Genomic DNA, 57671 nt, shown 5'->3' with positions numbered 1-57671 from the left:
CGATCTGGGGCATATCGTCAAGGCCAGCGGCTGTGGGGCAAGAGTAGATGTTGATGCGCTGCCAAAATCCGATGCGATGATGCGCCATGTTGATGACGGGCAGGCGCTGCGTTGGGCGCTTTCCGGCGGCGAAGACTATGAGCTGTGCTTTACGGTGCCGGAACTGAATCGTGGCGCGCTGGATGTCGCCATTGGTCAACTGGGTGTTCCCTTTACCTGCATAGGTCAAATGAGCGCAGATATTGAAGGGCTGAATTTTGTACGTGACGGAATGCCTGTCACCTTTGACTGGAAAGGATATGACCATTTTGCCACGCCATAAAGATGTTGCGAAAAGCCGCCTGAATTTGCGCAATCCGTGGCATCTGCTCGCTACCGGCTTTGGCAGCGGGTTGAGCCCCGTGGTGCCGGGCACGATGGGCTCGCTGGCGGCGATCCCCTTCTGGTATTTGATGACGTTTCTGCCGTGGCAGCTTTATTCGCTGGTCGTGATGTTTGGGATCTGCATTGGCGTTTATCTTTGCCATCAGACGGCGAAAGATATGGGCGTACACGACCACGGCAGTATTGTCTGGGATGAATTTATCGGTATGTGGATAACGCTAATGGCGTTGCCGACGACGGACTGGCAGTGGGTGGCTGCCGGGTTCGTTATTTTCCGCATTCTGGATATGTGGAAACCCTGGCCGATCCGTTGGTTTGATCGCAACGTGCACGGCGGCATGGGAATTATGATCGATGATATCGTCGCCGGCGTGATATCCGCCGGCATACTGTATTTTATCGGTCATCACTGGCCGCTCGGTATTATTTAAAGGGTTTGCCGGATGGCGGCGTAAACGCCTTATCCGGCCTATCCCCGAACAATATGTCGATTTCGCAGGCCCGATAAGCGCCGCGCCATCGGGCAATGGCAGATTATTTAAATCCCACCACCGGATGCTGTTTGTACGGCGTTTCGAGTTCGGCAATCTGCTCCGGTTTGAGCGTTAAATCAACGGCATTCAGCAACTCATCTAACTGCTCTTCACGCGAAGCGCCGATAATCGGCGCGGCGACGCCTCGTTTACTGAGTAGCCAGGCCAGCGCGACCTGCGCTCGCGTTGCGCCAAGCGCCTCGCTGACGCCAGCCAGCCGTTCCGCTATTTGCGCATCATTTTTATCGCTTTCAGCGTATAAATTTTTACCCACGTCATCCGAGACCAGCCGGGCCGTGGTTTCTCCCCAGGGGCGAGTTAAGCGCCCGCGCGCCAGCGGACTCCACGGAATCACGGCGACGCCTTCCTGCCAGCACAGCGGTAGCATCTCACGCTCTTCCTCGCGGTAGATCAGGTTATAGTGATCCTGCATGGTGACAAACGGCGCCCAGCCGTGTTGTTTTTGTAGCGCCAGCGCCTGGGCAAATTGTGAGGCGTGCATTGAGGAAGCGCCGATATAGCGGGCTTTACCTGCCTTCACCACGTCGTTTAGCGCTTCCAGAGTTTCTTCTATTGGCGTGGTGTAATCCCAGCGGTGGATTTGCAGGATATCGACATACTCCATTCCCAGACGGGCGAGGCTATCGTCAATAGAGCGCAGGATTTGCGCGCGGGACAATCCTTCCGGCAGATCGCCGACGCGATGGAAGACTTTCGTCGCTACCACCACCTCGTCGCGCCGTGCGAAATCACGCAGCGCGCGACCGACAATCTCTTCGCTGCTGCCGTCGGAGTAGCTGTTGGCGGTATCAAAAAAGTTAATGCCGCCCTCAAGGGCGCGCTTGATGATGGGACGGCTGCTCTCTTCGGGAAGCGTCCAGGCGTGATTGCCGCGACTCGGCTCGCCGAATGTCATGCAGCCCAGACAAAGGCGGGATACCCGAAGATCTGTATTTCCTAACGTGTTGTATTGCATGACTCCGCTCCTGTTATACCCGTCACTCTTCAAGCATAGCAGGAGCAAAGAGGGGATTATGCCAGCCAGGCCTTGATTTTGGCTTCAATGCCTGCGGCGTCGAGCCCCAGTTCCGCGCGGGCTTCTTCCTGCGTTCCTTGCGGGATAAAGAAATCCGGAAGGCCGATATTCAGCACAGGTACAGGTTTACGATGGGCCATTAGCACTTCGTTTACGCCGCTGCCAGCGCCGCCCATAATGGCGTTTTCTTCCAGCGTCACCAGCGCGTCATGCTGCGCGGCCATCTCCAGAATTAGCGTGTCGTCCAGCGGTTTAACAAAGCGCATGTCGACCAGCGTGGCGTTCAGCGCTTCGGCGACTTTCGCCGCCTCAGGCATTAAGGTGCCAAAGTTCAGAATCGCCAGTTTTTCGCCATGACGCTTCACAAGGCCTTTACCAATAGGCAGTTTTTCCAGCGGGGTTAGCGCCACGCCCTGCGCATTACCGCGTGGATAACGTACTGCCGTCGGGCCGTCGTTATAGTGATACCCGGTAAATAACATCTGGCGACATTCGTTTTCGTCGCTTGGCGTCATGATCACCATATCCGGGATGCAGCGCAGATAGGAGAGATCGAACGCGCCCTGGTGTGTTTGTCCATCCGCGCCAACGATACCGGCGCGATCGATGGCGAACATGACCGGCAGTTTCTGGATAGCGACGTCATGGATGACCTGATCGTAGGCGCGTTGCAGGAAAGTAGAGTAGATCGCCACGACGGGCTTATAGCCGCCAATCGCCAGACCTGCGGCGAAGGTGACGGCATGCTGCTCGGCGATGGCGACGTCAAAATAGCGATCCGGGAATTTACGTGAAAATTCCACCATGCCGGAACCTTCGCGCATTGCTGGGGTGATCGCCATCAGCTTGCTGTCTTTGGCGGCGGTTTCACACAGCCAGTCACCGAAGATTTTTGAATAACCGGGCAGACCGCCGCTGCTTTTCGGCAAACATCCGCTGGAGGGATCAAATTTAGGCACCGCATGGAAAGTGATCGGATCTTTTTCCGCGGGCTCATAGCCGCGGCCTTTTTTGGTCATGATATGCAGGAACTGCGGGCCTTTCAGGTCGCGCATGTTCTTCAATGTGCTGATAAGCCCCATGACATCGTGACCATCGACCGGCCCGATGTAGTTAAAGCCCAGCTCTTCGAACAGGGTTCCCGGCACAACCATGCCTTTAATATGTTCTTCGGTACGCTTGAGCAGTTCTTTAATTGGCGGTACGCCGGAGAAGACCTTTTTTCCGCCTTCGCGCAGAGAAGAGTAAAGCTTACCGGAAAGTAGCTGCGCCAGATGGTTGTTGAGCGCGCCGACGTTTTCCGAAATTGACATTTCATTGTCGTTCAGAATGACCAGCATGTCGGGCCGGATATCGCCTGCGTGATTCATTGCTTCAAACGCCATACCGGCGGTGATGGCGCCGTCGCCAATCACACAGACGGTGCGGCGATCTTTGCCTTCTTTCTCCGCCGCCACGGCAATACCGATACCGGCGCTGATGGAGGTGGAGGAATGCCCAACGCTCAGCACATCGTATTCACTTTCTCCGCGCCACGGGAACGGATGCAGACCGCCTTTCTGGCGAATGGTGCCGATTTTGTCGCGACGACCGGTAAGGATTTTATGTGGATAAGCCTGGTGTCCAACATCCCAGATTAGCTGGTCAAACGGGGTGTTGTAGACATAATGTAGCGCCACGGTAAGTTCTACCGTGCCCAGCCCGGAAGCGAAGTGCCCGCTGGAACGGCTTACGCTGTCGAGTAAGTAGCGGCGTAGCTCGTCGCAGAGTTTCGGCAGACTCTCTTTCGGTAACAGTCGTAACTCCTGGGTGGAGTCGACCAATGCCAGGGTAGGGTATTTGGCTATATCAAAACTCATCGCAAGCTCATTGGATATGGGGTTTATTTATCACGCTGGATTATGTAGTTCGCTAGCGCTTCCAGTGCCGAGGTGTCCAGTGATTGCGCGGCCAGCTGATGTAACGACTGACGGGCGTCCTCTATCAGGTCCCGGGCTTTATTCCGGGCTTGCTCAAGACCCAGAAGTGCAGGGTAGGTACTTTTGCCAAGCTGCTGGTCTGCGCCCTGACGTTTACCTAACGTTGCAGTATCGCCCACCACATCCAGAATGTCATCCTGAACCTGGAAGGCAAGGCCGATACTCTCTGCATAGCGGTCAAGTATCGGCAGAGTATTCCGTCCTTTATCGCCCGCGCTCAACGCGCCAAGTCTAACGGCGGCGCGAATGAGCGCGCCGGTCTTATGGCGATGAATGCGTTCCAGCGCGTCCAGAGTGATCCGCTGGCCTTCTGCTGCCAGATCCAATGCCTGACCGCCGCACATACCGGCGATGCCGCTGGCGTTCGCCAGTTCGGCGATCATCGCGATACGATCGCGATCGGTGACTTCCGGCATCGGCGCGTCGCTGATAATGGCAAACGCCAGCGTCTGCAACGCGTCTCCCGCCAGGATTGCGTTGGCTTCGCCAAATTTAATATGGCAAGTCGGCAGGCCGCGACGCAAATCGTCATCGTCCATCGCTGGCAGGTCGTCATGGATCAGCGAATAGGCATGAATGCATTCGACCGCCGCAGCTGGCGCATCCAGCGTTGCCGTACTGACGCCAAACATTTGACCGGTGGCGTAAACCAGAAATGGCCGCAGGCGTTTACCGCCTAATAATGCGCCATACTGCATGGCTTCGACCACGGGAGTGTTCTGAAAGGGCAGTGGCGCGATAAAACGGCTCAGCGCCTGATTCGCTTGCGTTACGCAAGCCTGTAGCTGCTGCGTAAAGTCCATTTACTCATTATCCGCGATAAAAGGCTCAGGTGAAGCCTCTTCATTATCAGACAGCAAAATTTGCACGCGCTGTTCCGCCTGCTGCAGTTTTGCCTGCCCCTGACGCGCCAGTTGTACGCCGCGCTCGAATTCATTCAGCGCGTCTTCCAGCGGCAAATCGCCGCTTTCCAGGCGGGTAACAATATGTTCCAGCTCGCTCAGCGCAGTTTCAAAGCTGGCGGGCGCCTCATTTTTCTTCGGCATGATGACTGTTTGACTCTCTGTAATGGCAGCACAAGTCTATGGTAACGGACTCACACTGATAAGCAAATAACGCGCAATGGTAAGGGGAAATGCGCAAGATGTCCGTGATAGTGATATACTTCCGCGCCTGGATGCAGCCGTAGGTATGGGCTGCTGTACTATTTCTCCACGACAAGCCTTAGATAGCTTGCTAAAGAACCATTGCCGCCATGAAGTTTATCATTAAATTGTTCCCGGAAATCACTATCAAAAGCCAATCTGTGCGTTTGCGCTTTATAAAAATTTTAACCGGGAACATCCGTAACGTTTTAAAGCACTACGATGAGACCCTCGCGGTTGTCCGTCACTGGGATAACATTGAAGTTCGCGCCAAAGATGAAAACCAGCGTCTGGCGATTCGCGACGCGCTGACCCGCATTCCGGGGATCCACCATATTCTTGAAGTCGAAGATGTGCCGTTCACCGATATGCACGACATTTTCGAGAAAGCGTTGGCGCAGTATCGCGAGCAGCTTGAAGGCAAAACCTTCTGCGTGCGCGTAAAACGTCGCGGTAAGCATGAGTTTAGCTCCATTGAGGTGGAGCGCTATGTCGGCGGCGGATTAAATCAGCATATTGAATCGGCGCGCGTGAAGCTCACTAACCCGGATGTGACGGTGCATCTGGAAGTGGAAGATGATCGCCTGCTGTTGATCAAAGGGCGTTATGAAGGTATTGGCGGTTTCCCGATTGGCACCCAGGAAGATGTGCTGTCGCTGATCTCCGGCGGTTTTGACTCCGGCGTCTCCAGCTATATGCTGATGCGTCGCGGCTGCCGCGTACACTACTGCTTCTTTAACCTTGGCGGCGCGGCGCATGAAATCGGCGTTCGCCAGGTGGCGCATTACCTGTGGAACCGCTTTGGCAGCTCCCATCGCGTGCGTTTTGTGGCGATTAACTTCGAACCGGTGGTCGGCGAGATTCTGGAGAAAGTTGACGACGGCCAGATGGGCGTGGTGCTCAAACGTATGATGGTACGCGCGGCGTCGAAAGTGGCGGAACGTTACGGCGTACAGGCGCTGGTGACCGGCGAAGCGCTGGGCCAGGTGTCCAGCCAGACGCTAACCAACTTGCGCTTGATCGATAACGTGTCTGACACGCTGATCCTGCGCCCGCTGATCTCTTACGATAAAGAGCACATTATCAACCTGGCGCGCCAGATTGGTACGGAAGATTTTGCCCGTACGATGCCGGAATACTGTGGCGTGATTTCAAAAAGTCCGACGGTGAAAGCCATTAAAGCGAAAATTGAAGCCGAAGAAGAAAATTTCGACTTCAGTATTCTCGATAAGGTGGTAGAAGAAGCGAACAACGTCGATATTCGTGAAATCGCCCAGCAGACCCAGCAGGAGGTGGTGGAAGTTGAAACCGTGAGCGGTTTTGGCGCCAACGATGTGATTCTGGATATCCGTTCTGTCGATGAGCAGGATGACAAGCCGCTGAAAGTGGAAGGTGTGGACGTGGTTTCGCTGCCTTTCTACAAGCTGAGCACTAAATTTGGCGACCTCGATCAGAGCAAAACCTGGCTGCTATGGTGCGAACGCGGCGTAATGAGTCGCCTGCAGGCGCTCTATCTACGCGAGCAGGGGTTTGCCAATGTGAAGGTGTATCGCCCGTAATTCCTTTGCCGGGTGGCGGCTATGTCCTGCCCGGCCTACCGTTTTATTTCTGCCCCAACCGTTTTGCAATGCGCTCCAGCTTCATCATCAGCAGCAGCGTAATGGCCACCAGCACAATGGTCAGCGCCGCGCCGTCGGCGATATTTCCACGGTCGGTCAGGCTAAAGATAGCCACCGGCAGCGTCGTCCAGCCCGGCGGATAAATCATCATCGTCGCGCCCAACTCCCCCATGGAGAGCGATAAACTCAGCGCCAGCGCTGACATCATCCACGGCATCAATAACGGCAACGTCACGTGACGCAGACGATACCAGGGCGATGCCCCCAAACTCGACGCGACGTTTTCAATATCGGCGGAAATTCGCGCCAGTCCGGTCGACACGTTACTGAAGGTAAAGGCGGAAATCAGCACAAAGTGCGCTGTCAGCACAATCCATAGGGTGCCGTTCATTTGCAATGGCCCCTGGCTGAAAGCAACCAGAATGCCCAGGCCCACGGACACTGACGGAATCGCACTCGGCAGATAGAACACCATACTTAACCATTTCTGCGTTTTCACCCCATATTGACGCAGCGCCAGCGCCGCCCAAACGCCGCAAAGCAGCGCAAACAGGCTGGCGCAAAAGCCAATCGTGAGGCTGGCAAGTAGGGCATCCCATGCCGCACCGTGCAGAGCGTTAACAAAGTGGTTCAGCGTGAAGCCACTCGGCAGAATACCGTTCCACTGCTGGCTAAGGCTGGACATCAGAATCACCGCCAGCGGCAGGAAAAAGAACACGATAAACAGTACGCTAGCCACAACGCCCGCCGCTGCGCGTCCTTTAGATGACCAAATTAGCATGGCTAGCTCCTTACGCCGGTACGTGATGCCGCCAGGCGATAGAGGGAGAACAGCCCCAGCGACAAGACAATGTTAATCAACGCAATCATGCAGGCGACCGTATAGTCAGACTCCAGAATCGCTTTGCTGTAAACCATCATCGGCAGGGTGTTAACTCCTTTCGCGCCAATAAACAGTACGATGCCAAACTCGTTAGTGGTCAACAGCAGGCACAGGCTGCCACCAGCCATCAGCGCCGGTAGCGCCGCCGGGAAAATCACCTGCCCAATCACCCGTAACGGGTGCGCCCCCAGAATGCTGGCTGCCTCTAGCTGGCTTTTATCAATTTGCCGCAGCGCGGCCATCAGTGGCCGCATCACCAGCGGAGTGAACACCGTGATCTCCGCCAGAATGACGCCCTGCATCGAGTAGAGAAAATCTACCGGCGGTAGCTCAAAGGCAAACAGGCTCATCAGCGTACCGTTGAGCAGACCCGCTGACCCATAAATAAAGGTGAACGCCAGCGTAATCAGGAAGGTCGGCAGCGCAATAAAAGTATCGACGACCCGACCAATCAACTCGCTGCCGGGGAAAGGAATAAACACCAGAGTCAGCGACATCACGCTGCCCAGCAGCAGGCAACCAGCGGTGGCGAAAAAGGCGATTTGCAACGTGTTCAGCAACGCGCCGACAAAGCGTTTCGAGTCGACCACCTGGCGGAAGGTCTCGAGCCCGATCTCGCCATTGGCACCGCGTAGCGCCTGTTCAACGATGAGCGACAGAGGCCAGAAAAACAGCGTTGCCAGCACCAGCAACGGGAGCAGCAGCCACAGCAGCGGGCGTAGGTTAAGCGCCGGTTTTTCCAGAGGTAAAATGAGTGACATGGTTATACCTCAATCAGGACCGCATCATCCGGTTCGAACCACAGCGCCAGCTTGTCGCCCACGCGCGGCAGCGGATTGACATGCGTCAACACCATTCGCACCGTTTCGCCAGCAACGTCACACAACAGATGGGTTAAATCGCCCTGCCAGTGCACCGATTGCAGTGTGGCGTTGAAGCGGTTGCTGTCGGCCGAACGCGGCGTCAGGCTGAGGTGCTGAGGACGAATGCACAGCAGTTTGTTGTAACCGTGGTGGCTGCCCCGGCTGAACGCGCGAATCACCGCACCGCCGCAGCTGACGTCCACCAGCCCCGGAGCCTCCGTTATCCCCAGCGCGATGGCGGAGAGAATATTGGCGCGGCCTAAGAATTCGGCGGCAAAACGATTGGGCGGATGCTGATATAGCGCGCGGGTTTCGCCGTGAGCAATCAGCGAACCATCCTTCATAATGCCGATTTTATCGGCCAGAGTGAGCGCTTCCGTTTGATCGTGGGTGACGTAGAGAATAGTGAGTTCCGGCAGCTCACGGTGAAGACGGGCGATTTCTTCCACCATATTATGACGAATCTGTGCGTCCAGCGCTGACAGTGGTTCATCCAGCAACAGCACGCGCGGGCGCACGGCAATCGCGCGAGCGATGGCCACGCGTTGCTGCTGGCCGCCGGAAAGTTGATGCGGATAACGGGCGGCGTAATCACTCATGCCAACCGTTTTCAGCGCCTGCGTTACACGCTCATTAATTAGCGCCTTTGGCTGCTTCTGCGCACGCAGGCCAAAAGCGACGTTGTCTTCCACTTTCAGATGCGGGAACAAGGCGTAGTTCTGCACCACCATCGCCAACCCGCGTTTATAGGGTGGCAGATGGGTGACGTCCGTATCGCCAATCAGAATACGACCGCCTGCAGGTTGCACAAAGCCCGCAACCGCACGCAGCACCGTCGTTTTTCCAGATCCTGATGGGCCAATCAGCGCCAGCACTTCGCCAGGTTCAATCGTCAAAGAGAGCGGTTTAAGCACCACGTTGCCGTGATACGCAACGCGCAGCGAGTCGAGGACTATCCCCGATGTCCCCTGCGATGCAGGGGCGTGAACGGCGGTCGTTTTCATCAGCATCAGGCTTACTCGCTTTCGGTCACTTTGTGCCAACGGCTAATATCTGCCGACAGCGAAACGGCTACGTCATCCCAATTGGGCTGCCAGCTCTGCACGCCTTCTAACGCGGCAGTGGCGGCCTTGTAATGTTCGTCGCTCGGCGTCACGTCGCTGCGTACTGGCATTCCCCAGGAGAGTTCGCTGACGCGAGTCTGCGCTTCTTTACTCAGCAGGAAGTTAATCAGCTTTTTACCATTTTCACTCTGCGGCGCCCCCTGGACCAGGCCAATGACATAAGGGATGGCCAGCGCGCTGCGCTCGCCTTTGTCGTTGGCCGGCCAGAAGATTTTCACGTTCGGGTTACGTTCCATCTGCGCGAGGTTCATTTGCAGGTCGCCGTTAGCGACGTAGATTTCACCTTTATTAACCAGCGCGGTTAGCTTGCCGGTAGAGGCAGATGGCCCGACGTTATTGGCCTGCAGCTTGCCGAGATACGCAAAACCGGCATCTTTACTGCCGAAGCTGTGGAAAGCCTGCAGCATCACCGCCGTGCCGTCAGCGGCCTGGCCTGGCGTGGAATACTGGAGTTTATTTTTGAATTTACCGTCAAGCAGATCCTGCCAGCTCGCCGGGGCAGTTTTCAGCAGCTTGCTGTTGTAGATAAAGCTCAGATAATTCTTTACCAGCGGCGAATAAAGGTTGTTGGCATCGGGGATAGCCGATGCGGCGTCGGTGTTAAAGTTCGCCAGCAGCTTTTCGGCGGCGGCGCGCTGAATGAATGGCGGCGCGGTTACCAGCACGTCGGCCTGCGGATTCGTACGCTCTTTTGCCAGACGTTCCACTACCACGCCACCACCGCCTTCAACATAGCGTACGGTAATGCCGGTCGCTTTGGTGAATGCGTCAAACTGTACCTGGTACCAGCTGTTATCGCCATCATGCAGCCCGTCGATGGAGTACACCGTGACCACCGATTCCGCCCATGACGGGGCGCTGGCGAGAGCGAAGACAGACAGCAGAGCAAGTCGGGAAAGTTTCATCGTAATAGCCTCATAGCGTACGTTGCATTTTCTGGCCTATACCAGGTTTGCTTTTTACGCTAAACGGCTTATATGACAAAACGATGAAAGAGAAATAAATCAGTCCACGCCGGATGATGCTGCGCTTATCCGGATAGCCGTGAGACGATACGATTGACAGGCCGGATAAGTCCCGCAGCCAACATCCGGCGCATCCGCTAGTGGGTATCTACCTCAATACGCAGGCTGTCGTGACGCCAGTATTCGATATCCAGATCCAGCACTCGCCCGTGTTGATCGTAGTTCAGACGGCGCAGCAACAGCGCCGGGCGTCCTTCCATAACTCCCAGCGCCTGTGCGGCCTGCGCAGGCATGGCGGTGGGGTAGAACGACAGATGCATGCTGGTATAGACGAGGTTGTAGTGCGACTCGTATACCTCGGTCAGGCTGCCGTTGAGATCGTACTGCAGCAGCTCAGGCACGCGGGCGGGCAAACAATGGTTTTCGCAGTAGCACACGGCGCGGCCATCGGCGTAACGCAGACGGGTCAGCAGATAGATTTGATCAAACGGCTGGAGCTGGAGGGGCTCCATGACCTCGACAGGCACGGTGGTTAACACGCCGCTCAGTAGCGCGGTTTTTGGCTCCCGCCCCTGCTCGCGGCAAAGCTTATGGAAGTTGGTGTTCTGGGTCGGATCCAGCCACAGGCGTTCCGGCGTAACGAACCAGCCGCGACGATCGGCGCGCCAGATAAGCCCACTGGACTCCAGCTGCGCCAGACTTTCGCGAATAGTAATGCGCGTGGTGTTGAAGATCGCGCACAGTTCGCGTTCAGACGGCAGTTTATCACCGCTTTTCAACGCACCGCTCTGAATACGCGCCTGAAGCTGCGCCTTGATCAACAGGTACTGCGGGATATCGCCCGGGATAGATTTCATGCTTACTCGCTTCCGTTTTGCCTGCCGCCATTATACAAGCAGAGATGAATTTTTTGTTGCAGCGCGATTTTCTCTTTGACCCGTCGCGGCAAAGATCGTCATGATAAATGCAATCTGGTATAGACCAAAGGTAAATAACATGACTTCGCGTAACTATCTGCTGCTGACTCCTGGCCCGCTCACCACCTCTCGTACCGTGAAAGAAGCGATGTTGTTCGATAGCTGTACCTGGGATGATGATTACAATATCGGCGTGGTGGAACAGATCCGCCAGCAGCTGACCGCACTGGCAACGGCCTCCGAAGGCTACACCTCCGTACTGCTGCAAGGCAGCGGCAGCTATGCTGTGGAAGCCGTACTGGGCAGCGCATTGGGGCCGCAGGATAAGGTGCTGATCGTCAGCAACGGTGCATACGGCGCACGAATGGTCGAGATGGCTGGCCTTATGGGTATCGCCCATCACGCTTACGACTGCGGCGAAGTTGCGCGCCCGGACGTGCAGGCGATCGACGCGATCCTCAACGCCGACCCGACGATCAGCCATATCGCCATGGTGCATAGCGAAACGACCACCGGGATGCTCAACCCCATTGATGAGGTGGGCACTCTGGCGCATCGCTATGGCAAAACCTACATCGTTGACGCCATGAGCAGCTTCGGCGGCATCCCCATGGATATTGCAGCATTACACATCGACTATCTGATCAGCTCCGCCAATAAATGCATTCAGGGCGTGCCGGGTTTTGCCTTCGTGATTGCCCGCGAGCAAAAACTGGCCGCGTGCAAAGGGCGTTCCCGCTCGCTGTCGTTAGATCTCTACGCCCAGTGGCGCTGCATGGAGGATAACCACGGCAAATGGCGTTTTACTTCGCCCACTCATACCGTCCTGGCGTTTGCACAGGCGCTGAAAGAGCTGGCGAAAGAAGGTGGCGTAGCGGCACGTCATCAACGCTATCAGCAAAATCAGCGCAGCCTGGTGGCCGGAATGCGGGCGCTGGGCTTTAACACGCTGCTGGATGACGAACTTCACTCGCCCATTATCACCGCCTTTTATTCACCGGAAGACCCGCAGTATCGCTTTAGCGAATTTTATCGCCGCCTCAAAGAGCAGGGCTTTGTTATCTATCCTGGCAAAGTGTCGCAAAGCGACTGCTTTCGCATCGGCAACATTGGCGAAGTATATGCCGCCGATATCACTGCCCTGCTGACCGCCATTCGTACCGCCATGTACTGGACGAAATAAGGAACCATGATGAACCGTATTCACGCTGTTATTCTCGACTGGGCGGGCACCACCGTCGATTTTGGCTCCTTCGCGCCGACGCAAATTTTCGTCGAGGCGTTCCGTCAGGCATTTGATGTGGAGATCACCCTCGCCGAAGCACGCGTGCCAATGGGGCTGGGTAAATGGCAACACATTGAAGCGCTGGGAAAATTACCTGCTGTTGACGCGCGCTGGCAGGCAAAGTTTGGCCGCTCCATGAGCGCAGCAGATATTGATGCCATCTATGCCGCCTTCATGCCGTTACAGATTGCTAAAGTTGTCGATTTTTCTTCTCCTATTGCCGGAGTTATCGACACGATCGCGGCGCTACGAGCCGAGGGCATTAAGATCGGCTCCTGCTCCGGTTACCCACGAGCGGTGATGGAGCGTCTGGTCCCCGCCGCCGCCGGGCATGGTTATTGTCCGGATCATTGGGTGGCAACGGACGACCTGGCCGCGGGTGGTCGTCCGGGGCCGTGGATGGCGCTGCAAAACGTGATTGCGCTGGGCATTGATGCGGTCGCGCACTGTGTGAAGGTAGATGATGCCGCGCCGGGCATTAGCGAGGGGCTTAACGCGGGGATGTGGACGGTGGGGTTGGCGGTATCGGGTAACGAATTCGGCGCAACATGGGACGCCTATCAGACTATGTCGAAAGAGGACGTTGCGGTCCGCCGCGAGCACGCGGCCAGCAAGCTGTACGCCGCCGGGGCGCATTACGTGGTGGATTCACTGGCGGATTTACCTGGGGTGATTGCGCATATTAATGCGCGTCTGGCGCAGGGCGAACGCCCGTAAAATAACTGCCGGATGGCGCTGCCGCTTATTCGGCCTACAGACTGTACCGTTTTGTAGGCCGGATAAGGTGTTTACGCCGCCATCCGGCAATCATTCTTACTCGTAGTAGTTATAAATCCCCGCCGCCATCACCAGTTGCGAAGCCACTTCATGCGCTTTTTCACGACCAACCAACAGGTCGATGATTTTCAAGCCAAAATCGATAGCGGTGCCCGGTCCCTGGCTGGTTAATAATTTTACCCGCGCATCCCACACCACACGCTTGTCCTGCCACTGTTCGGCGGGGATTTTATCTTTCAGTGCCGGAAAACCGGTCATATTGCCGATAGGGAAGATATCGTGCGGCACGAGCACTGTGGCGGCTGCGGCGCAAATGGCTGCGACAATGCGCCCGGAGCGGTGAAACTGTTTTACGGTTTCGACCAGCAGCGGGCTGTCGCGAAAGCACTCGGCGCCTTTAATTCCGCCGGGCAACACGATGATGTCATAATCGCCGTCGGCAACTTCAACCAGCGGCGCATCCGCCAGCAGCTTCACGCCGCGCGAGCAGACAATCGTCAGGTTGCCATCGCTGGCGACGCTGGCGGTAGTGACGTGGATTCCGCCGCGAACCAGCAGATCGATAGTGGTGACCGCTTCGGTCTCTTCACTACCAGGGGCGAGGCATACCAGTGCCTGAGCGCTCATACTCACTCTCCTTTCGCTTTACCATTTCAAACAGGCGGCTATTTTCCGGAACGGCGAGACCGTGCACGCGGGCGCGCTTGAGTAAATAACCGGTGATGTAGTCAATTTCGGTATGGCGCATGGCGCGCACGTCCTGCAACATGGATGAGATGTTTTCTGCCGTACTGTCAATCACTTGCTCAACATAATAGCGTAAATCGTCTGCCGATGTGTGGTAGCCTTCACGTTCAATCACGGCGGCGACCTCTTCGCAAATCGCGTTGATTTCATCAGTATGATGGCGCAGCTCGCCGTTCGGGCAGTTCCAAAGCGCGGTGAGCGGGTTGATAACACAGTTGACCGCCAGTTTGCGCCACATCTCTGCGCGGATATTGTTATGCCAGGCGACATCGGGCAGTACCCCCTGCAGGATATCGGCGAGATAACTGTAATCGCCGTCTTGCTCGCGTGCCGGGCCAATATGCGTAGTACCGTTAGCGACATGAATAATGATATTACCGTCGCGGCGCGCAGCATGGGTGATAGTCCCCATCAACATCGGCTGTTGGATACTTTGCAGTTCTTCTATGGTTCCCATTCCATTATGAATGAGCAGAATAGGCGACGTCACCGGTAGGGTTGACGCCAGGGTTCGTACTGCGTCGGAAACCTGCCACGCTTTCAGCGTGACTAATAACAGTTCGCTCTTCGCCAAAAAATCCGGATCGTTTGCCGTCAGTGATTCGTTGAAAAAGGAACCATCGGTATCGATCAGATTTACGCTGCAATAAGGTTGTGGCACCCGTAGCCAGCCCTGTACGTCATGTCCGTGTTTGCACAGTGCCGAAAGCCAAAGTTGTCCTAAGGCTCCGCATCCCAGTACAGTAATTTTCATTGTTCCTCCTCACCTGCAACAGCGCCAGGTGTTATGGCGCTAATTATAGCGTCATCAGCTAAGCTTCTCGTTAAGCCTCGTTGCAGGTATTATGCAACGCAACGAAAATGAAGGGAGAAGAAAAGATGCCATCTTTCGATATTGTTTCTGAAGTTGATCTGCAGGAAGCGCGTAACGGCGTGGATAACGCGGTTCGCGAGGTTGAGTCTCGTTTTGACTTTCGTGGCGTAGAGGCGACTATTGAACTGAACGATGCCAATAAAACCATCAAGGTGCTGAGCGAGTCCGATTTCCAGGTCAATCAGTTGCTCGATATTCTGCGCGCCAAGCTGCTTAAACGCGGTATTGAAGGCGCTTCGCTGGATGTACCGGACGAGTTCGTGCATAGCGGTAAAACCTGGTATGTGGAAGCGAAGCTGAAGCAGGGCATTGAAAGCGCCGTGCAGAAGAAAATCGTCAAGCTGATTAAAGACAGCAAACTGAAGGTGCAGGCGCAAATTCAGGGGGAAGAGATTCGCGTGACGGGCAAATCACGTGACGATCTGCAATCGGTAATGGCGCTGGTTCGCGGCGGCGATTTGGGCCAGCCGTTCCAGTTCAAAAACTTCCGCGATTAAGTTGTTATGCCGGATAGAGCTTCGTCGCCATCCGGCAATGCTGCATTCATCCTTTGCTGATAAGCTGTTCAACTTCAAAGCGATTGGTCACTTTGCTGTCGATTTTGACGTAAGCGGAATGCTCTTCCGCCACGATCAGCGCTTCGCTTACGCCTTTCATTGCCAACAGTCGCTGTTTTAGCCTGTCGTCAGCAACGATATCCGCTGGAATTTCCACACGCAGGCTGCTGACATAGGGCGGCTCTTTCATGGTACTTGCCACCGCCAGCCATACCATCGCCAGTACGGCCCCGGCAAGAAAAACGGTTTGCCCATCAAACGTGCCGTCTATCCAGCCGCCCAGCGAGCCGCCAAGCGCCACGCCAAGAAACTGACTGGTAGAATAGACGCCCATCGCCGTTCCTTTATACCCCGCGGGCGACTCTTTGCTAATCAGCGAAGGCAGCAGCGCCTCCATCAAATTAAAGGCAAGGAAAAAGAGTTGTACGCCAATCACCAGCTCCCAGAAATGCTGGCCCGCTCCCCACAACACGATTTCCGCGACGATAATGAGCCCCACGCAGAACAGGAATACCTGCTTCATCCGCCGTTTGACTTCAGCATAGATAATAAAAGGCACGACGGCGGCAAAGGCGATCACCATGGTTGCCAGATACACCTTCCAGTGTTCGGCGGCAGGAAAACCGGCATCGGCAAGCTGGCCGGGCAGGGCGACAAAGGTGGACATCAATAAAATATGCAGACACATAATGCCGAAATTAAGCTTGAGCAGCCTCGGCTCCGCCAGCACTTTACTGAAGCTGCCTTTGACCATCCCGGATTCGCGATTCAGCACATGGTTGGTACTGTTGGGAACCACCCAGATCGTCAGAAGAATGCCCAGAGTGGCGAGGGCGGCGATCATCCAGAACAACGCGTTCAATCCCAGACTATGGGTAACGATCGGCCCTAATACCATCGCAATCGCGAAGGTGATACCAAAGCTGACGCCGATAAACGCCATCGCTTTGGTACGGTTTTGTTCTCGGGTGAGATCAGACAGGAGCGCCATGACGGCGGCGGCAATAGCGCCGGACCCCTGTAGCGCTCGCCCCAGAATAATGCCCCAGATTGAGTGAGAGAGCGCGGCAATGATGCTACCCGCGACAAATACCGCCAGTCCGCCGACAATCAGCGGCTTACGGCCAATGCGGTCGGACAGCAGCCCAAAGGGAATTTGAAAGATAGCCTGCGCCAGCCCGTAAATGCCGATCGCAATGCCGATTAATGCTTCGCTGGCGCCCTGTAGCGCCATACCGTATGTGGTCAGTACTGGTAGAACCATAAACATACCCAGCATACGCAACGAAAAGACGGTCCCTAAACCCCATGTGGCGCGCAGCTCCCCTGGCGTCATTTTATAATCGTTCATTGCCACCTCTGTATAAAAGCTGGGAGTAGTGTAGTGCGGGGAGTGTGTCGGGTAAATAGAGGGTTAATTAGCAAATATTATGTTTTTGAAACAGTTGAGCTAAAAAAGAGATAAATTGTTAACACGATAGGGACGATCGGGAGAGTCAGCATAGCCTTGTGCTCATTCATATTCCGATCTCCTTGAGCTGTAGTGGCTATCTGAGCCATATCAGTATAGTGTAGCGGTTAGCCACGGCCTTCAGGCTGTGTGCGCTGTTGCTCCATATAGCAATAGCAGAACTCGTCAAGCCAGACTGTCAGCGAACCGCGCTGCCTGAGTGTGGCTGGCCGGTGGGTGATTTTAAACTTTTGCTTTGCCATAGGAACCCGATTCTGAAACGACTGCGATGATCAGAACCGCCCATCTTCTGAAAATTTGATTTATTCAACAACGCCGAGACTGATAGCAAACTTTCTGCGTGATGGCGCGCGTTTATCAGGCAGAAGGTTCGTCAGCAGTCTCATTTATTATATTATTCAAGGAGTGAATTCGTTATGGAAATTAAATATTTATCATTATGTATTTTGGTGGGTGTTTTATTTGTTAGCCAGGTAAATGCATCAGAGAACAATGGTAAAGATGATGTAAAATATGCTGCGCTTACCCAGAAGGATCTTGATGCTTTGCCCGTAGAGAAAAGAGCTTCGGTTCTGGATGAACTGGGGTTTATCCATGAATACGGCCTTAATGTACCGATGAATCGCGAACAGGCGTTGCAGTATTACAAGCAGGCCTGTGAACTTGGCGGTAACTATGGTTGCTATAATGTGAAGTATGCTTATCAGTATGGCGACGGAGTGGCGAAAGATAGTGCTCAGGCCAATAAGTATGCTAAAAAAATGAATCTGGATAACTTATTGATTGAGCAAGAGTATATCGATAAGTTTTCGCAAGAAATTTACGCGGCAAAAGCATTGGCCGATACGGATAAATCGCAGCGGCCAGAATTTATTAATGCACTATTTAATCTTCTAAATAATAGGCCAGAGAGCGATGCGCTTTTTTTTAGTCGTATCGGATTTAATCAGGAAAAAACGTTCCGCCTTGCTACGCTATGGGTACAGGACGGCGATCCACAAATGGATTATCAACTGGGGTTACTCACCCTTAATGATTTCTCTGGTCATTATGTGGATGAGCCTTATAAGGCCAGGCCAGCCTCGTTGAAATGGTTTCGCGCCGCCGCGGAAAAAGGCGTCGTTGAGGCCCAATCTCTCTTGGGGGGTATTTATTCGGGGGGAGAGGGCGATGAGTGGGGGATTAAGCCAGACATTCAGGAAGCACAAAAATGGTATGGGCAGGCGGCTGAGCAGGGTGACAGCGATGCACAGATTGCGCTAGGTAAAATCTATTATTCTGGCGCAACAGGGCGCACTGATTACGCTAAAGCGCTGGCATTATTTACGCAGGTTGAAAATGATGGTACTAATTCGCGCTCAACGATGCCGTTGAGTTGGATGTATTATAACGGTTTAGGTACTGCACCTGACTGTGATAAAGCCTGGTCGTATTACAAGAAAGCATCTCGATATGTAGGTAAGAAGGTTGAGGAAAAAATATTTTTGAGTAAATGCGCAGCGGATATTCAGAGTCGAAAAAACAACGCGGATGCTTTACCCAAAGTAACCCTAAAAAAAGAGAGTATTTTCTCTCGCGGTATAACGGCTAAACCGAAAGAATGTGCATTAAGTTTTCAGATTGGCACAGATAAAATCCGTAACATGGCGAATTTGCATATTACGCTTGAACTGAAGAATGCTGATGGAATGGCAACTGAGGAAACGTTGATGATTCCGCCATTCGGTTTGAATACTCTGGGGATAGATATGCAAAATCATGATGTTGATCCTCTCGTTACCACATACGATCTCCCGCTGTATACGCAAGATTTTTGTCACGGGATCGGCGATATCCATTTTACGCTGAAATCCGCTACGGCAACGATTAACGATAAGAATGTCGATTTGCTGAAAGCTGACAGTGTGCGCTTTGTGGATAAAGAATAAGAGAATGAAAAATGATAAAACGGAAATGGAATTTTTTGCTTCTGCTTGGGCTTTCTTTCGCATCGATATGTCAGGCAGGTGATGATATTGACGCGTTGTATAGCCGTATTGCGCAGAAAGATGTTCAGGCGCTAAATGAGCTAAAAGCGTTAGCCAAAGATAATAATGCCCAAGCGCTGGCGGAGTTGGGGTTTATTTACGAATACGGCGTTGCTGTGCCGAAAGATACGATACAGGCTATCAAGTATTATGAGCAGGCTTGTCATGTTGAAGAACCCTATGGCTGCTACAACGCTCGTTATTTTTATCTGCATGGTCTGGGGGTGATGCAGGATGACGTTTTGGCAAAAGAGCTTGCGGATAAAACCAGTAAAGCAGACACCGATACTGATGCGCAGACGGTGACGCGCCTGATAGCCGACGAAATAGATACGGCAAAGCAAGCCGCGGAAAGCGATATTACTCAGCGTTCCCGGTTTATTGAAACATTACGCCAGTATGCCGGCGGCGGGAGCGCGATGGCCGCGCGCATCACGCGCCTGGGTTATTCAAAGGCGGATATCCTGCACCTTGCGGAGCTGTGGGCGCAGGAGAGAGACCCTGAACTTAACTTTATCGTTGGTAGCCTCTATGACTCTGGTTTTGTTGAGGTCGACGATAAAGAGGCGCGTTCGTTGCAATGGTTCCGCAAGGCTGCTGAATTGGGCCAGGCTGATGCGCAGAATATACTTGGTTACTTCTACTTGAATGGAAAACGAGGGATTAAGCGCGATCTGCAGAAGGGGGTGCAGTGGTACGAGTTGGCGGCTGCGCAGGGTAATGCCGATGCGCTCATAAATCTTGGTGAGATCTATTACTCCGGGACGCAGGTTCCGCTTGATTACGCTCGGGCGTTTGAATTCTTTGATCGGGCGACGAAGATGGGCAAGTCTCGCGCTTTAAACTATCTTGCCTGGATGTATACCAACGGTCAGTTTGTCGACACAGACTGCCGGAAGGCAGCGGAGTTGTTTGCTCAGGGGCGAACAAGTTTTGCAGACGATCCCCATTTTCAGGTGACCTGCGAAAAAGACCGACAGGCCCGCGCTGAGGCTGTGGCAATGCGTGAAAAGAATTTGCCGAAGTTAACCTTCAATCGTGATCGTGTTTTCGGTGCGAGCCAGGGCAGCGGCTATGCATGCGAGCTGGAGTTTGTCGTCAAAACGGACAGAATCAGCAGTATAGAGAATTTACGTGTCTCACTGGCGCTGAAAAATAAGGCCGGGGCGATGTCACAGCAGGTTATCGCATTTGAGCCTTTTGGGCTAAATACGCAGAACCGCAATTTACAAGGGTATAAGTCTGATACGCTCCGTGAATCGACATTACAACCTGTCTATCAGCCGGAATTTTGCGATGTTGATAGCTATAGCGTGACTGCTGTGACGGGAATGGTTAACGGTAAAGAGATGGATATGCTTAAGGCAGGCGTTTTTCTGTAACTGCGAGCGAAAATAATGGCGTATCAAGCGATACGCCATCAAAAGTCTTACCAGACGTAAGTCAGCAGATTCTGCGAATTCGGCACCATAAAATCAACGGACATCATGATACTCAGCGCGGTAATCGCAATGATAGAGAAGCCGAACAGCTTGCGCGCCCAGACCTTATCATCTTCCACTTTGTAACCGCGTAGCGCCATGCCGAGCCACCAAACGCTGACCGCCGCGGCGACCACCAGGTATTTGTAACCGGCATAACCGCCCAACGTGAGCATTAGCGTTGCAACGGCAAACGCAATGATGTACAGCGTGATGTGGTTTTTAGCGACTGAGATTCCTTTTACCACCGGCAGAACCGGGATATTGGCCGCCTGATAGTCCTTAAAGCGGAAAATGGCGATGGCGTAAGAGTGCGGCATCTGCCAGAGACTGAAAATAGCCAACAGAATCGCCGCGCCGCTGTCAAAATCGCCCGTTACGGCGCAGTAGCCAATCACCGGCGGCGCTGCGCCGGAGAGAGAACCAATCAGCGTTCCGTAGACGGAGTGACGCTTCATGTACAAGCTGTACACGCCAACGTAGACCACGAAGCCCATTACCCCCAGCCAGCAGGCCAGAGGATTGGCGCCAAACCACAACAGCATAAAGCCAGCAATACCCAGCAGGGTGGCGTATACCAGCGAGACGCCAGGAGAAATCAGGCCTTTGACCAGCACCCGATTCTTGGTCCTTTCCATCTTCCTGTCGATATCCCTGTCGATGTAGTTGTTAAATACACAACCCGACGCCACAACCAGTGACACCCCGACCAGCGTATAGATGAACAGGGGATAGTCAATGCTGCCCTTTGAAGCCAGCAGAAATCCCCCGATCACCGAGATCAGGTTGCCAAAGATGATGCCTGGTTTCGTTACTTGCAGGTATTGCTTAAACATCATACTCGCCGCTCTTAGTGCATCATCATGTTGTAGTTGAGGTTCCACATAATCCAGATGGAGCCCACAACCAGGATGGCGATGATCAGCACGGTAAAGATGAAGGCCGTCATGTTCCAGCCTTCATCAGATTTGGTGTTCATGTGCAGGAAACACACCAGATGCACCAAAATCTGCACCACTGCCATTGCCAGGATAGATCCCAGAATAACGGCCGGAGAGGCAGCGCCAGTCATCACCATCCAGAATGGAATAACCGTCAGGATGACCGACAGGATAAAGCCGGTCATGTACGTTTTTACGCTGCCGTGGGATGCGCCGCCGCTCTCGGTAGAATGACTCATTACATCGCCCCCATCAGATAAACAACAGTGAATACGCAAATCCAAATCACATCCAGGAAGTGCCAGAACAGGCTCAGGCACATGATGCGGGTACGGTTAGTGCTGGTCAGACCGCGACGGGCAACTTGCACCATCAGCACCGCCATCCAGATCAAACCGGAAGTGACGTGCAGACCGTGCGTGCCGACCAGCGCGAAGAACGCAGACAGGAAGCCGCTGCGATCCGGGCCCATACCGTTAACAATCAGGTGATGGAATTCATAGATTTCCATCCCGATAAATCCGGCACCGAACAAGAAGGTCAACGCCAGCCAGGAGATAACCTGGCTCTTGTTGTTCTTGTGCATGGCGATCGCCGCCATGCCGTAGGTAATGGAGCTAAATAACAGCAGGAAGGTTTCAACCAGAACGAACGGCAGTTCGAAAATGTCCTTACCTGTCGGGCCGCCAGCGGTGCCGTTCACCAGAACGGCATAGGTAGCAAACAGAATAGAGAACAGAATGCAGTCGCTCATCAGGTAGACCCAAAATCCGAAGATTTTGTTCTGGCCTGCGTCATGGTGCCCGTGTTCGTGCGCGTGGGCAGTCGCGTGCGTTAAAGTATCAGTTGCCATTTTTCAGCCCTGCCTTAGTAATCTCATCGAAATGCTGGTTTTCCAGTTTTTCGACTTCCGGGACCGGCACGTAGTAATCCACATCTTCATCAAAGCTTTTTACAATCCAGCTGATGATCATGCCTGCGAAACCCACTATCGCCAGCCACCAGATATGCCAGATCATGGCGAAGCCAAATACCGTTGCGAAGGCGGCGATAACAATACCGGCACCGCTATTTTTCGGCATATGAATCTCTTCATACTGTCCAGGCTGTTGGTACGCTTCGCCTTTTTCTTTCATTTCCCAGAAGGCGTCACGTTCGTGAACGTGCGGCACAACGGCAAAGTTATAGAACGGCGGCGGAGACGAGGTTGACCACTCCAGCGTACGGCCACCCCATGGGTCGCCGGTCAGATCGCGGTTCTGATCGCGGTCGCGAATAGAAACGAAGATCTGAATCAGTTGGCACAGGATACCCAGCGCAATCAGCGCGGCACCGGCGGCGGCAACCATCAGCATCGTATGGAACTGCGGATCAATTTGCTGGCTGAGACGACGGGTCATGCCCATGAAGCCCAGTACGTACAGCGGCATAAAGGCTACAAAGAAACCGATAATCCAGAACCAGAAGGCGCGTTTACCCCAGGTTTCGTTCAGCTTGAAGCCAAACGCCTTCGGCCACCAGTAGGTCATACCCGCGAAGCAGCCAAACACCACGCCGCCAATGATCACGTTATGGAAGTGCGCAATCAGGAACAGACTGTTGTGCAGGACGAAGTCCGCGCCCGGTACCGCCAGCAGCACGCCGGTCATACCGCCGACCGAGAAGGTCACGATAAAGCCGATGGTCCACATCATTGCGGAATGGAAGACGATACGGCCCTGATACATGGTGAACAACCAGTTGAAGATCTTCACCCCGGTCGGGATGGCGATAATCATGGTGGTGATACCGAAGAAGGCGTTAACGTTCGCGCCTGCGCCCATCGTGAAGAAGTGGTGCAGCCAAACGATAAACGACAGTACGGTAATACAGACGGTCGCCCAAACCAGCGAGGTATAGCCGAACAGACGTTTACGCGAGAAGGTCGCTGCGATTTCGGAGAATACCCCGAAGACCGGCAGAATCAGAATGTACACTTCCGGATGGCCCCAGGCCCAAATCAGGTTGATGTACATCATCATGTTGCCGCCCATATCGTTGGTAAAGAAATGGGTGCCCAGATAGCGATCCAGGGTCAGCAACGCGACGGTAACCGTCAGAATCGGGAAAGAGGCGATGATCAGTACGTTGGCGCACAAAGAGGCCCAGGTAAAGACCGGCATCTTGAACATTGTCATACCCGGCGCACGCATCTTCAGGATCGTCACGAAGAAGTTGATACCGGTTAACGTCGTACCAATACCCGAGAGTTGCAACGCCCATATCCAGTAATCGACCCCGACGCTGGGACTGTACTCTATTCCCGATAGCGGCGGATAAGCCAGCCACCCTGTCTGCGCGAATTCACCCACGCCCAGCGAGAGGTTAACCAGGATAACGCCGACAACGGTGAACCAGAAGCTCAGGTTGTTCAGGAAAGGGAACGCAACGTCGCGCGCGCCGATCTGCAGCGGAACCACCAGGTTCATCAGACCGATAACGAAGGGCATCGCCACGAAGAAGATCATGATTACGCCGTGAGCGGTAAAGATCTGATCGTAGTGGTGCGGCGGTAGAAAACCCGCTTCGCCGGCGGAGGCAAGCGCCTGCTGGCTACGCATCATGATGGCATCGGCGAAACCACGTAACAGCATCACAATCGCGACGATGATATACATGATGCCGAGGCGTTTATGGTCAACCGACGTTAACCACTCTTTCCATAGGTAGGTCCACTTACCGAAGTAAGTAATCGCTGCCAGTATCGCCAGTCCCCCGACGATAATTGCAGCGATCGTTACCATGACGATAGGTTCATGGAACGGTACTGCATCCAGTGATAATTTTCCGAACATCTTATCTTCCTCAACCCTTGGAGTTGGCGGATTCCGCGTGGCTCATGTCCATACCTTCCATTCCTTCATGCGAGCTGTGCTCACCTTCAGGTTGGGTCATGTCCATGCTCTTACCGTGGTCCATGAATTTGTTAATAACGTCCTTGAACAAATCTGGTTTCACGCTGGAGAAATATTCCACCTTGTTGTACTCGCTTGGCATAGCCACTTTCTCGAACGCCGCCATATCATTCATGGTGTTCGGAGACTGCTTCGCTTTTGCGACCCATTGGTCGAATTCTGCGCGGTCTTTGGTGGCGATAGCTTTAAACTTCATACCAGAGAAGCCCGGGCCGCTATAGCTGGCGGAGATGCCATCGTAGGTTCCGGGTTCGTTGGCGATCAGATGCAAACGTGTTTGCATACCGGCCATGGCATAAATCTGGCTACCCAGACGCGGGATAAAGAAGGAGTTCATCACGGAGTTGGAGGTCACTTTGAAATAAACCGGCGTGTTCGCCGGGAAGGCGATCTCGTTGACGGTGGCGATACCCTGCTCCGGATAGATGAAGAACCATTTCCAGTCCATGGAAACCACTTCGATGGTGATCGGTTTTTCGTCATGCGCCAGCGGCTTGCTTGGTTCAAGCGCGTGCGTGGTTTTCCAGGTCAGTACGGCAAGGAAAATGATGATTAAGATAGGCACCGTCCAGACCACGGCTTCCACTTTATTGGAGTGTGACCAGTTCGGGCTATACTTCGCATCCTTATTACTCGCACGATACTTCCAGGCAAAACCAACAGCCATCAAGATGGCGGGAATAACGACGATCAACATCAGGCCAAATGCCGTCAGTATCAGCGAACGTTGCTCCAGTCCAATCTGTCCTTTGGGATCCAGCAGCGCAGAATTACAGCCACTGAGTAATGCAGTGCCTGCAATTAATGACAACCATCCCAAACTTTTATTGTATTTCCTGAGTCTCATTTAACGACCTCAATTCCACGGGACCTGGTGGCGTTTAAAGTGTAGGGGCATTTTACGGTAAGGTTACATTACTGTAAACATGATTGGTTCTGTGTTACCAAGTTCTGCCGCGCATGTCACATATGTTGCCAAGTATGTCGAAATAACTTTAAGACACTGTTGAAACTTTGCGTTATAACGGATGAGGTCTGTAAGTGGGATGTTGAGGGATAATTGGTATAACCAATGTAAAAATAAAACAATTACTTAACAATTTATTATCAATAAAAGGACAATCAACGGCAGAAATTTAAATTTAATCGGCTGAATCGTGTAAAGAAAATAGGTAGCGTAGAAATTACCAATAATTTCCAAAATTCTGTTGCGCACAAAAAGACAAATATATTTTTTATCAATTGATGGTTATTTAGCCGTTATAATTCCGGGTCGTTATTACAACGGCAAATAATGTTTTAGAGCAGGCGTGTTTTTCGTAGCGCCAGGTAGTCCAGCAACCCGCCAAAGACAATGCCGCACACGGCAACCACTACCGCGGTCTCAAGCAATCCGGGCAGGAATGAGAAGTTAGTGTAATCCACCGCGTTCATGGTCAGCAGGAGTACCCATACCGCCAGCAAAGCGACGCCCGCGAGCAGGATTGAAAGCGCGAAATTGTAGGCGCCACGGTATTGCGTGCGGGGAATGAAACGCTCGCTCTGCCAGCTATATTCCAGCGTTTGCCGACAGACCAGCAACAGTAACAGCCCGGGAACGGCGGCGACAACCGAGAAGAGGTAGAATGTCGGCCAGCCGTGCGCTTCAACGAACCAGCCCGCTACGGGACCAACATAAACGCGGCCTACTGCGGAGAGGGCCGACAGTAGGGCAAACTGTGTTGCGGAAAACGACTTATTACATAGCGTCATTAATAAGGCGACAAAGGCGGCAGTCCCCATCCCGCCGCACAGATTTTCGAAAAAGACCGCCGCGCCCATGCTGAACATGTTTTTATCGGTAATGGAGAGCAACCAGTAACCGGCGTTGGACGCGCCTTGCAAAATGCCGAAAATCAGCAGCGCGCGAAACAGCGAAAGACGCTGCATTAATATGCCGCCGTATAACGCGCCGACGATCGTTGCCAGCAGGCCCAGCGTTTTATTGACCACGCCGACTTCGCCGGCGTCAAAGCCGACGCCGCGAATCAAAAAGGTGGTGGTCAGGCTCATGGCGAAGGCGTCACCCAGTTTATAAAGCACAATGAGCAGTAAAATCAGCCAGGCGTTATTACGGCCAAAGAAATCGCGTAGCGGCGCGACGACGGCCTGTTCCAGCGATTTCGGGGAGGGGATAGTATCGGTCGGTTCCGGCGCCAGTAAGGTGGCGATAATGCAGGGGATCAGCAATGCCGCCATCAGCCAGTACATGCCCTGCCAGCCGAGCCAGCGATCGGCCAGCCATAGCGCCAGTCCGCCGGAAACCAGCATCCCCAACCGGTAGCCAAGCACGCTGATTGCCGCGCCAGCGCCGCGTTCTTCTGCGGGTAAAACATCGGTTTTCCAGGCGTCGAACACGATATCCTGCGAGGCGGAGCAAAAAGCAATCACCACCGCCAGCGCCGCCATCCAGCGTAGCTGCGTGCCGGGTTCAAGAAAGCCCATCGCCGCAATCGCCGCCAGTAACAACAGTTGGGTGGCGAGTAACCAACCGCGACGACGACCTAAAAAAGGCGGCGTGTAGCGGTCCATCAGCGGGGACCAGAGAAACTTAAACACATAGGCCTGACCAACCAGCGAGAAGAAGCCAATCGTTTTAAGATCGATATTCTCGACGGTCATCCACGCCTGTAGCGTACCGGAGGTGAGCGCCAGCGGGAGGCCAGAGGCAAAACCCAATATCAGCAGAATGGCTGAACGCGGTTGCTGGAAAATACGTAAATATTGACTTGACATAGGCATCTACAGACCCGGCTTTTGCCGGGTCTTGTTGTTGCTATTAACGGGCATTTTGCTTGATAAAATCGTGAATACTGGTGTCCTGAGACATATCAGCAATGGTATCGGTCAGAACGCTGTTCACCGCGTCGGCAATATTCTGGTTAGAGGCCTGGAACGCCCCTTCAATAGAGTAGTTGGCGCGATAGTTTTTGGTCATCTTGCTGCCATTTGCCGCGGTCGCAATAATCGCGATATCCGCTTTGGTCGCGATGTTGTAGCGCACGCTGCCCTGGGAAACATCAGCATACAGTTGGTTAACAATAATCTGCAGATTAACCGCGCCGTTAGGCCCGATCATATAGCCCCGTGCCGTCATCTGTTTTTCCAGGACTTCTTGTAACAGGAAGCGTAAATCGCGGGAGGCGGTTAACGTTACCAGCTGGTTGTTACGCGTGACTTTCGCTAACGCTTGATCCTGGCGTTGGTCCGCGCCGGTAATGCTAACGGTGACGCCCATCAGGCTCGGGTCCTGCTGTGGCAAGGTGATCTTCGGCGCGACGTCAATGGTCGTCGGCGGTGTGGCGCATCCTGCCAGCATAAACAGAGCGACTAACGGAAAGAGAAGTTTTTTTAACATATTCAGGCTCTCAATGACGCTTAAAACGTGATAGGTAAAAATTCCCGCCATCATAACACCGCTAACGGCGAGGGGAAGTGGTCAACGCAGGTAAATTCGTCGTAATGTCCGATTTGGTATTGATAACGGCGCGAGCGGGGATTTTGAGCGCTAAAAGAATGATTAAGGCAGTAAACTTCATACGTTTGGCTGAAATAATCAGACGAAAGCTAAATTTTTGTTGTCATGCTGTAATGGAAACGGTAAAAGCGGCTAGTATTTAAAGGGATGGGTGACATCACAGCGTTGTCGGAGGAGATTTTCATGATGATACGTGAGCAAATAGAAGAAAAATTAAGGACAGCGTTCGACCCCGTGTTTCTCGAAGTTGTGGATGAAAGCTATCGTCACAATGTTCCTGCAGGATCGGAAAGCCATTTTAAGGTCGTGCTGGTGAGCGATCGCTTTACAGGCGAACGTTTTCTTAATCGTCATCGGATGATTTACGGTACGTTAACGGCGGAACTCTCCACAACCGTACATGCGCTGGCACTGCATACTTATACCCTCAAAGAGTGGGAAGGGTTGCAGGATACTATCTTCGCGTCGCCTCCTTGTCGCGGCGCGGGAAGCATCGCGTAGCAAAACGGATTTGCAACTACCTCCGCTTTTCCAGTATGTTGCTACAGAATTATGTGAAAACGGCCTGCGGGCCGTTTTGTTTTGTCTGAATTTTGAGCGTGTCGTACAGTATTCAGACAAAAATTAGCCGAGAATTGTGAAAACCGCCGCAGCATCGCACAATCACCGTTCTCGACTCACAAAAGTGATGCCGCTATAATGCGCCGTCTTATATATGAACGTCTTCGGGATGATTCTGACGACAGGGAATGTGATTGATTATGAGAACATCCCGGTTCCGCGAAGCAAATAGCACGTGCTTGCGGAGTAGAGTTGACCGAGCACTGTGATTTTTTGAGGTAACAAGATGCAAGTTTCAGTTGAAACCACTCAGGGCCTTGGCCGCCGTGTAACGATTACAATCGCTGCTGACAGCATCGAGACCGCTGTAAAAAGCGAGCTGGTCAACGTAGCGAAAAAAGTACGTATTGACGGCTTCCGTAAAGGCAAAGTACCGATGAATATCGTCGCTCAGCGTTATGGCGCTTCTGTTCGCCAGGACGTGCTGGGCGATCTGATGAGCCGCAATTTCGTTGACGCGATCATCAAAGAAAAAATTAACCCGGCAGGCGCGCCGAACTATGTTCCGGGCGAATACAAAGTGGGTGAAGACTTCACTTACTCCGTCGAGTTTGAAGTCTATCCGGAAGTTGAGCTGACTGGCCTCGAGTCTATCGAAGTTGAAAAGCCGGTTGTTGAAGTCACCGACGCTGACGTTGATGTGATGCTGGAAACCCTGCGTAAGCAGCAGGCGACCTGGAAAGAAAAAGACGGCGCTGCTGATGCGGAAGACCGCGTGACCATCGACTTCACCGGCTCTGTAGACGGCGAAGAGTTCGAAGGCGGCAAAGCGACCGATTTCGTTCTGGCGATGGGCCAGGGTCGTATGATTCCGGGCTTTGAAGACGGCGTTAAAGGCCACAAAGCTGGCGAAGAGTTCACTATCGATGTGACCTTCCCGGAAGAGTACCACGCTGAAAACCTGAAAGGTAAAGCGGCTAAGTTCGTTATCAACCTGAAGAAAGTTGAAGAACGCGAACTGCCGGAACTGACCGAAGAATTCATCAAACGTTTCGGCGTTGAAGATGGTTCCGTAGCCGGTCTGCGCGCTGAAGTACGTAAAAACATGGAACGCGAGCTGAAAGGCGCGGTGCGTAACCGCGTTAAGTCTCAGGCGATCGAAGGTCTGGTAAAAGCTAACGACATCGACGTACCGGCTGCGCTGATCGACAGCGAAATCGACGTTCTGCGTCGTCAGGCTGCGCAGCGTTTTGGTGGTAACGAGAAACAGGCTCTGGAGCTGCCGCGCGAACTGTTCGAAGAACAGGCTAAGCGTCGTGTAGTTGTCGGTCTGCTGCTCGGCGAAGTCATTCGTACCAACGAGCTGAAAGCGGACGAAGAACGCGTTAAAGGCCTGATCGAAGAGATGGCGTCTGCTTACGAAGATCCGAAAGAAGTGATTGAGTTCTACAGCAAAAATAAAGAGCTGATGGACAATATGCGTAACGTCGCTCTGGAAGAACAGGCTGTTGAAGCGGTTCTGGCAAAAGCGAAAGTGTCTGAAAAAGCCACTTCCTTCAATGAGCTGATGAACCAGCAAGCGTAATTTTTCGCGTTAAAAGCACGAAATTTGCACAAAAACCCGTCACCTTTCAGTGACGGGTTTTTTTTGTCACGCATTTTGCATGGTAAGGGTGCGAAAACCGCGTTTCAGTGTTAGCGTTAGAACAAAAGATTGTTATGCTTGAATTATGGCGATGCCGTACCCATTACAGAGGGACTGGCTGATAATCCGTCCATCAGGTTACAATCAGTACAGCAGGTTTTTTCAATTTTTATCCAGGAGACGGAAATGTCATACAGCGGAGAACGAGATAATTTGGCCCCTCATATGGCGCTGGTGCCGATGGTCATTGAACAGACCTCACGCGGTGAGCGCTCTTTTGATATCTATTCTCGTCTACTTAAGGAACGCGTCATATTTCTGACCGGCCAGGTCGAAGACCATATGGCTAACCTGATCGTGGCGCAGATGCTGTTCCTGGAAGCGGAAAACCCGGAAAAAGATATCTATCTGTACATTAATTCTCCTGGCGGCGTAATTACTGCGGGGATGTCCATCTATGACACCATGCAGTTTATTAAGCCAGACGTCAGCACCATTTGTATGGGACAGGCGGCCTCTATGGGGGCGTTTCTGCTGACTGCCGGGGCGAAAGGCAAACGTTTCTGCTTGCCGAACTCTCGCGTCATGATCCACCAGCCGCTGGGCGGCTACCAGGGCCAGGCGACGGATATTGAAATTCACGCCCGCGAAATTTTGAAAGTAAAAGGGCGCATGAATGAACTTATGGCGCATCATACGGGTCAATCTCTTGAGCAGATTGAACGTGATACTGAGCGCGATCGCTTCCTCTCCGCGCCTGAAGCGGTAGAGTACGGTTTGGTTGACTCAATTTTGACCCATCGTAATTGATGCCCTGGACGCAAGTGTGCCGCTATACACTTCATCCTTCACGCTACCTCGGTGTTGGTTGCCAGCGCGCCTCCCAGTGACTTACTTATGTAAGCGCCTGCGGAGTCGCCGAGTTGCCGCCTTGATGTAGCTCGAATGATTTTGTGTATATACTAATGAAGGGCGGCACAACGCTGATTAGCGGCTTGCGCCTGAGAATGGCATTTGCGTCGTCGTGTGCGGCACAAAGAACAAAGAAGAGGTTTTGACTCATGACAGATAAACGCAAAGATGGCTCGGGCAAATTGTTGTACTGCTCTTTTTGCGGCAAAAGCCAGCATGAAGTGCGCAAGCTGATTGCCGGTCCATCCGTGTATATCTGCGACGAATGCGTCGATTTATGTAACGACATTATTCGCGAAGAAATTAAAGAAGTTGCTCCGCACCGTGAACGTAGTGCGCTGCCGACGCCGCATGAAATTCGTACCCACCTGGACGATTACGTTATCGGCCAGGAGCAGGCGAAAAAAGTGCTGGCGGTGGCGGTCTATAACCACTACAAGCGTCTGCGTAACGGCGATACCAGCAATGGCGTCGAGTTAGGCAAAAGCAACATTCTGCTGATTGGACCGACCGGTTCCGGTAAAACGCTGCTGGCGGAAACGCTGGCGCGCTTGCTGGATGTGCCGTTCACTATGGCGGATGCGACCACGCTGACCGAAGCGGGTTACGTGGGGGAAGACGTCGAGAATATCATTCAGAAACTGTTGCAGAAATGCGACTACGACGTGCAAAAAGCGCAGCGTGGGATTGTCTACATTGATGAAATCGATAAGATTTCGCGTAAATCAGACAATCCGTCCATTACCCGCGATGTTTCCGGCGAAGGTGTACAGCAGGCGTTGCTGAAACTGATCGAAGGCACTGTCGCCGCGGTTCCACCGCAGGGTGGTCGCAAACATCCGCAGCAGGAGTTCTTACAGGTAGATACCTCTAAGATTCTGTTTATCTGCGGCGGCGCGTTTGCCGGTCTGGATAAAGTGATCGCTAACCGTGTTGAAACCGGCTCCGGCATTGGTTTTGGCGCGACGGTGAAAGCGAAGTCCGACAAAGCCAGCGAAGGCGAGTTGTTGTCGCAGGTTGAACCGGAAGATTTGATCAAATTTGGTCTGATTCCTGAGTTTATCGGTCGTCTGCCAGTGGTGGCGACGCTGAACGAACTCAGCGAAGAAGCGCTGATTCAAATCCTGAAAGAGCCGAAAAATGCGCTGACCAAGCAGTATCAGGCGCTGTTTAACCTGGAAGGCGTCGATCTGGAATTCCGTGACGAAGCGCTGGACGCTATCGCCAGGAAAGCAATGGCGCGTAAAACCGGCGCCCGTGGTCTGCGTTCTATCGTCGAAGCGGCGCTGCTGGATACCATGTACGATTTGCCATCTATGGAAGACGTCGAAAAAGTGGTGATCGACGAGTCCGTTATTGCCGGTCAGAGTAAGCCGTTGCTGATTTACGGCAAACCGGAAGCGCAGGCTTCTGGCGAATAATTAAACATTCATACAATCAGTTAGCCAAAAAAGGGGGGATTTTATCTCCCCTTTCGTTTTTCCTGTAAACACGCCGTTGAATGTGTGGGAAACATCCCCATATACTGACGTACATGTTATAGGTGGTATGGAGCACAGCTATACTATCTGATTACCTGGCGGACACTAAACTAAGAGAGAGCTCTATGAATCCTGAGCGTTCTGAACGCATTGAAATCCCCGTATTGCCCTTGCGCGATGTGGTGGTTTATCCGCACATGGTCATACCCTTATTTGTAGGGCGGGAAAAATCTATCCGTTGTCTGGAAGCGGCTATGGACCATGATAAAAAAATCATGCTGGTCGCCCAGAAGGAAGCATCAACGGATGAGCCGGGTGTAAACGATCTTTTCACCGTCGGGACCGTGGCCTCTATTTTGCAGATGTTGAAACTGCCTGACGGCACCGTAAAAGTGCTGGTCGAGGGGTTACAGCGCGCGCGTATTTCCGCGCTGTCTGACAACGGCGAACATTTCTCCGCGAAGGCGGAGTACCTTGATTCGCCAGCCATTGATGAGCGAGAACAAGAAGTGCTGGTGCGTACCGCTATCAGCCAGTTCGAAGGCTACATCAAGCTGAACAAAAAAATTCCGCCGGAAGTGCTGACGTCACTCAATAGCATTGACGACCCTGCACGTCTGGCTGACACCATCGCCGCGCATATGCCGCTGAAACTGGCGGATAAACAGTCCGTACTGGAGATGTCCGACGTTAACGAACGTCTGGAATATCTGATGGCGATGATGGAATCTGAAATCGATCTGCTGCAGGTTGAGAAACGCATTCGCAACCGCGTGAAAAAGCAGATGGAGAAATCCCAGCGCGAGTACTATCTGAACGAGCAAATGAAAGCGATTCAGAAAGAACTTGGCGAGATGGACGACGCGCCGGACGAAAACGAAGCGCTGAAGCGTAAGATCGACGCGGCGAAAATGCCGAAAGAGGCGAAAGAGAAAGCGGAAGCGGAACTGCAGAAGCTGAAAATGATGTCTCCGATGTCGGCGGAAGCGACCGTGGTGCGCGGCTACATCGACTGGATGGTGCAGGTGCCGTGGAATGCGCGTAGCAAGGTCAAAAAAGACCTGCGTCAGGCGCAGGAAATCCTCGATACTGACCATTATGGTCTGGAGCGCGTGAAAGACCGCATCCTTGAGTATCTCGCGGTTCAAAGCCGTGTAAATAAAATCAAGGGGCCGATCCTGTGTCTGGTGGGGCCGCCGGGGGTAGGTAAAACCTCGTTGGGCCAGTCCATCGCTAAAGCAACAGGGCGTAAATACATCCGTATGGCGCTGGGCGGCGTGCGTGATGAAGCGGAAATCCGCGGTCATCGCCGGACTTACATTGGCTCTATGCCGGGTAAACTGATCCAAAAAATGGCCAAAGTGGGGGTTAAAAACCCACTGTTCCTGCTCGATGAGATCGACAAAATGTCTTCTGACATGCGTGGCGATCCGGCTTCCGCACTGCTGGAAGTGCTGGATCCGGAGCAGAACGTGGCGTTCAGCGATCATTACCTGGAAGTGGATTACGATCTCAGCGATGTGATGTTTGTCGCCACTTCCAACTCCATGAACATTCCGGCGCCGCTGCTGGATCGTATGGAAGTAATCCGTCTGTCCGGTTATACCGAAGATGAGAAGCTGAATATTGCTAAACGTCACCTGCTGCCGAAGCAGATCGAGCGTAACGCGCTGAAGAAAGGCGAACTGACGGTCGACGATAGCGCGATTATCGGTATTATCCGCTATTACACGCGTGAAGCGGGCGTGCGTAGTCTGGAGCGTGAAATCTCCAAACTGTGCCGCAAAGCGGTTAAACAACTGTTGCTCGATAAGTCGTTAAAACATATCGAAATTAACGGTGATAATCTGCACGACTACCTCGGTGTCCAGCGCTTTGATTATGGCCGCGCGGATAGCGAAAACCGCGTAGGTCAGGTGACGGGCCTGGCGTGGACGGAAGTGGGCGGCGATCTGTTGACCATCGAAACCGCCTGCGTCCCGGGCAAAGGCAAGTTGACCTACACCGGCTCGCTCGGTGAAGTGATGCAGGAATCTATTCAGGCGGCGCTGACCGTGGTGCGCGCGCGCGCGGAAAAACTGGGTATTAATCCGGACTTTTACGAAAAACGCGATATCCACGTTCACGTGCCGGAAGGCGCAACGCCGAAAGACGGTCCAAGCGCCGGTATCGCGATGTGTACCGCGCTGGTTTCCTGCCTGACTGGTAATCCGGTGCGCGCAGATGTGGCAATGACCGGTGAGATCACCCTGCGCGGTCAGGTGTTGCCGATCGGCGGCCTGAAAGAAAAACTGTTGGCGGCGCATCGCGGCGGGATTAAAACGGTCTTAATTCCATTCGAAAATAAACGTGACCTGGAGGAAATTCCGGACAACGTGATTGCCGATCTGGATATCCATCCTGTGAAGCGCATTGAGGAAGTTCTGACGCTTGCTCTGCAAAACGAACCGTCTGGAATGCAGGTTGTAACCGCAAAATAGTGACCTCGCGCAAATAGCGCTAATAAAAACAGGGCTGGCAGGCTATTTCGGACTTGCCAGCCTTTTTTTGTATAGCTAATTTAGATGGTTGATTGGGTCTGCCACCATTAACGGGTGTTGTAAGGGCGTGGCAGGCCTGATATAACTGCTGCGCGGTCGTACTTCGAAGGATTCAGGTGCGATATAAATTATAAAGAGGAAGAGAAGAGTGAATAAATCTCAACTGATCGAAAAAATTGCTGCAGGGGCTGATATCTCTAAGGCTGCGGCTGGACGTGCGTTAGATGCGATTATTGCTTCTGTTACCGAATCTCTGAAAGAAGGGGATGACGTTGCACTGGTAGGCTTTGGTACTTTTGCTGTTAAAGAGCGTGCTGCCCGTACTGGTCGCAACCCGCAAACAGGTAAAGAGATCACCATCGCCGCTGCCAAAGTGCCGAGTTTCCGTGCAGGTAAAGCGCTGAAAGACGCGGTAAACTAAGCGTGATCCCCTCGGGGGATGTGACAAAGTACAAGGGCGCATCAACTGATGTGCCTTTTTTATTGGCGATTCGGGACTTTCTGTGCGTTGCGGGCTGACAATTGCCCTCGTTTCTTGTCACAATAGGCTTTTGTGCGCCGCGTTCAGAAAATGCGATGCGCGTGAAGTCTCTATACGCAAATCATTCAGGTTGCGTCGACGCGGCAACTGAGCGAATCACTCGGTAGCCAGCAGAGAAGCCGCCTGAAAGATAAAGTGTAAAGTCACCTACAGCGGAGTGTGGTTACACCATGATGGACAGCTTACGCACGGCTGCAAACAGTCTCGTGCTCAAGATTATTTTCGTTATCATTATCGTGTCGTTCATTTTGACCGGCGTTAGTGGTTACCTGATTGGCGGAAGCAATAACTACGCCGCAAAAGTGAATGGCCAGGAAATCAGCCGGGCACAGTTTGAGAATGCGTTTAATAACGAACGTAACCGTATGCAGCAGCAGTTGGGCGACAGGTATTCTGAACTGGCGGCCAACGAAGGTTATATGAAAAGCCTGCGCCAGCAGGTGCTGAATCGTCTGATAGATGAAGCGCTGTTGGATCAATATTCCCGCGAACTGAAACTGGGCATCAGCGATGAGCAGGTAAAGCAGGCGATTTTCGCCACTCCCGCTTTTCAGGTGGACGGTAAGTTTGACAACAACCGCTATAACGCGATTGTGAATCAGATGGGAATGACGGCCGATCAGTATGCTCAGGCGCTGCGTAACCAGCTTACCACTCAGCAACTGATCAACGGCGTGGCCGGTACTGATTTTATGCTGAAAGGGGAAACCGACGAACTGGCGGCATTAGTCTCTCAACAGCGCGTGGTGCGTGAAGCCGTTATTGATGTCAACGCGCTGGCGGCGAAGCAGCAGGTGACCGATCAGGAAGTGTCCAGCTACTACGATCAGAATAAAGTCCGCTTTATGACGCCGGAACAGTTCCGCGTAAGCTATATCAAGCTGGATGCCGCGACGATGCAGGCACCGGTTAGCGATGCGGATATTCAGGCCTATTATGACCAGCATGTAGATCAGTTTACTCAGCCGGAGCGCATTCGTTACAGCATTATCCAGACCAAAACGGAAGATGATGCAAAAGCGGTACTGGATGCGCTGAACAAGGGCGAAGATTTCGCCACGCTGGCGAAAGAGAAATCTACCGATATCATCTCTGCGCGTAATGGCGGCGATATGGGCTGGCTGGAAGAGTCTGCCACGGTGCCGGAACTGAAAAACGCCGGATTAAAAGAAAAAGGACAGATATCTGGCGTGATTAAGTCGTCTGTCGGTTTTCTGGTGGCGCGTCTGGATGATATTCAGCCTGCCAAAGTGAAACCGTTAAGCGAGGTTCGCGACGACATTGCCGCGAAAGTGAAACAAGAAAAAGCGCTGGATGCTTACTATGCGTTGCAGCAGAAGGTGAGCGATGCGGCAAGCAACGACAATGAGTCGTTAGCAGGCGCTGAACAGGTCGCTGGCGTAAAAGCGGTTGAAACCGGCTGGTTTAGCCGTGACACCTTACCGGAAGAGCTGAACTTCAAACCGGTAGCCGATGCTATCTTTAATGGCGGTCTGGTAGGCGAAAACGGTACGCCGGGGCCGAATTCAGATATTATCACCGTAGATGGCGACCGGGCTTTTGTTGTGCGCGTGAGCGAACATAAACCTGAAGCCGTGAAGCCGTTGGCAGAAGTGAAAGAACAGGTCACTGCCCTGGTGAAGCATAACAAAGCGGAACAACAGGCGAAGCTGGATGCGGAAAAACTGCTGGTCGAGCTGAAAGCGGGTAAAGGCGCGGAAGCGATGAAAGCGGCGGGTCTGAGTTTTGGCGAGCCTAAAACGTTAAGTCGTACCAGTCAGGATCCGGTGAGTCAGGCGGCCTTTGCGTTAAGCCTTCCGACGAAAGATAAGCCAGTTTATGGCGTGGCGAACGATATGCAGGGTAACGTCGTTCTGCTGGCGTTTGACGAGGTGAAAGCGGGCGCCATGCCGGAAGCGCAGAAAAAAGCGATGGTGCAGGGCATCACGCAGAACAATGCGCAAATTGTCTTTGAGGCGCTGATGAGCAATCTGCGTAAAGAGGCGAAAATCAAAATCGGCGACGCTCTGGAACAGCAGTAATCGTCGAGGCGCTTCGCAAAAAATTGCAAAACGTTGTATCCCACAAAGGCCGCTTTCGCGGCCTTTTCCATTTCTGAGAATTGCCGTTTGTTCGTTTTTCTCCGCCCCGCTATCGTGGCTGCACTGTTAACAAACAAGGAGAAAACAGTATGAAACACGGAATTAAAGCACTGCTTATTACGCTTTCTTTAACCTGCGCGGGCATGGCCCATAGCGCGCTGGCGGCGACGCCTGTCGCAAAAAATGCAGCGGTGGAAACAAAAGCGGATACGCCTTCTTCATCCTCCGCCAAAGCGGCATTACCTGCTAAAGCCAGCGATGATGAAGGTACCAGGGTGAGCATTAATACCGCGTCTGCGGAGGATCTGGCGCGGGTGATGAACGGCGTTGGGCTGAAAAAAGCGCAGGCTATTGTGAGCTATCGGGAGGAGTATGGTCCTTTTAAAACGGTGGATGATTTAAAGCAGGTGCCGGGAATGGGAAGCGCGCTGGTGGAGCGTAATCTGGCAGTTTTAACATTGTAATCACTTGCACAGTGGCAAAAATTTGCCAGACTGTAGAGGTCATACCAGTTATGACCTCTGTACTTGTCGTTTACTTATAACAACAACGTAAGGTTATTGCGCTATGCAAACACAAATCAAAGTTCGTGGATATCATCTTGATGTTTATCAACATGTTAATAATGCCCGCTATCTGGAGTTTCTGGAAGAGGCCCGTTGGGATGGTCTGGAAAACAGCGACAGCTTTCAGTGGATGACGGCCCGCAATATTGCCTTTGTGGTGGTAAACATCAATATAAATTACCGTCGCCCGGCGGTATTGAGCGATCTACTGACCGTGACCAGCCAGGTACAACAGCTTAACGGTAAAAGCGGCGTATTAAGCCAGACGATTACGCTGGAGCCAGAAGGGCAGGTGGTGGCCGATGCGCTCATCACGTTTGTTTGTATTGATTTAAAAACGCAAAAAGCGCTGCCGCTGGAAGGCGAATTGCGTGAAAAGCTGGAACAGATGGTGCAATAACGCCTCGCTGTCTGATGGCGTTGAACTTGTCCGGCCTGGCGATATTGACCATGGTGAATATCGCCAGGCCGGATAAGGCGCGTGCGCCGCCATCCGGCAAAACAATCACCTTAACCCGGTTTTTTGCTTCATTGCCGCCATCACCGCCGCTTTATTCGACAGATAATGATTCAGGCCGTTAGCGCGCAGATTACAGGCCGCGCAATGACCACAGCCATCGCCTTTAATGCCGTTATAGCAGGTCAGCGTCTCTTCGCGAACCAAATCCAGTTGGCCCCAATAATCGGCCAGCGCCCAGGTTTCAGCTTTATCAATCCACATTAGGGGCGTTTCGAAACGGATATCTTTCGCCATGCCCAGATTCACCGCGTGATTCAGCGCTTTGACGAACTCATCGCGACAGTCTGGATAGCCGGAAAAATCGGTCTCGCAAACGCCGGTGATCACCGCTTCGGCTTTGACCTGATAAGCGTAAATCGCCGCCAGCGTCAGAAAGAGAATATTGCGTCCCGGTACGAAAGTATTGGGGATACCGTCAGCGTTCGGTTCATAGTCCGGCACCGGAATGCTATCCCGCGTCAGGCTGCTGACCGCCAGTTCGTTCAGCAAAGTGACATCCAGCACTTTATGCGCGCGTGCGCCAAGTTTTAACGCCAGCGCGCGCGCGACATCGATCTCTGCGCGGTGGCGCTGACCATAATCAAACGTGACACAATGCACTTCATCATACTGATGCCGCGCTTGCGCCAGACAAGTGGTGGAGTCCTGACCTCCACTAAATACAACAACGGCGCGTTTCATAGTTATCCTGCTCAATGACGAAAACCAATATGGTAACGCGTACGGATAATCCCGACCAGCTTCTTCACGGCGAAGGCGGCGGAAGCCAGGCTTCGCTAAATTCAAACCAGCCGCGAGGGGTGAGTCGAACGCCGTTAACGCCCGGTGGGGCGCTGATGCGATAGTGATAATTAAACAGCGGCGTAAGTGTGGCGTCATCCATCAGGTTGGCAAAAACTTGTTGTAGCGCGGCGCGGCGATCTTTTTCATTGGGCTGAATTTGCAGAGCGTCAAGCGTAGCCTGCAGATGGGAAAACGCAGGCGCGTCCAGGACATGCGGCCAGATCTGATCGCAACGTAGCCACTGCTCCAGCGTATATTCCGGCGCTTCGCCGATCAGCCTGTCGCCCATCATCAGATCCGCTTGCGCCAACGCAGGGCAGTTATCCCAGTTTTTGGCATTATGAAAAATCAACGTTAACTCACAGCCGAGCGTCGCCAGGTAATGTCGAAGCTGTTCCGCCATCGTATGCAGCTCTACAGGAAGGTGATACGCCAGGGTAAGTTTTTTCGGCAATGGGGTTTCATCAACGTCCTGCCATTGCGGGATTGTCCAGCCGGGTAGCAGCCCCTGACTTGGCATAATCAAGTTCTCATCTACCGGTAAGGTTTTCAGCAGCGAAGTATGATGGATAATATGTATCAGACGCCGCGCCTGCTGTACGTTGAGCCGTGAGCCCTTTTTGAGGGTTAAATAACAAAAGCCCAGGCTGATACCACTACTTACCTGACTCAGCGTCGCCAGCTCTTCCGGTTTGCCGATGGCAATCTGCACCGGATGGCGGCAACTGGTGCCCAGATCCTGGGCAAACAGTTGCGGGGTGATCCAGAATTCAATCGCTTTCAGCAGCGGATGGCTGAGGTGATAATGGTTATGACTTTCCAGACGCACCAGTTCCGGCGTGAACAACGCCAGGCGAAAAGGACCGGTGCCGATAAGCGGCAGGTCAGGATGCGCCAGACCGCTACAATAGCTCGCCAGACGATGCGCCAGCCAGTAATCAGGTCGGTGAAGGAGAAAGGTCAGGCACTGAGGATGCGTTACTTCGATCCGTGCGACGCTAATAAACAATTTGCTTAGCGCGGGTAGGGTAAGCAGCCTTTCCAGGCGTTCGTGTAGCTGCGCGGTATCCACCGCATCGCCATTATGCCAGTGCAGCGTGGAGCGAATATAAAAATCCCAGCGTAAACCGTCGGCGGAAACCTTCCAGTGATGCGCCAAATCCCCGCAAGGATATTGGCTATCGCGGTCGAAGCGCGTTAACCCGGAAAAAACTTGCCCTGCGAGATGCTGTTCCGCGCGTCCTGGCAGAAAACCCGGCTGCAGCGGATCAAGCGGACGATAGTAGGGAATACGCAATGTCGGCGTATCGTTTTGCCATTGGCCGCCCATAAAAGGCTGGAGCATCGCCCGTAACTCGCCCGGCGCCAGCTGCGCCAGTTCCAGTACGTTGAGCTGCTGCCCTTTTTCCAGCGCCTGTTCCATCATGGCGGTGCGGAGCGATTCCGGCGTGACCAGAAACTGGAGCCGTCCACGTTTCCCGCGTCCGGACTGCGCCTCCCATCTTAGCCAACCCGCCTGCTGGGCCTGACGCAGCAGCGTTCGCAGATGGCGCTCGCTACAAAAACAGCGTTCGGCCAGTTCGCTAACGGTGACATGTTGCGTTTCCCCGGCGGAAGGCTGCCAGAGGCGTTGATATTGATTAAGCCGATTCAGTAGCCTCATAGAAACCCGGAACACTTCCTTTTATCTGTTCACTATTACTTCCGTATATCTCAGGTAATACTGAACAACAAGTTAACCGCGTCACAGTGTGGAGAAAGAGATGGCCCGTCTGGCAGCATTTGATATGGATGGCACGTTATTAATGCCCGATCACCATTTGGGTAGAGAAACGATCGCCACGCTGGCGCGTCTGCGCGAACGCGATATCACCCTGACATTCGCTACGGGTCGTCATGTGCTGGAAATGCGGCATATTCTGGGGACGCTTTCACTGGATGCTTATCTTATTACCGGTAACGGGACGCGAATTCACTCGCTGGAAGGCGACGTGCTGCATCGTCAGGATCTCGATCCTCAGGTTGCCGATACGGTGATGCACCATGCCTGGGATACCCGAGCCAGTATGCATGTGTTTAATGACAACGGCTGGTTTACAGGCCAGGAGATCCCCGCGCTACTCCAGGCGCACGTCTACAGCGGCTTTCGTTATCAGGTTATCGATATAAAAAGCATTCCGGCCCATCAGGTGACGAAGATCTGTTTTTGCGGCGATCATGACGATCTGATCCGTTTGCGCATTCAGCTCAATGAGGCGCTGGAAGAACGCGCTCATCTCTGTTTCTCTGCCGTCGACTGCCTGGAAGTGCTACCGCTGGGGTGCAATAAAGGATCGGCGCTGGCGGTATTGAGCAACCATTTAGGGCTTTCACTGGCAGATTGCATGGCGTTTGGCGACGCGATGAACGATCGGGAAATGCTGGGCAGCGTCGGGCGGGGGCTCATTATGGGCAATGCCATGCCGCAGCTTATCGCCGCGCTGCCACACCTTTCGGTTATCGGACATTGTGGTAATCAAGCGGTATCACACTTTTTGACGCATTGGCTGGACAATCCGCATCTACCTTATTCCCCCGAATGAGAGATCTCTTCCAGCAAGCCAGACATTCAGTCTGGCTTTTTTTTGGTTTTTAGTCGCCGGTAAGTAATTTTTCGATGGCCGCTGACCACGGCGTCAAATCGCCGATATGGTCGCTAACCCAGGACGGATGGTAATAGGTATCCAGATAGCGATCGCCGCTATCGCACAATAACGTCACGATAGCGCCGGTTTCTCCAGCCTCGCGCATCCGGGCCGCAAGCTGCAGCGCTCCCCACATATTCGTGCCGGTAGAGGCGCCGACTTTACGGCCTAGCTGCGTTTCCAGCCAGTGTGCGGTGGCAACGCTGGCGGCGTCCGGCACGCGCAGCATCTCATCCACGACATCCGGAATAAAAGAAGGCTCTACTCGCGGACGACCAATTCCTTCAATTTTACTGCCCACCGGGCTGCGTAATGAAGCGTCGCGATCCTGCCAGTAAGGTAAAAAGACGGAATTTTCCGGATCCACCACCATGAGCTGAGTATCATAGCCCTGGCAGCGAATATAGCGCCCAATCGTCGCAGAGGTTCCGCCCGTTCCGGCGCTCATGACGATAAATCGCGGTACCGGATGGGGTTCGTTGCGCATCTGGCGGAAAATACTGTCGGCAATATTATTGTTGCCCCGCCAGTCGGTAGCTCGTTCTGCGTAGGTAAACTGGTCCATATAGTGACCGTTCAGTTCATGCGCCAGCCGCTCGGAGGCGGCATAAATTTCGCAGGCGCTCTCCACAAAATGACAGTGGCCGCCGTAAAATTGAATCTGTTCGATTTTACGTTTTGCGGTACAGGCGGGCATGACGGCGATGAACGGCAGTCCCAGTAAACGCGCGAACCAGGCTTCGGAAATCGCCGTTGAGCCTGATGACGCTTCAATAATCGGAGTGCCTTCTTTAATCCAGCCATTGCACAGCCCATAAAGGAACAGCGAGCGCGCCAGACGATGCTTGAGGCTACCGGTGGGATGCGTGCTTTCGTCTTTCAGGTAAAGCTGGATACCTGGAAATGCCGACAGGGGCAAACGAATAAGATGCGTATCCGCCGAGCGCTGGTGGTCAGCGTTAATTTCATTAATGGCATTTTTAACCCAATTGCTACTCATCATTAATATCCATTTATCATTTTGTGCCAAGAGTAGCGAAAAGTACGGAAAAAATTGTTGCTATTTGACCTTTAAATTACAATGTAAGGAGAAAAATATTCTCTATGGAGTGGGTATGTTAGATAAAATTGACCGTAAACTGCTTTGCTTATTGCAGCAGGACTGTACCCTCTCTTTGCAGGCGCTGGCGGATGCCGTTAATCTGACGACAACGCCTTGCTGGAAGCGGCTTAAACGCCTGGAAGATGACGGTATCCTGCTTGGCAGGGTCGCGCTGCTGGACCCGGAAAAACTGGGTCTGGGATTAACCGCTTTTGTGTTGATAAAAACGCAGCACCACAGCAGTGAATGGTACTGTCGGTTCGTGACCGTCGTCTCTGAGATGCCGGAAGTGCTTGGCTTCTGGCGGATGGCGGGGGAATACGACTATCTGATGCGAGTTCAGGTGGCCGACATGAAGCGGTATGACGACTTCTATAAACGTCTGGTCAATAGCGTCCCAGGACTGTCAGACGTCACCTCCAGTTTTGCGATGGAACAGATTAAGTACACCACCTCTCTGCCCATTGAATAATTCTCCCGGTATTGCCGGAAATCATATCAGGAAATAACGCGTGCGATTATTTGCTCAATTAAGCTGGTACTTTCGCCGGGAATGGCGTCGCTATCTTGGCGCGGTGGCCCTGCTTATGCTTATTGCGATGCTTCAGCTGATCCCGCCCAAAGTGGTGGGGATTGTCGTGGATGGCGTAACCGCACAGCATTTTACTCCAGGCCGAATAGCGATGTGGATTGGCACCATTGCCCTGATCGCCGTAGTGGTCTATTTGTTGCGCTATGTCTGGCGCGTGCTGCTATTTGGCGCTTCTTATCAATTAGCCGTCGAACTGCGTGAAGATTATTATCGCCAGCTGAGTCGTCAGCATCCTGAATTTTATCAGCGCCATCGAACGGGCGATCTTATCGCGCGCGCGACGAATGATGTGGATCGCGTCGTATTTGCGGCGGGCGAGGGCGTTCTGACGCTGGTTGACTCGCTGGTAATGGGCTGCGCGGTACTGATTGTTATGTCGACGCAAATTAGCTGGCAGCTAACGCTATTAGCGCTGTTGCCGATGCCGATTATGGCGCTGATGATCAAACGTTACGGCGATCGGCTGCATGATTATTTCAAACTGGCGCAGGCTGCCTTTTCCAGCCTGAACGACCGCACGCAGGAGAGTCTGACCAGCATCCGCATGATCAAAGCGTTTGGTCTGGAGGACCGCCAGTCTTCGCTGTTTGCGGCGGATGCCGAAGATACCGGCAAGAAAAATATGCGCGTGGCGCGTATTGACGCGCGTTTTGATCCAACCATTTACATCGCCATTGGCATGGCGAACCTGCTCGCGATTAGCGGCGGAAGCTGGATGGTGGTTAACGGCAGCCTGACGCTGGGCGAACTCACCAGCTTTATGATGTATCTGGGGTTGATGATTTGGCCGATGCTGGCGCTGGCCTGGATGTTTAATATCGTGGAGCGGGGTAGCGCCGCATACAGCCGCATCCGCGCCATGCTGGCGGAAGCGCCGGTAGTTAAGGATGGCGAAGAGCCGGTCCCGGCGGGGCGCGGCGAACTGACGGCGGCCATTCGTGAGTTTTGCTATCCGCAAACGACTCATCCGGCGCTGGAGAATGTGAACTTTCGTCTTAAACCGGGTCAGATGCTGGGGATATGCGGTCCGACCGGCGCGGGGAAAAGCACAATATTGTCGCTTATCCAGCGCCATTTTGATGTGACGCAGGGAGAGATCCGTTTCCATGACGTGCCGTTGACGCATCTGCAACTGGATAGCTGGCGTAGCCGACTGGCGGTCGTCAGCCAGACGCCGTTTTTGTTCTCGGACTCTATTGCCAATAATATTGCGCTCGGACGCCCGGAGGCGACTCAGGAGGAGATTGAACAGGTGGCGCGTTTAGCCAGCGTACATGAGGATATTCTCCGCTTGCCTCAGGGCTACGACACGCAGGTAGGTGAACGTGGCGTCATGTTATCGGGAGGGCAAAAACAGCGTATCTCGATTGCCAGAGCGCTACTGTTAAATGCGGAAATTCTGCTTCTCGATGATGCGCTTTCTGCAGTAGATGGCCGCACGGAGCATCAGATTTTGCATAATTTGCGCCAGTGGGGCGAAGGGCGTACGGTCATCATCAGCGCGCATCGTTTATCCGCGCTGACCGACGCCAATGAAATTATCGTTATGCAACATGGTCATGTTGTTCAGCGCGGCGATCACGATCAACTGGCGCAGCAGATTGGCTGGTATCGCGATATGTATCGCTATCAGCAACTGGAGGCCGCTCTGGATGACGCGCCGGAACGCGGCGAGGAGGCGGTGAATGCGTAGTTTTGGACAGCTATGGCCGACGCTGAAACGGTTGCTGGCGTATGGCTCGCCATGGCGAAAACCGCTCTCTGTCGCGGTGATGATGCTGTGGATTGCGGCGGCGGCGGAGGTTAGCGGTCCGCTGCTGATCAGCTATTTCATTGATAACATGGTGGCCCGCCACCATTTACCGTTGGGCAAGGTCGCGGGGCTGGCGGCCGCCTATGTGGGGCTACAGTTTCTGGCGGCGGGTCTCCATTACGCCCAGTCTTTATTATTTAACCGGGCGGCCGTTGGCGTGGTTCAGTCCTTGCGCACGGACGTCATGGATGCCGCCTTGCGCCAGCCGCTAAGCGCTTTCGACACGCAGCCTGTCGGACAATTAATTTCACGTGTGACCAACGATACGGAAGTCATCCGCGATCTGTACGTCACGGTCGTCGCAACGGTATTACGTAGCGCGGCGTTGATCGGCGCCATGCTGGTCGCCATGTTCAGCCTTGACTGGCGGATGGCGCTGGTGGCGATTTTGATTTTTCCGGCGGTATTGACCGTGATGATCATTTATCAGCGCTACAGCACGCCGATTGTACGCCGCGTGCGGGCATACCTGGCGGATATTAACGACGGCTTTAACGAAATCATCAACGGGATGAGCGTAATTCAGCAGTTTCGCCAGCAGGCGCGCTTCGGCGAACGCATGGGCGAGGCCAGCCGCTCGCACTACATGGCTCGGATGCAGACGCTGCGCTTAGACGGCTTTTTATTGCGTCCGCTGCTTAGCCTCTTTTCCGCGCTCATTTTATGCGGTCTGTTGATGCTTTTCAGCTTTACGTCTGCCGGCACGATTGAGGTCGGGGTGCTGTATGCGTTCATTAGCTATTTGTCACGTCTGAACGAGCCGCTCATTGAACTGACCACCCAGCAATCCATGCTACAGCAGGCGGTTGTGGCGGGAGAACGTGTTTTTGAACTGATGGATCGCCCGCGCCAGCGCTATGGCAGCGACGACAGGCCGTTACAAAGCGGGGCGATTGATATTGATCATCTGTCGTTTGCTTACCGCGACGATAATCTTGTTTTACAGGACATTACGCTATCAGTACCGTCCCGTAGCTTTGTGGCGCTGGTGGGGCACACCGGCAGCGGGAAGAGCACGCTCGCCAGCTTATTAATGGGGTATTACCCCCTGACACAAGGCGAAATTCGGCTGGATGGGCGAGAAATCGCCTCTCTTAATCATCGCGTTTTACGCCAGGGCGTGGCGATGGTTCAACAGGACCCGGTAGTGATGGCGGATACCTTTCTGGCTAATGTGACGCTGGGGCGCGATGTCTCCGAGGCGCAGGTGTGGCAGGCGCTGGAAACGGTACAACTGGCAGACCTGGCGCGCGGGCTGAGCGACGGGCTGCATACGCATCTCGGCGAGCAGGGAAATACGCTGTCCGTCGGGCAAAAACAGCTATTGGCGCTGGCGCGCGTGCTGGTTGACGCCCCGCAAATATTAATTCTTGATGAAGCGACGGCCAGCATCGATTCCGGCACTGAGCAGGCGATACAGCAGGCGCTGGCGGCGATTCGCGAGCGCACCACGCTGGTGGTTATTGCCCATCGGCTATCGACAATCGTGGAGGCGGATACCATTCTGGTTCTCCATCGCGGCCAGGCGGTGGAGCGCGGGACGCATCAACAATTGCTGGCGGCGCAAGGGCGCTACTGGCAAATGTATCAATTACAGTTAGTTGGCGAGGAGTTAGCCGCCAGCGTACACGAAGAACCCGGCCCTGCGGCATAAGGTTTGGCACCACAGGGCAAAGCCTCGCCCATCATGCACCGTCGTGGTGCGTTTTTCTTTCCCTGCTTCGATTTTGGGGCGCGTCAATATAAAGACGCGCCGCTAACCGCGCTTTTCCTCGCTCGCCAGCTTCTGGCACATCCTTTGCAATATCCATTCTGAAGAGTCCATGCGCGGCGGCAGCCGTTACCTAATTCTGACTGGAGGGTTCTATGAAGCTGGTTACCGTGATTATCAAACCGTTCAAGCTGGAGGACGTGCGGGAGGCGCTTTCTTCCATTGGCATTCAGGGACTGACCGTCACCGAAGTGAAAGGGTTTGGCCGTCAGAAAGGACACGCCGAACTGTATCGCGGCGCGGAGTACAGCGTGAATTTCCTGCCGAAGGTCAAAATTGATGTGGCTATCGCCGACGACCAACTGGAAGAGGTGATCGATATCATCAGTAAAGCGGCTTACACCGGAAAAATTGGCGACGGCAAAATTTTCGTCGCGGAGCTCATGCGCGTTATTCGGATTCGTACCGGCGAAGCTGACGAAGCAGCGCTGTAAGACCCGCCACACAGCAACAGGAAATGAAAAAATGAAGATAGCGATGATAAAAACCACACTGGCTTCACTGGCGCTGCTGCCTGGGCTAACGATAGCCGCGCCAGCGGTTGCCGATAAAGCGGATAGTGCTTTTATGATGATTTGCACCGCGCTGGTGCTGTTCATGACGATACCGGGTATCGCGCTGTTTTACGGCGGATTAATTCGCGCAAAGAACGTGCTGTCAATGTTAACGCAAGTGACCGTCACCTTTGCGCTGGTCTGTATTTTATGGGTGGTGTACGGCTATTCGCTGGCTTTTGGCGAAGGGAATCATTTCTTCGGTAATGCTGATGGGGCGATGTTGAAGAATATCGCGTTGACGGCGGTAACGGGTACGATTTATCAGTATATTCATGTCGCGTTTCAGGGATCTTTCGCCTGCATTACCGTCGGGCTGATTGTCGGCGCGCTGGCGGAGCGTATTCGTTTTTCGGCGGTACTGATTTTTGTCGTGGTGTGGTTCACGCTCTCTTATATCCCGATTGCGCACATGGTGTGGGGCGGCGGCCTGCTGGCTGCTCACGGCGCGCTGGATTTTGCCGGTGGTACGGTGGTGCATATTAACGCCGCTATCGCCGGGCTGGTAGGGGCTTATTTAATTGGCAAACGCGTCGGCTTTGGGAAAGAAGCATTTAAACCCCATAACCTGCCGATGGTCTTTACCGGTACTGCGATTCTGTATATCGGCTGGTTTGGATTTAACGCGGGTTCTGCGGGTAGCGCAAACGAGATAGCAGCGCTGGCCTTTGTGAACACCGTGGTGGCGACCGCCGCCGCGATTCTGGGGTGGATTATCGGCGAGTGGACGCTACGCGGTAAGCCTTCCCTGCTGGGAGCCTGTTCCGGCGCGATTGCCGGTCTGGTCGGCGTGACGCCAGCCTGTGGCTATGTTGGCGTTGGCGGCGCGCTGGTTATCGGCGTTATTGCGGGTCTGGCGGGATTGTGGGGAGTCACCATGCTTAAACGTCTGTTACGGGTAGATGATCCGTGCGACGTATTTGGCGTTCACGGTGTTTGCGGAATAGTCGGCTGTATCCTGACCGGCGTTTTTGCCGCCAGTTCGCTGGGCGGCGTTGGCTTTGTCGACGGCGTTACGATGGGACATCAGGTGATGGTACAGCTGGAAAGTATTGCTATTACGGTCGTCTGGTCCGGCGTTGTCGCGTTTGTTGGTTACAAACTGGCGGATATCCTTGTTGGACTGCGTGTACCGGAAGAGCAGGAGCGCGAGGGGCTGGATGTGAACAGTCACGGCGAGAATGCGTATAACGCGTGATTGCGCAACATGCCTGATGGCGCTGCGCTTATCCAGTTTACCGTAGGCCGGATAAGCGCAGCGTCATCAGGCCATTAACGCCGCATAGCGGCATGTTTTTTAATTGTGATTACGCATTACCCCTTCCTGCACGGTTGAAGCGACCAGCGCGCCATCCTGAGTATAAAACTCGCCGCGAACAAAGCCCCGGGCGCTGGAGGCGGAAGTGCTCTCTACGCTATAAAGTAGCCATTCATTAAAATTGAACGGGCGATGGAACCACATAGAGTGATCGATAGTGGCGATCTGAATGCCCTTTTCCAGAAAACCGATGCCGTGAGGCTGAAGCGCGACGGGAAGGAAATTCAGATCCGAGGCGTATCCCAGTAAATATTGATGGACGCGAATGTCATCCGGAACGGTGCCGTTGGCGCGAATCCATACCTGACGCACAGGCGCGGCGACGTGACCTTTCAACGGATTGTGAAATTCGACGGGACGAATTTCCAGCGGGCGATCGCAGAGAAACTTTTCTTTCAGAATCGGCGGCAGTAAATGCGCCAGCGATTGCGCGATTTCCGTTTCTGACGGTAGTCCTTCCGGCCCGACTGCCGTCGGCATGGTTTTTTGATGTTCAAAACCCGGTTCCGGCGCCTGGAATGAGGCGGTCATATAAAAGATGGGTTTCCCGTTCTGAATAGCGGCAACGCGGCGGGCGCTGAAGCTGTTCCCATCGCGCAGCACTTCTACGTCATAGATAATGGGTTTTTGGCTGTCGCCTGGCCGCAGAAAATAACTGTGGAATGAATGCACCAGTCGCGCTTCCGGCACCGTTTCTTTGGCGGCATAGAGCGCCTGGCCCACCACCTGACCGCCAAATACCTGGCGCAGCCCTAAGTCTTCACTTTGGCCCCGAAAGAGTCCTTCTTCAATTTTTTCCAGATTCAATAATGTCAGCAAATTATTCAGTGTCTGACTCATACATACTCTCCAGGTGACAACGATGCCGAAGCGAGGTAGGGCAGAGTATAACGCAATTTTGCAAGTGGTCCGATGGGTACAAAAGTCTGAATAACAGACCAATTCCAGGCAAAAATGAGTGACATGTGCCACACTTAATCACGTTATGTTTCTGTTAACCACTCTTCCGGCGGGGGGAAAGGCCTGCTGGTGCATTGATGATAAGGAGAATTGAATGAAACTCGTGCACATCGTAAGTGGTTTAGCGGTTGCGATATCTCTGGCGGCCTGCGCTGATAAAAGCGCTGATATCCAGACGCCTGCGCCAAACCCTAACATGTCGATTACAGCTAACCAGTCTACTATTCAGCAACCCAATGTTTCCGGTACCGTCTGGATCCGCCAGAAGGTCGCTCTGCCGCCAGATGCGGTGCTGACCGTGACGCTTTCAGATGCTTCGCTGGCTGATGCGCCGTCTAAGGTGCTGTCGCAAAAAGCGGTACGTACCGAAGGTAAACAGGCGCCTTTCAGTTTTGTGTTGCCGTTTAACCCATCAGATATTCAACCTAACGCGCGTATTCTCCTGAGCGCGGCCATCACCGTTGACAATAAGCTGGTATTTATTACCGATAGCGTGAAACCGGTGATTAACAATGGCGGCACTAAAGCGGATCTGACGCTGGTACCGGTACAGCAAACGGCGGTGCCTGTGCAGGCCAGCGGCGGTGCGACGACGACGGTTCCATCGACCTCACCGACCCAGGTCAATCCGTCTTCTGCCGTTCCTGCGCCTACCCAGTATTAATCCTGCGCCAACCCTCTCCGTTACGGAGAGGGTTAATACACCCAGCGATAGCGTTGTAAATCGATTTGTCCGCTTCCCGACACCACCACGCCTTCCGCCAGTAATGCCTGACGTTGCCGCTGTAGATCCGGCCCGGTAAGTGATATTGCGCCGTGGCGGTTCACCACCCGATGCCATGGTAAAGTGCTGCCTTCCGGCAGACGTTTTAAAACTCCGCCGACCTGACGCGCCGCCCGAGGCGAACCGGCAAGCCGGGCGATATCACCGTAGGTCGTGACAAATCCTTCCGGGATCGAAGCGACGATTTGCCAGACGCGTTGAGGAAATGTGTCCTGAATATCCATAATAGAATCCTGCGTTAATGCTTCAGGATAATCTGGAATAAGGGGGGAGGAAAGCCCGGATGCGCAAGAAACCAGCATCCGATGCCTGATGGGTTGCAATTGCACGATATAGCAGTGATAATGCGCCTGCGCGTTGGTTCACAACGCTCTCAATGGGGGCTCTGTTGGTTCTCCCGCAACGCTACTCTGTTTACCAGGTCAGGTCCGGAAGGAAGCAGCCAAGGCAGATGACGCGTGTGCCGGGATGTAGCTGGCAGGGCCCCCACCCATTTGTGCCTCTCCACACTGTTCTTTTCTGCTGTGCGACGTTATAGCCGCTGTTCCGCCCAAAGAATAAATGCCGTAGCGGGTAGGGGTTTACTGTATAACCAGCCCTGACCATAATGTACGCCATGCTGGCGTAGCCACTGTTCTTGCCTGGTCGTTTCGATGCCTTCTGCGACCATCTTGAGTTTGAGCGTTTTCGCCATTTCAATAATATGCGGCGTGACGTTTTTATATTCCAGCGCATCGACAAAAGATTTATCAATTTTAAGGACATCCACATCCAGATTTTGTAAGTAGCTGAGGCTGGAATAGCCGGTGCCAAAGTCATCAATATAAATGGAATGTCCCGCGTTACGGTATCTGGCGACAATGGGCGCGCTGGTTTTCGGATCGGCGAACTCGCGTTCCGTTAACTCAAGCGCGATTTGCGACGGAGAAATTTGGCTACGGTTCAGCAGCGTGCTTAACAGCGTCGGCAACGTTTCCGACGCCAGATCGGATGCCTCAAGATTGATTGAAATATGTTGTTCGGGATGGGACTTTAACCAACTCCCCATGTCTTCAAAAACGGTTTCGATGATTAGCCGGGTTAGCGGCTCCGTGAGCCCGGTTTGTTCAGCCAGCGCGATAAAAATTTCCGGCGAAAGGAAGGTGCCGTCCGCCTGTTGCCAGCGAGCTAAGGCTTCGGCACCGACAATTTTTCCGCTGCTCAGGGAGACAATAGGCTGATAGTGTACGTTAATTTCGCGATTGTCTATCGCATCCTGGAGACGGTGGCGGGGCGACTGTAGCCGACGCAAAATACGCAGAATAAAGGCCGCGGCCAGCAGACCCGTTACGATGCCCGCCGGTAGCCAGATAAACGCCTGTCGATACCAGCTCCTTTCCAGCGGAGCGGTCGGTGCCCAGCTTACGATAGTAATGCCCATTTCCGGAAAGGGGTGGATAGCATACTGAATGCCTCGGTTTTCCAGGCGCAGGGGCGTCTCATGGTGAATGAGCGGAAGAATAGCGGGGTCAAGGTTACCGCTGCTGGCAACCACAGTATTGCGTTCCCGGCCAATAATAGCGACGTCAATCGGCCATGCGCCAAACGGAATCACATCGATAAAGGACGCCGGGTCGATCATCACGATATAGCTGTCGCTCCCGAGTGCCGCCATATAGCGTTTTATACCCAGATCGTTTTGCGCCGTAAACCAGGCGCGATAACCGTCGCGAGTGATTTTCATGGGCGGAGGGAAAGCGGGAATATGGCTCTCTTTTTCAAGTGAGGAGCAAACGGGAATCGAATTTTTAAGATACAGAACTTCCTGGACATACCGAAAGCTATAAGACACGCGGCGCATGGCGAGTAAATGGGCGCTGCTGCAGGGCTCGCCTTTAAAGGAGGCAATATGCGTTAACGCGGCTTTTGCCTGGTCACTGACCCTTTCTGTACGTAGCGCCACCCGGGACGAGAAGATATCCAGCTCTTCGTTAAACCTTTTTTCAACTTGACGGTGCGCCAGCCACAGGCTCAATCCTATCGGGAAAAGGACAGACAGGATAAGCACTCCCGTTACCAGGCTGACCAGATGTCGTGTTGTCACAGTGATGTCCTTATAAACACAGCGTAGAGAAAGTATATCCGATCGTAAATCGCGCCCTTGAATGATAAAGCTATTTTATCGATTTTACAGATACAGGGGCCAGACTAACGCGTTACGCCACGTTGCTTTTGCCGCCAGGAAGAGATCGTGAATGTTTACCGGTTGAAAAAGGAGCGTTGATAGCGTATTTTATTGTTATGTTATAACATAATTGAGAGAGCGCAATGAAACCTGATATTCATCCTGTATACCGCACCGTCGTATTTCACGACACCAGCGCAAATGAATATGTGAAAGTGGGATCAACTATCAAAACTGAACGTGAAATCGAACTGGACGGCGTGACATATCCGTATGTCACTATTGATGTGTCATCAAAATCGCATCCTTTTTATACCGGTAGACAGAAAACGTTTGATAGCGAAAGTAGCGCCGCACGCTTCCAGAAACGTTTTGGTCATTTTATCGGCGCTAAACGGGGGTAAATGAAATGCAGGTGTTAAACTCACTTCGCAATGCAAAACAACGGCATCCGGATTGCCAGATAGTCAAACGCAAAGGACGCTTATACGTGATTTGTAAAACAAATCCGCGTTTTAAGGCGGTTCAGGGGCGTAAAAAAAGACGTTAAAAAACCAACAGTTCAGGGAAAGCAGTGCGTACCAGGGAGGGTGCGCACTTTTTTATTACCGGCTGGCTTCTGCGCGGGCCAGCGTAAAAATATCGTAGAAGGAAAGTTCGCCCTTACGGGCAACCATTTTTTGCAGCTGGACTTTATGTTCATTATCCACCTGTGGAGACTGAAGAATCGTCTCAATGAGCGTGGGGGGAACAAAGCGGGTGTTGTACCATTCGCCGTTGTAACAGACCCGGAGGTCCAGCACATCGATGTCGTTATAGTGATAACGCGGGGCGATGTCGAAAAAGAAGAAGCCATTAAATGCGATAAATAACACCACTAACAGCCACACTGACCCCACCAGCGTTTCTGATTGCAGCATGACCGCCAGCGTCGCAAACCAGGCTGCATACATCGCGATAAATAACCCAGGATGCTTGCGGATAAAACTGATACTAAAACGCGGCCTGTTATCGCGTTTTTCACGGACGTTTAAGTCATCAATAGTTTCGCTAAGCAGGCGCTGTATCTCTGTCATCTTTTGCCTTCATGATTTCTGCGACATAGGGGGTAGTAACAGCCCATTTTAAAGGGAGGTGTAACGTGAAAAAAGTAACAGATTAACCACGAATTAGCATAACAGTTATCATTTTAACTACAATTTTTTAATGATTCGCGCCGGGTTTCCACCTACCACGACGTCTGGCGGTACGTTTTTTGTCACCACAGCGCCTGAAGCGACGACGACGTTATCGCCGATGGTTACGCCAGGATTAACGACGGCTCGTCCGCCTATCCAGACGTTATTTCCGATAGTGACGGGTTTACCTAATTCTCTGCCGCTGTTGCGTTCGACGGCGTCCAGCGGGTGCGTGGCGGTATAGATATGTACCCCTGGCGCGAGCATACAATTATCGCCAATATGAATTGGGCAAACATCAAGCATGACGCAGTCGAAGTTAGCGTAAAAGGAGTGACCAAGAAAAATATTATAGCCGTAGTCGCAACGGAAGGAAGGTTCAATATAGGCGTCTTCGCATCGACCCAACAGGTCGCGTAAAATCGCCTGACGCTTATTTATTTCATCAGGCGTAGTATAATTGTATTGATGGATGAGTTGACGCGCCCGCAGTCGATCCTGGCATAAAGTTTCATCGGTCGGGCAATACAGTGCCCCAGCGATCATTTTTTGTTTTTCGTCACTCATCGCGCGCTCCCCTTGGTGGATATTATCGCAATAGAAGCAATAATAAAGTATTAGAGGGAACGTTCCCTGCTATTGGTATGTGATCTATATCACTGTTCTATAATGGCCCGTTGTGTTATTAGCCAGAACGAGGAGGCAGATAACACCTGCGTGTTCTCTAAAAAGTAATGTAGCGTGATTAACGAATGAATTTCCATACTGAAGAGGGGATCTTGTCGTAGAGTTTGTTCATCGTCAATTCTGCAAGACGGTGATCCGCAGCTGAGTAAAATACAGCCAGCTCATTGTCGGACAATTCATATTTATTTTTCTCAATGACGCGCTCCAGAGTGTCAATTGTCTGACAGCGCCGTAAACGCATCAAATAATCAGTTTTAGTTAATGGTTTATCAGACATAAATTCTACCTATGATTGTAATAATTTTTAACAAGACAAACTAACAGGATTAGCCCTGGTGGCGTTGACGAAACAACGGAACAGGCGGTTGCCCGATTTACGCCATTTTTGCAAATCCTGCGTATTAATACCATAGCTGCTGAACAACATAAAGGTGTCGTCCAGGTATTCATCTATCTGCGCAATCAATTTATTGTCTTCATTGTACTTAATTTTATAATTAAGCGCGAAAGTTGCAATATGCTCTATCAGCTCATTGAGCTGCAGGTTGACTGCTGAGGTCGGGTCATTAACCCAGCCATGGTTGCTTTCTTCAAGGTTTGCAAGACAGTCATGATACAGGGTTTCGCAAAGAAATTTAAGCTGTGCTATATCATGTCTTTTGGGTGAGTATTCGTCCATAATGCATCCCCTTTTTAGTGGCTTAAACTAACCGAACACCTTCGGGATGGATACAACTAACTAACCTGGTACTTCCCACGTCACCTTATGATTTAACTATAATCTACTCTAAAAAACTTTTCATCGTCATATTACGAAAAATTACAATTGCGTGAAAGCCGCGTGTTGCCATACTTTTTCGAATTTTAACAGTGATCGTCGGTCGCCTAAAAAGGAACCAGTTTTATTGTTTGTGTAATCATTGGGTTAACGTTTTTTAGCTTTTCAGGCTAAAACAATAGACTCTGACAGGAGAAAATAGCCAGGAATATTCTTAATATTTCTTAATTAATGGCTGAATTAAGAAATGGCCAACTTTCCTAAGAAAAGCCTTTAACGCAGTAAGGATTATACCTTTTATTAATATGGCAAAAAATAATCAATCTAACAATAAGCGTATTTTATGATTTTTGCGTAAAAAAGGCCGCTTGCGCGGCCTTATCAACAGTGAGCAAATCAGCGATGTTCTGTCGAATGACTATGCTCAATATCTTCGCTTTTACGGCTAAAGCGGCGGCGTACCACCACGAAGAAGACCGGTACGAAGAAAATAGCCAGTACGGTTGCCGTTACCATCCCGCCCAGTACGCCAGTACCTACCGCATTCTGCGCGCCGGAACCCGCGCCGGAACTGATAACCAGCGGCATAACCCCCAGCATGAACGCTAACGAGGTCATCAGAATCGGGCGCAAACGCATCCGAACGGCCTCCAGCGTCGCTTCTACCAGACCTTTCCCTTCTTTATCCATTAAGTCTTTGGCGAATTCGACGATAAGTATCGCGTTCTTCGCCGACAACCCAATGGTTGTGAGCAGGCCCACCTGGAAGTAAACGTCGTTAGTCAGTCCGCGGAAGGTGGCGGCCAGCAGCGCGCCGATAACCCCAAGCGGAACAACCAGCATTACGGAGAACGGGATAGACCAGCTCTCATACAATGCCGCCAGACACAGGAAGACGACGATCAGCGAGATAGCATACAGGGCAGGGGCCTGGTTGCCGGACAACCGCTCCTGGTAGGACATCCCGGTCCAGTCATACCCAATGCCTGACGGCAGCTTGCTGGCCAGTTCTTCCATCATCGCCATCGCTTCACCAGTACTCTTGCCTGGCGCCGCCTGACCCAGAATTTCCATCGAAGGCAGACCGTTATAGCGTTCCAGACGCGGCGAACCATATTCCCAGCGGGAAGAGGAGAATGCGGAGAACGGCACCATCTGACCATCGCTACCACGAACGTACCAGTCGTTAATATCATCCGGCAACATGCGGTATTTCGCTTCGGACATCACGTAAACTTTCTTCACACGACCGCGATCGATAAAGTCGTTTACATAGCTGCCGCCCCATGCTGCGCCCAGCGTGGTATTAATGTCGCTAATAGACACGCCCAGCGCCTGAGCTTTTTCCTGGTCGATATCGATTTTAAACTGCGGCGTATCTTCCAGACCGTTAGGTCGAACGCCGACCAGCAGATCAGGATATTTCGCCACCTCGCCGAACAACTGATTACGTGCCTGGGTGAGTTTTTCATGACCAAGTCCCGCCTGGTCAATCAACTCGAAGTCAAACCCGGTTGCGGTGCCCAGTTCAACAATCGCCGGTAGGTTAAAGGCGA

General features: G+C 52.9%; 56 protein-coding genes, 1 other RNA gene and 3 pseudogenes (2 of these 60 only partly in view). 28 read left to right on the top strand and 32 right to left on the bottom strand.

The genetic code is table 11. From position 1 onward, the window contains the following. Positions 1-322 carry the 3' portion of a thiamine-phosphate kinase gene (gene thiL, locus K8W53_RS16900; RefSeq protein WP_023224682.1) on the top strand. It extends 656 nt beyond the left edge of the window, so 322 of the gene's 978 nt are visible here — the last part of the coding sequence; the start codon falls outside the window, past its left edge; the stop codon is at positions 320-322. Further along, a complete protein-coding gene (pgpA, locus tag K8W53_RS16895; protein WP_000154063.1) occupies positions 300-815 on the top strand; it encodes a phosphatidylglycerophosphatase A in 516 nt (171 codons plus the stop codon). The genes thiL and pgpA overlap by 23 nt, the downstream gene beginning before the upstream one ends. A gap of 4 nt (positions 816-819) precedes the next feature. On the opposite strand, the pseudogene K8W53_RS24010 reads toward pgpA, so the two are convergent. From K8W53_RS24010 to xseB, 5 genes and pseudogenes are all read right to left on the bottom strand, one after another. After that, positions 820-911 (bottom strand): annotated as a pseudogene (locus K8W53_RS24010) (hypothetical protein); the annotation flags it as partial. A 7-nt stretch (positions 912-918) separates the two neighbouring features. Beyond that, complete coding sequence (locus tag K8W53_RS16890; protein WP_001199858.1) at positions 919-1893, bottom strand: aldo/keto reductase; 975 nt, start codon at positions 1891-1893, stop codon at positions 919-921. A 56-nt stretch (positions 1894-1949) separates the two neighbouring features. Then, a complete protein-coding gene (gene dxs, locus K8W53_RS16885) occupies positions 1950-3812 on the bottom strand; it encodes a 1-deoxy-D-xylulose-5-phosphate synthase (RefSeq protein WP_000006777.1) in 1863 nt (620 codons plus the stop codon). A 23-nt stretch (positions 3813-3835) separates the two neighbouring features. After that, positions 3836-4735, bottom strand: coding sequence for a (2E,6E)-farnesyl diphosphate synthase (ispA, locus tag K8W53_RS16880; protein WP_000348076.1), 900 nt, complete (start codon positions 4733-4735; stop codon positions 3836-3838). Beyond that, positions 4736-4978 carry an exodeoxyribonuclease VII small subunit gene (gene xseB, locus K8W53_RS16875; protein WP_001124944.1) on the bottom strand — a complete coding sequence of 81 codons (243 nt, stop codon included), beginning with the start codon at positions 4976-4978 and terminating at the stop codon, positions 4736-4738. Positions 4979-5187: 209 nt separating this feature from the next. Between xseB and thiI the strand changes: the two genes are divergently transcribed. Further along, positions 5188-6636 carry a tRNA uracil 4-sulfurtransferase ThiI gene (gene thiI, locus K8W53_RS16870; RefSeq protein WP_000668648.1) on the top strand — a complete coding sequence of 483 codons (1449 nt, stop codon included), beginning with the start codon at positions 5188-5190 and terminating at the stop codon, positions 6634-6636. 43 nt (positions 6637-6679) lie between these two features. Here thiI and phnV read toward each other — a convergent pair whose 3' ends face one another. The 5 genes from phnV to phnR all read right to left on the bottom strand — a co-directional run bounded on the left by phnV (position 6680) and on the right by phnR (position 11388). Continuing rightward, a complete protein-coding gene (gene phnV, locus K8W53_RS16865; protein WP_000909803.1) occupies positions 6680-7477 on the bottom strand; it encodes a 2-aminoethylphosphonate ABC transport system, membrane component PhnV in 798 nt (265 codons plus the stop codon). Positions 7478-7479: 2 nt separating this feature from the next. Continuing rightward, complete coding sequence (phnU, locus tag K8W53_RS16860; RefSeq protein WP_058654832.1) at positions 7480-8340, bottom strand: 2-aminoethylphosphonate ABC transporter permease subunit; 861 nt, start codon at positions 8338-8340, stop codon at positions 7480-7482. Positions 8341-8342: 2 nt separating this feature from the next. Next, positions 8343-9452 (bottom strand): 2-aminoethylphosphonate ABC transport system ATP-binding subunit PhnT, encoded by a 1110-nt coding sequence (gene phnT / locus K8W53_RS16855; RefSeq protein WP_023195351.1) that lies wholly within the window; start codon positions 9450-9452, stop codon positions 8343-8345. Between the two features lie 5 nt (positions 9453-9457). Next, positions 9458-10471 carry a 2-aminoethylphosphonate ABC transporter substrate-binding protein gene (gene phnS / locus K8W53_RS16850; RefSeq protein ID WP_000778008.1) on the bottom strand — a complete coding sequence of 338 codons (1014 nt, stop codon included), beginning with the start codon at positions 10469-10471 and terminating at the stop codon, positions 9458-9460. Positions 10472-10668: 197 nt separating this feature from the next. Beyond that, positions 10669-11388, bottom strand: coding sequence for a phosphonate utilization transcriptional regulator PhnR (gene phnR / locus K8W53_RS16845; protein ID WP_000836268.1), 720 nt, complete (start codon positions 11386-11388; stop codon positions 10669-10671). A 139-nt stretch (positions 11389-11527) separates the two neighbouring features. Between phnR and phnW the strand changes: the two genes are divergently transcribed. From phnW to K8W53_RS24005, 3 genes and pseudogenes are all read left to right on the top strand, one after another. Continuing rightward, the gene (gene phnW, locus K8W53_RS16840) at positions 11528-12631 is read left to right on the top strand and encodes a 2-aminoethylphosphonate--pyruvate transaminase (RefSeq protein ID WP_023224681.1); all 1104 of its coding nucleotides are present in this window, start codon (positions 11528-11530) and stop codon (positions 12629-12631) included. Between the two features lie 9 nt (positions 12632-12640). Next, a complete protein-coding gene (gene phnX, locus K8W53_RS16835; protein WP_023195353.1) occupies positions 12641-13450 on the top strand; it encodes a phosphonoacetaldehyde hydrolase in 810 nt (269 codons plus the stop codon). 5 nt (positions 13451-13455) lie between these two features. Then, positions 13456-13538, top strand: a pseudogene (locus tag K8W53_RS24005) (hypothetical protein); the annotation flags it as partial. Positions 13539-13546: 8 nt separating this feature from the next. Here K8W53_RS24005 and yajL read toward each other — a convergent pair. Together yajL and panE are read right to left on the bottom strand one after the other, a co-directional pair. Beyond that, positions 13547-14137, bottom strand: coding sequence for a protein deglycase YajL (yajL, locus tag K8W53_RS16830; RefSeq protein WP_001275809.1), 591 nt, complete (start codon positions 14135-14137; stop codon positions 13547-13549). Beyond that, complete coding sequence (panE, locus tag K8W53_RS16825; RefSeq protein ID WP_000705819.1) at positions 14100-15011, bottom strand: 2-dehydropantoate 2-reductase; 912 nt, start codon at positions 15009-15011, stop codon at positions 14100-14102. The genes yajL and panE overlap by 38 nt, the downstream gene beginning before the upstream one ends. A gap of 125 nt (positions 15012-15136) precedes the next feature. Between panE and K8W53_RS16820 the strand changes: the two genes are divergently transcribed. Next, positions 15137-15628 carry a YajQ family cyclic di-GMP-binding protein gene (locus K8W53_RS16820; RefSeq protein ID WP_001138913.1) on the top strand — a complete coding sequence of 164 codons (492 nt, stop codon included), beginning with the start codon at positions 15137-15139 and terminating at the stop codon, positions 15626-15628. A gap of 46 nt (positions 15629-15674) precedes the next feature. Here K8W53_RS16820 and K8W53_RS16815 read toward each other — a convergent pair whose 3' ends face one another. Next, on the bottom strand, positions 15675-17039 hold the full coding sequence (locus tag K8W53_RS16815) for an MFS transporter (protein WP_023224680.1): 1365 nt from the start codon (positions 17037-17039) through the stop codon (positions 15675-15677). A 230-nt stretch (positions 17040-17269) separates the two neighbouring features. Further along, positions 17270-17401: pseudogene (locus K8W53_RS16810) on the bottom strand (IS5/IS1182 family transposase); the annotation flags it as partial. A 174-nt stretch (positions 17402-17575) separates the two neighbouring features. Between K8W53_RS16810 and K8W53_RS16805 the strand changes: the two are divergent. Together K8W53_RS16805 and K8W53_RS16800 are read left to right on the top strand one after the other, a co-directional pair. Continuing rightward, entirely contained in the window at positions 17576-19087 is a 1512-nt protein-coding gene (locus tag K8W53_RS16805) for an SEL1-like repeat protein (RefSeq protein WP_052939313.1), read from the top strand. Positions 19088-19098: 11 nt separating this feature from the next. Next, positions 19099-20568, top strand: a complete 1470-nt coding sequence (locus tag K8W53_RS16800) for a tetratricopeptide repeat protein (protein WP_052939314.1) — start codon at positions 19099-19101, stop codon at positions 20566-20568. 47 nt (positions 20569-20615) lie between these two features. Here the strand turns inward: K8W53_RS16800 and cyoE are convergent, their stop codons facing one another. From cyoE to K8W53_RS16765, 7 genes are all read right to left on the bottom strand, one after another. Beyond that, complete coding sequence (cyoE, locus tag K8W53_RS16795) at positions 20616-21506, bottom strand: heme o synthase (RefSeq protein ID WP_000971352.1); 891 nt, start codon at positions 21504-21506, stop codon at positions 20616-20618. 11 nt (positions 21507-21517) lie between these two features. Next, complete coding sequence (locus K8W53_RS16790) at positions 21518-21847, bottom strand: cytochrome o ubiquinol oxidase subunit IV (protein WP_000019878.1); 330 nt, start codon at positions 21845-21847, stop codon at positions 21518-21520. Beyond that, positions 21847-22461 carry a cytochrome o ubiquinol oxidase subunit III gene (locus tag K8W53_RS16785; protein WP_000179831.1) on the bottom strand — a complete coding sequence of 205 codons (615 nt, stop codon included), beginning with the start codon at positions 22459-22461 and terminating at the stop codon, positions 21847-21849. The genes K8W53_RS16790 and K8W53_RS16785 overlap by 1 nt, the downstream gene beginning before the upstream one ends. Beyond that, positions 22451-24442 (bottom strand): cytochrome o ubiquinol oxidase subunit I, encoded by a 1992-nt coding sequence (gene cyoB / locus K8W53_RS16780; RefSeq protein ID WP_000467158.1) that lies wholly within the window; start codon positions 24440-24442, stop codon positions 22451-22453. The genes K8W53_RS16785 and cyoB overlap by 11 nt, the downstream gene beginning before the upstream one ends. 10 nt (positions 24443-24452) lie before the next feature. Further along, positions 24453-25409 carry a cytochrome o ubiquinol oxidase subunit II gene (gene cyoA / locus K8W53_RS16775; protein ID WP_001239448.1) on the bottom strand — a complete coding sequence of 319 codons (957 nt, stop codon included), beginning with the start codon at positions 25407-25409 and terminating at the stop codon, positions 24453-24455. A gap of 452 nt (positions 25410-25861) precedes the next feature. After that, positions 25862-27337 carry a muropeptide MFS transporter AmpG gene (ampG, locus tag K8W53_RS16770; protein WP_000098483.1) on the bottom strand — a complete coding sequence of 492 codons (1476 nt, stop codon included), beginning with the start codon at positions 27335-27337 and terminating at the stop codon, positions 25862-25864. 43 nt (positions 27338-27380) lie between these two features. Continuing rightward, complete coding sequence (locus K8W53_RS16765; protein ID WP_001537832.1) at positions 27381-27959, bottom strand: lipoprotein; 579 nt, start codon at positions 27957-27959, stop codon at positions 27381-27383. A gap of 303 nt (positions 27960-28262) precedes the next feature. Here K8W53_RS16765 and bolA point away from each other — a divergent pair, with 303 nt between their 5' ends. The 9 genes from bolA (at position 28263) to fadM (ending at position 38827) form a co-directional block, all read left to right on the top strand. After that, positions 28263-28580, top strand: coding sequence for a transcriptional regulator BolA (gene bolA, locus K8W53_RS16760; RefSeq protein WP_000973433.1), 318 nt, complete (start codon positions 28263-28265; stop codon positions 28578-28580). A gap of 346 nt (positions 28581-28926) precedes the next feature. Continuing rightward, positions 28927-30225 (top strand): trigger factor, encoded by a 1299-nt coding sequence (tig, locus tag K8W53_RS16755; protein ID WP_023224677.1) that lies wholly within the window; start codon positions 28927-28929, stop codon positions 30223-30225. 246 nt (positions 30226-30471) lie between these two features. Next, on the top strand, positions 30472-31095 hold the full coding sequence (gene clpP, locus K8W53_RS16750) for an ATP-dependent Clp endopeptidase proteolytic subunit ClpP (RefSeq protein ID WP_000122257.1): 624 nt from the start codon (positions 30472-30474) through the stop codon (positions 31093-31095). 251 nt (positions 31096-31346) lie between these two features. Next, the gene (gene clpX / locus K8W53_RS16745) at positions 31347-32618 is read left to right on the top strand and encodes an ATP-dependent protease ATP-binding subunit ClpX (RefSeq protein WP_000130314.1); all 1272 of its coding nucleotides are present in this window, start codon (positions 31347-31349) and stop codon (positions 32616-32618) included. Between the two features lie 185 nt (positions 32619-32803). Beyond that, a complete protein-coding gene (gene lon, locus K8W53_RS16740) occupies positions 32804-35158 on the top strand; it encodes an endopeptidase La (RefSeq protein ID WP_001067723.1) in 2355 nt (784 codons plus the stop codon). 190 nt (positions 35159-35348) lie between these two features. Further along, the gene (gene hupB / locus K8W53_RS16735; protein WP_254888479.1) at positions 35349-35639 is read left to right on the top strand and encodes a nucleoid-associated protein HU-beta; all 291 of its coding nucleotides are present in this window, start codon (positions 35349-35351) and stop codon (positions 35637-35639) included. A 290-nt stretch (positions 35640-35929) separates the two neighbouring features. Then, positions 35930-37801, top strand: a complete 1872-nt coding sequence (ppiD, locus tag K8W53_RS16730; protein ID WP_000969434.1) for a peptidylprolyl isomerase — start codon at positions 35930-35932, stop codon at positions 37799-37801. 149 nt (positions 37802-37950) lie between these two features. Continuing rightward, complete coding sequence (locus K8W53_RS16725; RefSeq protein ID WP_000680322.1) at positions 37951-38325, top strand: helix-hairpin-helix domain-containing protein; 375 nt, start codon at positions 37951-37953, stop codon at positions 38323-38325. A gap of 103 nt (positions 38326-38428) precedes the next feature. Further along, entirely contained in the window at positions 38429-38827 is a 399-nt protein-coding gene (fadM, locus tag K8W53_RS16720; protein WP_001194543.1) for a long-chain acyl-CoA thioesterase FadM, read from the top strand. 105 nt (positions 38828-38932) lie between these two features. On the opposite strand, the gene queC is transcribed toward fadM, so the two are convergent. Further along, positions 38933-39628: a 7-cyano-7-deazaguanine synthase QueC gene (gene queC / locus K8W53_RS16715; RefSeq protein ID WP_000817201.1), complete on the bottom strand. Its 696-nt coding sequence runs from the start codon at positions 39626-39628 to the stop codon at positions 38933-38935. A gap of 64 nt (positions 39629-39692) precedes the next feature. Further along, positions 39693-41393, bottom strand: coding sequence for an SgrR family transcriptional regulator (locus K8W53_RS16710; protein ID WP_017441703.1), 1701 nt, complete (start codon positions 41391-41393; stop codon positions 39693-39695). A 100-nt stretch (positions 41394-41493) separates the two neighbouring features. Here K8W53_RS16710 and cof point away from each other — a divergent pair, with 100 nt between their 5' ends. Next, complete coding sequence (cof, locus tag K8W53_RS16705) at positions 41494-42312, top strand: HMP-PP phosphatase (RefSeq protein ID WP_000113030.1); 819 nt, start codon at positions 41494-41496, stop codon at positions 42310-42312. A gap of 49 nt (positions 42313-42361) precedes the next feature. Here cof and cdsH read toward each other — a convergent pair whose 3' ends face one another. Continuing rightward, positions 42362-43417 carry a cysteine desulfhydrase gene (gene cdsH, locus K8W53_RS16700; protein WP_000987851.1) on the bottom strand — a complete coding sequence of 352 codons (1056 nt, stop codon included), beginning with the start codon at positions 43415-43417 and terminating at the stop codon, positions 42362-42364. Positions 43418-43529: 112 nt separating this feature from the next. Here cdsH and decR point away from each other — a divergent pair, with 112 nt between their 5' ends. From decR to amtB, 5 genes are all read left to right on the top strand, one after another. Next, the gene (gene decR, locus K8W53_RS16695) at positions 43530-43988 is read left to right on the top strand and encodes a DNA-binding transcriptional regulator DecR (protein WP_000884593.1); all 459 of its coding nucleotides are present in this window, start codon (positions 43530-43532) and stop codon (positions 43986-43988) included. A gap of 40 nt (positions 43989-44028) precedes the next feature. Further along, entirely contained in the window at positions 44029-45801 is a 1773-nt protein-coding gene (locus tag K8W53_RS16690; protein ID WP_001235566.1) for a SmdA family multidrug ABC transporter permease/ATP-binding protein, read from the top strand. Then, positions 45794-47575 (top strand): SmdB family multidrug efflux ABC transporter permease/ATP-binding protein, encoded by a 1782-nt coding sequence (locus K8W53_RS16685; RefSeq protein WP_001256070.1) that lies wholly within the window; start codon positions 45794-45796, stop codon positions 47573-47575. The genes K8W53_RS16690 and K8W53_RS16685 overlap by 8 nt, the downstream gene beginning before the upstream one ends. 212 nt (positions 47576-47787) lie before the next feature. Next, complete coding sequence (glnK, locus tag K8W53_RS16680) at positions 47788-48126, top strand: P-II family nitrogen regulator (RefSeq protein WP_000780341.1); 339 nt, start codon at positions 47788-47790, stop codon at positions 48124-48126. A gap of 31 nt (positions 48127-48157) precedes the next feature. Further along, entirely contained in the window at positions 48158-49444 is a 1287-nt protein-coding gene (gene amtB / locus K8W53_RS16675; protein ID WP_000684912.1) for an ammonium transporter AmtB, read from the top strand. Positions 49445-49543: 99 nt separating this feature from the next. Here the strand turns inward: amtB and tesB are convergent, their stop codons facing one another. Further along, entirely contained in the window at positions 49544-50404 is an 861-nt protein-coding gene (tesB, locus tag K8W53_RS16670; protein WP_000084176.1) for an acyl-CoA thioesterase II, read from the bottom strand. Positions 50405-50618: 214 nt separating this feature from the next. Here tesB and K8W53_RS16665 point away from each other — a divergent pair, with 214 nt between their 5' ends. Further along, a complete protein-coding gene (locus K8W53_RS16665; protein ID WP_000779802.1) occupies positions 50619-51188 on the top strand; it encodes a YbaY family lipoprotein in 570 nt (189 codons plus the stop codon). Positions 51189-51220: 32 nt separating this feature from the next. Here the strand turns inward: K8W53_RS16665 and K8W53_RS16660 are convergent, their stop codons facing one another. After that, entirely contained in the window at positions 51221-51610 is a 390-nt protein-coding gene (locus K8W53_RS16660) for an MGMT family protein (protein ID WP_023224410.1), read from the bottom strand. Positions 51611-51694: 84 nt separating this feature from the next. Here K8W53_RS16660 and ffs point away from each other — a divergent pair. Then, an RNA gene (gene ffs, locus K8W53_RS16655) (signal recognition particle sRNA small type) lies at positions 51695-51791 on the top strand. 49 nt (positions 51792-51840) lie between these two features. Here ffs and K8W53_RS16650 read toward each other — a convergent pair. Continuing rightward, positions 51841-53391, bottom strand: a complete 1551-nt coding sequence (locus tag K8W53_RS16650; protein ID WP_000213145.1) for an EAL domain-containing protein — start codon at positions 53389-53391, stop codon at positions 51841-51843. Between the two features lie 224 nt (positions 53392-53615). Here K8W53_RS16650 and K8W53_RS16645 point away from each other — a divergent pair, with 224 nt between their 5' ends. Together K8W53_RS16645 and ykgO are read left to right on the top strand one after the other, a co-directional pair. Next, positions 53616-53876 (top strand): type B 50S ribosomal protein L31, encoded by a 261-nt coding sequence (locus K8W53_RS16645; protein WP_000801415.1) that lies wholly within the window; start codon positions 53616-53618, stop codon positions 53874-53876. Between the two features lie 5 nt (positions 53877-53881). Beyond that, the gene (ykgO, locus tag K8W53_RS16640; protein ID WP_001197749.1) at positions 53882-54022 is read left to right on the top strand and encodes a type B 50S ribosomal protein L36; all 141 of its coding nucleotides are present in this window, start codon (positions 53882-53884) and stop codon (positions 54020-54022) included. Between the two features lie 55 nt (positions 54023-54077). On the opposite strand, the gene K8W53_RS16635 is transcribed toward ykgO, so the two are convergent. The 5 genes from K8W53_RS16635 to acrB form a co-directional block, all read right to left on the bottom strand. Further along, complete coding sequence (locus K8W53_RS16635; RefSeq protein WP_000136183.1) at positions 54078-54548, bottom strand: YlaC family protein; 471 nt, start codon at positions 54546-54548, stop codon at positions 54078-54080. A gap of 117 nt (positions 54549-54665) precedes the next feature. Next, positions 54666-55217, bottom strand: coding sequence for a maltose O-acetyltransferase (maa, locus tag K8W53_RS16630; protein WP_001278793.1), 552 nt, complete (start codon positions 55215-55217; stop codon positions 54666-54668). Positions 55218-55395: 178 nt separating this feature from the next. After that, a complete protein-coding gene (locus tag K8W53_RS16625) occupies positions 55396-55614 on the bottom strand; it encodes an HHA domain-containing protein (RefSeq protein ID WP_001280991.1) in 219 nt (72 codons plus the stop codon). A 27-nt stretch (positions 55615-55641) separates the two neighbouring features. After that, the gene (gene tomB, locus K8W53_RS16620) at positions 55642-56016 is read right to left on the bottom strand and encodes an Hha toxicity modulator TomB (protein ID WP_000344807.1); all 375 of its coding nucleotides are present in this window, start codon (positions 56014-56016) and stop codon (positions 55642-55644) included. Between the two features lie 495 nt (positions 56017-56511). Next, positions 56512-57671, bottom strand: partial view of an efflux RND transporter permease AcrB gene (gene acrB, locus K8W53_RS16615; protein WP_001132508.1) — the end only. 1990 nt of this gene lie beyond the right edge of the window; 1160 of the gene's 3150 nt are visible here — the last part of the coding sequence; its start codon lies beyond the right edge, outside the window — the gene reads right to left on this strand; the stop codon is at positions 56512-56514.

This window comes from Salmonella sp. A29-2 (genome assembly GCF_020150755.1).
Classification (GTDB): Bacteria; Pseudomonadota; Gammaproteobacteria; order Enterobacterales; family Enterobacteriaceae; genus Salmonella; species Salmonella enterica.
The sequence above is the reverse complement of the archived record's forward strand: the minus strand, read 5'-3'. Positions and strand labels throughout refer to the sequence as shown.

Coding starts and splice junctions, on each gene's coding strand:
- K8W53_RS16785 (WP_000179831.1), bottom strand. CDS start 22,461: ATGGCAACTGATACTTTAACGCACGCGACTGCCCACGCGCACGAACAC.
- K8W53_RS16890 (WP_001199858.1), bottom strand. CDS start 1,893: ATGCAATACAACACGTTAGGAAATACAGATCTTCGGGTATCCCGCCTT.
- K8W53_RS16765 (WP_001537832.1), bottom strand. CDS start 27,959: ATGTTAAAAAAACTTCTCTTTCCGTTAGTCGCTCTGTTTATGCTGGCA.
- K8W53_RS16725 (WP_000680322.1), top strand. CDS start 37,951: ATGAAACACGGAATTAAAGCACTGCTTATTACGCTTTCTTTAACCTGC.
- dxs (WP_000006777.1), bottom strand. CDS start 3,812: ATGAGTTTTGATATAGCCAAATACCCTACCCTGGCATTGGTCGACTCC.
- amtB (WP_000684912.1), top strand. CDS start 48,158: ATGAAGATAGCGATGATAAAAACCACACTGGCTTCACTGGCGCTGCTG.
- phnS (WP_000778008.1), bottom strand. CDS start 10,471: ATGAAACTTTCCCGACTTGCTCTGCTGTCTGTCTTCGCTCTCGCCAGC.
- clpX (WP_000130314.1), top strand. CDS start 31,347: ATGACAGATAAACGCAAAGATGGCTCGGGCAAATTGTTGTACTGCTCT.
- K8W53_RS16820 (WP_001138913.1), top strand. CDS start 15,137: ATGCCATCTTTCGATATTGTTTCTGAAGTTGATCTGCAGGAAGCGCGT.
- ppiD (WP_000969434.1), top strand. CDS start 35,930: ATGATGGACAGCTTACGCACGGCTGCAAACAGTCTCGTGCTCAAGATT.
- K8W53_RS16660 (WP_023224410.1), bottom strand. CDS start 51,610: ATGCTGGTTTCTTGCGCATCCGGGCTTTCCTCCCCCCTTATTCCAGAT.
- K8W53_RS16805 (WP_052939313.1), top strand. CDS start 17,576: ATGGAAATTAAATATTTATCATTATGTATTTTGGTGGGTGTTTTATTT.
- xseB (WP_001124944.1), bottom strand. CDS start 4,978: ATGCCGAAGAAAAATGAGGCGCCCGCCAGCTTTGAAACTGCGCTGAGC.
- queC (WP_000817201.1), bottom strand. CDS start 39,628: ATGAAACGCGCCGTTGTTGTATTTAGTGGAGGTCAGGACTCCACCACT.
- K8W53_RS16800 (WP_052939314.1), top strand. CDS start 19,099: ATGATAAAACGGAAATGGAATTTTTTGCTTCTGCTTGGGCTTTCTTTC.
- ampG (WP_000098483.1), bottom strand. CDS start 27,337: ATGTCAAGTCAATATTTACGTATTTTCCAGCAACCGCGTTCAGCCATT.
- thiI (WP_000668648.1), top strand. CDS start 5,188: ATGAAGTTTATCATTAAATTGTTCCCGGAAATCACTATCAAAAGCCAA.
- ykgO (WP_001197749.1), top strand. CDS start 53,882: ATGCAGGTGTTAAACTCACTTCGCAATGCAAAACAACGGCATCCGGAT.
- K8W53_RS16685 (WP_001256070.1), top strand. CDS start 45,794: ATGCGTAGTTTTGGACAGCTATGGCCGACGCTGAAACGGTTGCTGGCG.
- ispA (WP_000348076.1), bottom strand. CDS start 4,735: ATGGACTTTACGCAGCAGCTACAGGCTTGCGTAACGCAAGCGAATCAG.
- phnV (WP_000909803.1), bottom strand. CDS start 7,477: ATGCTAATTTGGTCATCTAAAGGACGCGCAGCGGCGGGCGTTGTGGCT.
- K8W53_RS16645 (WP_000801415.1), top strand. CDS start 53,616: ATGAAACCTGATATTCATCCTGTATACCGCACCGTCGTATTTCACGAC.
- phnX (WP_023195353.1), top strand. CDS start 12,641: ATGAACCGTATTCACGCTGTTATTCTCGACTGGGCGGGCACCACCGTC.
- phnR (WP_000836268.1), bottom strand. CDS start 11,388: ATGAAATCTATCCCGGGCGATATCCCGCAGTACCTGTTGATCAAGGCG.
- K8W53_RS16815 (WP_023224680.1), bottom strand. CDS start 17,039: ATGAACGATTATAAAATGACGCCAGGGGAGCTGCGCGCCACATGGGGT.
- phnW (WP_023224681.1), top strand. CDS start 11,528: ATGACTTCGCGTAACTATCTGCTGCTGACTCCTGGCCCGCTCACCACC.
- cyoE (WP_000971352.1), bottom strand. CDS start 21,506: ATGATGTTTAAGCAATACCTGCAAGTAACGAAACCAGGCATCATCTTT.
- phnT (WP_023195351.1), bottom strand. CDS start 9,452: ATGCTGATGAAAACGACCGCCGTTCACGCCCCTGCATCGCAGGGGACA.
- K8W53_RS16635 (WP_000136183.1), bottom strand. CDS start 54,548: ATGACAGAGATACAGCGCCTGCTTAGCGAAACTATTGATGACTTAAAC.
- K8W53_RS16710 (WP_017441703.1), bottom strand. CDS start 41,393: ATGAGGCTACTGAATCGGCTTAATCAATATCAACGCCTCTGGCAGCCT.
- yajL (WP_001275809.1), bottom strand. CDS start 14,137: ATGAGCGCTCAGGCACTGGTATGCCTCGCCCCTGGTAGTGAAGAGACC.
- K8W53_RS16790 (WP_000019878.1), bottom strand. CDS start 21,847: ATGAGTCATTCTACCGAGAGCGGCGGCGCATCCCACGGCAGCGTAAAA.
- lon (WP_001067723.1), top strand. CDS start 32,804: ATGAATCCTGAGCGTTCTGAACGCATTGAAATCCCCGTATTGCCCTTG.
- decR (WP_000884593.1), top strand. CDS start 43,530: ATGTTAGATAAAATTGACCGTAAACTGCTTTGCTTATTGCAGCAGGAC.
- cyoA (WP_001239448.1), bottom strand. CDS start 25,409: ATGAGACTCAGGAAATACAATAAAAGTTTGGGATGGTTGTCATTAATT.
- pgpA (WP_000154063.1), top strand. CDS start 300: ATGACCATTTTGCCACGCCATAAAGATGTTGCGAAAAGCCGCCTGAAT.
- panE (WP_000705819.1), bottom strand. CDS start 15,011: ATGAAAATTACTGTACTGGGATGCGGAGCCTTAGGACAACTTTGGCTT.
- tig (WP_023224677.1), top strand. CDS start 28,927: ATGCAAGTTTCAGTTGAAACCACTCAGGGCCTTGGCCGCCGTGTAACG.
- cof (WP_000113030.1), top strand. CDS start 41,494: ATGGCCCGTCTGGCAGCATTTGATATGGATGGCACGTTATTAATGCCC.
- cyoB (WP_000467158.1), bottom strand. CDS start 24,442: ATGTTCGGAAAATTATCACTGGATGCAGTACCGTTCCATGAACCTATC.
- K8W53_RS16665 (WP_000779802.1), top strand. CDS start 50,619: ATGAAACTCGTGCACATCGTAAGTGGTTTAGCGGTTGCGATATCTCTG.
- K8W53_RS16625 (WP_001280991.1), bottom strand. CDS start 55,614: ATGTCTGATAAACCATTAACTAAAACTGATTATTTGATGCGTTTACGG.
- phnU (WP_058654832.1), bottom strand. CDS start 8,340: ATGTCACTCATTTTACCTCTGGAAAAACCGGCGCTTAACCTACGCCCG.
- fadM (WP_001194543.1), top strand. CDS start 38,429: ATGCAAACACAAATCAAAGTTCGTGGATATCATCTTGATGTTTATCAA.
- maa (WP_001278793.1), bottom strand. CDS start 55,217: ATGAGTGACGAAAAACAAAAAATGATCGCTGGGGCACTGTATTGCCCG.
- tesB (WP_000084176.1), bottom strand. CDS start 50,404: ATGAGTCAGACACTGAATAATTTGCTGACATTATTGAATCTGGAAAAA.
- cdsH (WP_000987851.1), bottom strand. CDS start 43,417: ATGATGAGTAGCAATTGGGTTAAAAATGCCATTAATGAAATTAACGCT.
- bolA (WP_000973433.1), top strand. CDS start 28,263: ATGATGATACGTGAGCAAATAGAAGAAAAATTAAGGACAGCGTTCGAC.
- tomB (WP_000344807.1), bottom strand. CDS start 56,016: ATGGACGAATACTCACCCAAAAGACATGATATAGCACAGCTTAAATTT.
- glnK (WP_000780341.1), top strand. CDS start 47,788: ATGAAGCTGGTTACCGTGATTATCAAACCGTTCAAGCTGGAGGACGTG.
- clpP (WP_000122257.1), top strand. CDS start 30,472: ATGTCATACAGCGGAGAACGAGATAATTTGGCCCCTCATATGGCGCTG.